55 protein-coding genes and 2 pseudogenes (1 of these 57 only partly in view) are annotated in these 55264 nt (G+C 73.1%); 33 read left to right on the top strand and 24 right to left on the bottom strand.

The window, feature by feature from the left end; genetic code table 11:
- On the bottom strand, positions 1 to 299 hold the beginning of the coding sequence (locus tag ACZ6R9_RS31665; protein WP_465542049.1) for a phytanoyl-CoA dioxygenase family protein. Its footprint begins 769 nt before the window's first position; the window shows 299 of its 1068 coding nt (coding positions 1–299); it begins with the start codon at positions 297 to 299; its stop codon lies beyond the left edge, outside the window.
- 468 nt (positions 300 to 767) lie between these two features.
- Between ACZ6R9_RS31665 and ACZ6R9_RS31660 the strand changes: the two genes are divergently transcribed.
- Entirely contained in the window at positions 768 to 1658 is an 891-nt protein-coding gene (locus tag ACZ6R9_RS31660; RefSeq protein WP_465542047.1) for a class-II aminoacyl-tRNA synthetase family protein, read from the top strand.
- A gap of 24 nt (positions 1659 to 1682) precedes the next feature.
- The gene (locus ACZ6R9_RS31655) at positions 1683 to 1913 is read left to right on the top strand and encodes an acyl carrier protein (protein ID WP_380487577.1); all 231 of its coding nucleotides are present in this window, start codon (positions 1683 to 1685) and stop codon (positions 1911 to 1913) included.
- Here the strand turns inward: ACZ6R9_RS31655 and ACZ6R9_RS31650 are convergent.
- Complete coding sequence (locus ACZ6R9_RS31650) at positions 1897 to 4200, bottom strand: ATP-binding protein (protein WP_465542045.1); 2304 nt, start codon at positions 4198 to 4200, stop codon at positions 1897 to 1899. The genes ACZ6R9_RS31655 and ACZ6R9_RS31650 overlap by 17 nt on opposite strands.
- Positions 4201 to 4617: 417 nt before the next feature.
- On the opposite strand from ACZ6R9_RS31650, the gene ACZ6R9_RS31645 reads away from it, so the two are divergent.
- Together ACZ6R9_RS31645 and ACZ6R9_RS31640 are read left to right on the top strand one after the other, a co-directional pair.
- A complete protein-coding gene (locus tag ACZ6R9_RS31645; protein WP_465542043.1) occupies positions 4618 to 5271 on the top strand; it encodes a GNAT family N-acetyltransferase in 654 nt (217 codons plus the stop codon).
- A gap of 63 nt (positions 5272 to 5334) precedes the next feature.
- A complete protein-coding gene (locus ACZ6R9_RS31640; protein ID WP_380487583.1) occupies positions 5335 to 5643 on the top strand; it encodes a hypothetical protein in 309 nt (102 codons plus the stop codon).
- Between the two features lie 83 nt (positions 5644 to 5726).
- Here the strand turns inward: ACZ6R9_RS31640 and ACZ6R9_RS31635 are convergent, their stop codons facing one another.
- Complete coding sequence (locus ACZ6R9_RS31635) at positions 5727 to 6161, bottom strand: hypothetical protein (RefSeq protein ID WP_465542041.1); 435 nt, start codon at positions 6159 to 6161, stop codon at positions 5727 to 5729.
- A 63-nt stretch (positions 6162 to 6224) separates the two neighbouring features.
- On the bottom strand, positions 6225 to 6635 hold the full coding sequence (locus tag ACZ6R9_RS31630; protein ID WP_465542039.1) for a hypothetical protein: 411 nt from the start codon (positions 6633 to 6635) through the stop codon (positions 6225 to 6227).
- 227 nt (positions 6636 to 6862) lie between these two features.
- Here ACZ6R9_RS31630 and ACZ6R9_RS31625 point away from each other — a divergent pair, with 227 nt between their 5' ends.
- Positions 6863 to 8296, top strand: a complete 1434-nt coding sequence (locus tag ACZ6R9_RS31625) for an FAD-binding oxidoreductase (RefSeq protein WP_465542037.1) — start codon at positions 6863 to 6865, stop codon at positions 8294 to 8296.
- Positions 8297 to 8408: 112 nt separating this feature from the next.
- Entirely contained in the window at positions 8409 to 9041 is a 633-nt protein-coding gene (locus ACZ6R9_RS31620; protein ID WP_465542035.1) for an AAA family ATPase, read from the top strand.
- 23 nt (positions 9042 to 9064) lie between these two features.
- Here ACZ6R9_RS31620 and ACZ6R9_RS31615 read toward each other — a convergent pair whose 3' ends face one another.
- Complete coding sequence (locus ACZ6R9_RS31615) at positions 9065 to 9589, bottom strand: CGNR zinc finger domain-containing protein (protein WP_465542033.1); 525 nt, start codon at positions 9587 to 9589, stop codon at positions 9065 to 9067.
- A gap of 26 nt (positions 9590 to 9615) precedes the next feature.
- On the opposite strand from ACZ6R9_RS31615, the gene ACZ6R9_RS31610 reads away from it, so the two are divergent.
- On the top strand, positions 9616 to 10881 hold the full coding sequence (locus ACZ6R9_RS31610; protein ID WP_465542031.1) for an MFS transporter: 1266 nt from the start codon (positions 9616 to 9618) through the stop codon (positions 10879 to 10881).
- Between the two features lie 149 nt (positions 10882 to 11030).
- Here ACZ6R9_RS31610 and ACZ6R9_RS31605 read toward each other — a convergent pair whose 3' ends face one another.
- The 6 genes from ACZ6R9_RS31605 to ACZ6R9_RS31580 all read right to left on the bottom strand — a co-directional run bounded on the left by ACZ6R9_RS31605 (position 11031) and on the right by ACZ6R9_RS31580 (position 16315).
- A complete protein-coding gene (locus ACZ6R9_RS31605; protein WP_380487598.1) occupies positions 11031 to 11264 on the bottom strand; it encodes a ferredoxin in 234 nt (77 codons plus the stop codon).
- Positions 11261 to 12472, bottom strand: a complete 1212-nt coding sequence (locus ACZ6R9_RS31600; RefSeq protein ID WP_465542029.1) for a cytochrome P450 — start codon at positions 12470 to 12472, stop codon at positions 11261 to 11263. The genes ACZ6R9_RS31605 and ACZ6R9_RS31600 overlap by 4 nt, the downstream gene beginning before the upstream one ends.
- Before the next feature lie 130 nt (positions 12473 to 12602).
- Positions 12603 to 13025: a RidA family protein gene (locus ACZ6R9_RS31595; RefSeq protein ID WP_465542027.1), complete on the bottom strand. Its 423-nt coding sequence runs from the start codon at positions 13023 to 13025 to the stop codon at positions 12603 to 12605.
- Between the two features lie 51 nt (positions 13026 to 13076).
- Positions 13077 to 13868: an ATP-grasp domain-containing protein gene (locus ACZ6R9_RS31590; protein WP_465542025.1), complete on the bottom strand. Its 792-nt coding sequence runs from the start codon at positions 13866 to 13868 to the stop codon at positions 13077 to 13079.
- A gap of 458 nt (positions 13869 to 14326) precedes the next feature.
- A complete protein-coding gene (locus tag ACZ6R9_RS31585; protein WP_380487607.1) occupies positions 14327 to 14833 on the bottom strand; it encodes a GNAT family N-acetyltransferase in 507 nt (168 codons plus the stop codon).
- Positions 14834 to 14881: 48 nt separating this feature from the next.
- Positions 14882 to 16315 (bottom strand): DUF2252 domain-containing protein, encoded by a 1434-nt coding sequence (locus tag ACZ6R9_RS31580; protein WP_465542022.1) that lies wholly within the window; start codon positions 16313 to 16315, stop codon positions 14882 to 14884.
- Positions 16316 to 16427: 112 nt separating this feature from the next.
- On the opposite strand from ACZ6R9_RS31580, the gene ACZ6R9_RS31575 reads away from it, so the two are divergent.
- Positions 16428 to 16829, top strand: a complete 402-nt coding sequence (locus tag ACZ6R9_RS31575) for a pyridoxamine 5'-phosphate oxidase family protein (RefSeq protein ID WP_380487612.1) — start codon at positions 16428 to 16430, stop codon at positions 16827 to 16829.
- 12 nt (positions 16830 to 16841) lie between these two features.
- Here the strand turns inward: ACZ6R9_RS31575 and ACZ6R9_RS31570 are convergent, their stop codons facing one another.
- Both ACZ6R9_RS31570 and ACZ6R9_RS31565 read right to left on the bottom strand, forming a co-directional pair.
- The gene (locus tag ACZ6R9_RS31570) at positions 16842 to 17618 is read right to left on the bottom strand and encodes a methyltransferase domain-containing protein (protein ID WP_380487615.1); all 777 of its coding nucleotides are present in this window, start codon (positions 17616 to 17618) and stop codon (positions 16842 to 16844) included.
- A 154-nt stretch (positions 17619 to 17772) separates the two neighbouring features.
- Positions 17773 to 18315: a 2'-5' RNA ligase family protein gene (locus ACZ6R9_RS31565; protein WP_380487618.1), complete on the bottom strand. Its 543-nt coding sequence runs from the start codon at positions 18313 to 18315 to the stop codon at positions 17773 to 17775.
- Positions 18316 to 18452: 137 nt separating this feature from the next.
- On the opposite strand from ACZ6R9_RS31565, the gene ACZ6R9_RS31560 reads away from it, so the two are divergent.
- Positions 18453 to 18878: a ribosomal maturation YjgA family protein gene (locus tag ACZ6R9_RS31560; protein WP_465542019.1), complete on the top strand. Its 426-nt coding sequence runs from the start codon at positions 18453 to 18455 to the stop codon at positions 18876 to 18878.
- 158 nt (positions 18879 to 19036) lie between these two features.
- Positions 19037 to 20134, top strand: coding sequence for a baeRF3 domain-containing protein (locus tag ACZ6R9_RS31555; protein WP_380487623.1), 1098 nt, complete (start codon positions 19037 to 19039; stop codon positions 20132 to 20134).
- A gap of 133 nt (positions 20135 to 20267) precedes the next feature.
- Here ACZ6R9_RS31555 and ACZ6R9_RS31550 read toward each other — a convergent pair whose 3' ends face one another.
- From ACZ6R9_RS31550 to ACZ6R9_RS31540, 3 genes are all read right to left on the bottom strand, one after another.
- Complete coding sequence (locus tag ACZ6R9_RS31550; RefSeq protein ID WP_465542017.1) at positions 20268 to 20996, bottom strand: VIT1/CCC1 transporter family protein; 729 nt, start codon at positions 20994 to 20996, stop codon at positions 20268 to 20270.
- A 106-nt stretch (positions 20997 to 21102) separates the two neighbouring features.
- Positions 21103 to 21750 (bottom strand): Clp protease N-terminal domain-containing protein, encoded by a 648-nt coding sequence (locus ACZ6R9_RS31545; RefSeq protein WP_465542016.1) that lies wholly within the window; start codon positions 21748 to 21750, stop codon positions 21103 to 21105.
- Positions 21751 to 21844: 94 nt separating this feature from the next.
- Positions 21845 to 22423, bottom strand: a complete 579-nt coding sequence (locus tag ACZ6R9_RS31540; RefSeq protein WP_380487631.1) for an EF-hand domain-containing protein — start codon at positions 22421 to 22423, stop codon at positions 21845 to 21847.
- Positions 22424 to 22561: 138 nt separating this feature from the next.
- On the opposite strand from ACZ6R9_RS31540, the gene ACZ6R9_RS31535 reads away from it, so the two are divergent.
- Together ACZ6R9_RS31535 and ACZ6R9_RS31530 are read left to right on the top strand one after the other, a co-directional pair.
- Complete coding sequence (locus ACZ6R9_RS31535) at positions 22562 to 23017, top strand: MarR family winged helix-turn-helix transcriptional regulator (protein ID WP_465542014.1); 456 nt, start codon at positions 22562 to 22564, stop codon at positions 23015 to 23017.
- Positions 23018 to 23096: 79 nt separating this feature from the next.
- The gene (locus ACZ6R9_RS31530) at positions 23097 to 24155 is read left to right on the top strand and encodes a protein kinase family protein (protein WP_465542012.1); all 1059 of its coding nucleotides are present in this window, start codon (positions 23097 to 23099) and stop codon (positions 24153 to 24155) included.
- Between the two features lie 7 nt (positions 24156 to 24162).
- Here ACZ6R9_RS31530 and ACZ6R9_RS31525 read toward each other — a convergent pair whose 3' ends face one another.
- Positions 24163 to 24840 carry a transglycosylase SLT domain-containing protein gene (locus ACZ6R9_RS31525; protein ID WP_380487636.1) on the bottom strand — a complete coding sequence of 226 codons (678 nt, stop codon included), beginning with the start codon at positions 24838 to 24840 and terminating at the stop codon, positions 24163 to 24165.
- An 822-nt stretch (positions 24841 to 25662) separates the two neighbouring features.
- On the opposite strand from ACZ6R9_RS31525, the gene ACZ6R9_RS31520 reads away from it, so the two are divergent.
- Together ACZ6R9_RS31520 and ACZ6R9_RS31515 are read left to right on the top strand one after the other, a co-directional pair.
- On the top strand, positions 25663 to 26025 hold the full coding sequence (locus tag ACZ6R9_RS31520) for a DUF6542 domain-containing protein (protein WP_465542010.1): 363 nt from the start codon (positions 25663 to 25665) through the stop codon (positions 26023 to 26025).
- On the top strand, positions 26018 to 27619 hold the full coding sequence (locus ACZ6R9_RS31515) for an LCP family protein (RefSeq protein WP_465542008.1): 1602 nt from the start codon (positions 26018 to 26020) through the stop codon (positions 27617 to 27619). Before ACZ6R9_RS31520 ends, ACZ6R9_RS31515 begins: the two co-directional genes overlap by 8 nt.
- A 78-nt stretch (positions 27620 to 27697) precedes the next feature.
- Here the strand turns inward: ACZ6R9_RS31515 and ACZ6R9_RS31510 are convergent, their stop codons facing one another.
- Positions 27698 to 28630 carry a M56 family metallopeptidase gene (locus tag ACZ6R9_RS31510; protein WP_380487641.1) on the bottom strand — a complete coding sequence of 311 codons (933 nt, stop codon included), beginning with the start codon at positions 28628 to 28630 and terminating at the stop codon, positions 27698 to 27700.
- Positions 28631 to 28633: 3 nt separating this feature from the next.
- Positions 28634 to 29083: a BlaI/MecI/CopY family transcriptional regulator gene (locus ACZ6R9_RS31505; RefSeq protein WP_465542006.1), complete on the bottom strand. Its 450-nt coding sequence runs from the start codon at positions 29081 to 29083 to the stop codon at positions 28634 to 28636.
- A gap of 416 nt (positions 29084 to 29499) precedes the next feature.
- On the opposite strand from ACZ6R9_RS31505, the gene ACZ6R9_RS31500 reads away from it, so the two are divergent.
- The 10 genes from ACZ6R9_RS31500 (at position 29500) to ACZ6R9_RS31455 (ending at position 35594) form a co-directional block, all read left to right on the top strand.
- Positions 29500 to 30270: a DUF1906 domain-containing protein gene (locus tag ACZ6R9_RS31500; protein WP_465542124.1), complete on the top strand. Its 771-nt coding sequence runs from the start codon at positions 29500 to 29502 to the stop codon at positions 30268 to 30270.
- Positions 30271 to 30351: 81 nt separating this feature from the next.
- Entirely contained in the window at positions 30352 to 30720 is a 369-nt protein-coding gene (locus tag ACZ6R9_RS31495) for a hypothetical protein (RefSeq protein ID WP_465542004.1), read from the top strand.
- Between the two features lie 20 nt (positions 30721 to 30740).
- On the top strand, positions 30741 to 31049 hold the full coding sequence (locus ACZ6R9_RS31490) for a hypothetical protein (protein WP_465542002.1): 309 nt from the start codon (positions 30741 to 30743) through the stop codon (positions 31047 to 31049).
- 101 nt (positions 31050 to 31150) lie between these two features.
- On the top strand, positions 31151 to 31438 hold the full coding sequence (locus ACZ6R9_RS31485; protein ID WP_465542000.1) for a hypothetical protein: 288 nt from the start codon (positions 31151 to 31153) through the stop codon (positions 31436 to 31438).
- A gap of 144 nt (positions 31439 to 31582) precedes the next feature.
- Positions 31583 to 33340, top strand: coding sequence for a hypothetical protein (locus ACZ6R9_RS31480; protein ID WP_465541998.1), 1758 nt, complete (start codon positions 31583 to 31585; stop codon positions 33338 to 33340).
- Positions 33341 to 33549: 209 nt separating this feature from the next.
- Complete coding sequence (locus tag ACZ6R9_RS31475; protein WP_380487653.1) at positions 33550 to 34116, top strand: dihydrofolate reductase family protein; 567 nt, start codon at positions 33550 to 33552, stop codon at positions 34114 to 34116.
- Between the two features lie 158 nt (positions 34117 to 34274).
- Positions 34275 to 34568, top strand: coding sequence for a hypothetical protein (locus tag ACZ6R9_RS31470; RefSeq protein WP_380487655.1), 294 nt, complete (start codon positions 34275 to 34277; stop codon positions 34566 to 34568).
- A gap of 194 nt (positions 34569 to 34762) precedes the next feature.
- Positions 34763 to 34924: a hypothetical protein gene (locus ACZ6R9_RS31465; protein ID WP_380487656.1), complete on the top strand. Its 162-nt coding sequence runs from the start codon at positions 34763 to 34765 to the stop codon at positions 34922 to 34924.
- Entirely contained in the window at positions 34921 to 35232 is a 312-nt protein-coding gene (locus ACZ6R9_RS31460; protein ID WP_380487658.1) for a hypothetical protein, read from the top strand. The genes ACZ6R9_RS31465 and ACZ6R9_RS31460 overlap by 4 nt, the downstream gene beginning before the upstream one ends.
- 152 nt (positions 35233 to 35384) lie before the next feature.
- On the top strand, positions 35385 to 35594 hold the full coding sequence (locus ACZ6R9_RS31455; RefSeq protein ID WP_465541995.1) for a hypothetical protein: 210 nt from the start codon (positions 35385 to 35387) through the stop codon (positions 35592 to 35594).
- A 42-nt stretch (positions 35595 to 35636) separates the two neighbouring features.
- Here ACZ6R9_RS31455 and ACZ6R9_RS31450 read toward each other — a convergent pair whose 3' ends face one another.
- A complete protein-coding gene (locus ACZ6R9_RS31450) occupies positions 35637 to 36050 on the bottom strand; it encodes an NTP pyrophosphohydrolase (RefSeq protein WP_465542122.1) in 414 nt (137 codons plus the stop codon).
- A 180-nt stretch (positions 36051 to 36230) separates the two neighbouring features.
- Here ACZ6R9_RS31450 and ACZ6R9_RS31445 point away from each other — a divergent pair, with 180 nt between their 5' ends.
- On the top strand, positions 36231 to 37028 hold the full coding sequence (locus tag ACZ6R9_RS31445; protein ID WP_465541993.1) for an MHYT domain-containing protein: 798 nt from the start codon (positions 36231 to 36233) through the stop codon (positions 37026 to 37028).
- Positions 37029 to 37499: 471 nt separating this feature from the next.
- On the opposite strand, the gene ACZ6R9_RS31440 is transcribed toward ACZ6R9_RS31445, so the two are convergent.
- Both ACZ6R9_RS31440 and ACZ6R9_RS31435 read right to left on the bottom strand, forming a co-directional pair.
- The gene (locus ACZ6R9_RS31440; RefSeq protein WP_465541991.1) at positions 37500 to 38831 is read right to left on the bottom strand and encodes an MFS transporter; all 1332 of its coding nucleotides are present in this window, start codon (positions 38829 to 38831) and stop codon (positions 37500 to 37502) included.
- 268 nt (positions 38832 to 39099) lie between these two features.
- Positions 39100 to 40866: an oleate hydratase gene (locus ACZ6R9_RS31435; RefSeq protein WP_380487665.1), complete on the bottom strand. Its 1767-nt coding sequence runs from the start codon at positions 40864 to 40866 to the stop codon at positions 39100 to 39102.
- Between the two features lie 220 nt (positions 40867 to 41086).
- On the opposite strand from ACZ6R9_RS31435, the gene ACZ6R9_RS31430 reads away from it, so the two are divergent.
- The 5 genes and pseudogenes from ACZ6R9_RS31430 to ACZ6R9_RS31410 form a co-directional block, all read left to right on the top strand.
- Positions 41087 to 41977, top strand: coding sequence for an NUDIX domain-containing protein (locus tag ACZ6R9_RS31430; RefSeq protein ID WP_380487667.1), 891 nt, complete (start codon positions 41087 to 41089; stop codon positions 41975 to 41977).
- Between the two features lie 245 nt (positions 41978 to 42222).
- Entirely contained in the window at positions 42223 to 42804 is a 582-nt protein-coding gene (locus ACZ6R9_RS31425) for a hypothetical protein (RefSeq protein WP_380487669.1), read from the top strand.
- 559 nt (positions 42805 to 43363) lie between these two features.
- The gene (locus ACZ6R9_RS31420; protein WP_380488764.1) at positions 43364 to 45319 is read left to right on the top strand and encodes a putative Ig domain-containing protein; all 1956 of its coding nucleotides are present in this window, start codon (positions 43364 to 43366) and stop codon (positions 45317 to 45319) included.
- A 158-nt stretch (positions 45320 to 45477) separates the two neighbouring features.
- Positions 45478 to 45912, top strand: a complete 435-nt coding sequence (locus ACZ6R9_RS31415; RefSeq protein WP_380488763.1) for a hypothetical protein — start codon at positions 45478 to 45480, stop codon at positions 45910 to 45912.
- Between the two features lie 9 nt (positions 45913 to 45921).
- A pseudogene (locus tag ACZ6R9_RS31410) lies at positions 45922 to 47174 on the top strand (MFS transporter); the annotation flags it as partial.
- 49 nt (positions 47175 to 47223) lie between these two features.
- On the opposite strand, the pseudogene ACZ6R9_RS31405 reads toward ACZ6R9_RS31410, so the two are convergent.
- Positions 47224 to 48625: pseudogene (locus ACZ6R9_RS31405) on the bottom strand (amidase).
- Between the two features lie 131 nt (positions 48626 to 48756).
- Between ACZ6R9_RS31405 and ACZ6R9_RS31400 the strand changes: the two are divergent.
- Both ACZ6R9_RS31400 and ACZ6R9_RS31395 read left to right on the top strand, forming a co-directional pair.
- The gene (locus ACZ6R9_RS31400; protein ID WP_465541988.1) at positions 48757 to 49335 is read left to right on the top strand and encodes a TetR/AcrR family transcriptional regulator; all 579 of its coding nucleotides are present in this window, start codon (positions 48757 to 48759) and stop codon (positions 49333 to 49335) included.
- A 112-nt stretch (positions 49336 to 49447) separates the two neighbouring features.
- Entirely contained in the window at positions 49448 to 49795 is a 348-nt protein-coding gene (locus ACZ6R9_RS31395) for a hypothetical protein (RefSeq protein ID WP_380488760.1), read from the top strand.
- 125 nt (positions 49796 to 49920) lie between these two features.
- On the opposite strand, the gene ACZ6R9_RS31390 is transcribed toward ACZ6R9_RS31395, so the two are convergent.
- Positions 49921 to 50199: a hypothetical protein gene (locus tag ACZ6R9_RS31390; protein ID WP_380488759.1), complete on the bottom strand. Its 279-nt coding sequence runs from the start codon at positions 50197 to 50199 to the stop codon at positions 49921 to 49923.
- 400 nt (positions 50200 to 50599) lie between these two features.
- Between ACZ6R9_RS31390 and ACZ6R9_RS31385 the strand changes: the two genes are divergently transcribed.
- Positions 50600 to 55264, top strand: a 4665-nt coding sequence (locus ACZ6R9_RS31385) for a DUF7507 domain-containing protein (protein WP_465541985.1), incomplete at its 3' end; no start/stop codon positions are given.

Below are 55264 nucleotides of genomic sequence, written 5' to 3'. Positions count from 1 at the left end.
GCCGAGCGGAACGGCCGGTCCGCGAACCAGCTGTCCGGGTCCTCGGGGTCCAAGCCCTGGAACTGCCAGGCGAATTCGAGCATCCGGCGGGCGTGCCCGGCCGGCACCGCCTCGCGGACGATCACGTAGCCGTAGGTCTGCCAGTGCGCGAAGTCCTCCTCGGAGAGCACGCGCAGCGGCCGGGACTTGGTCAGTTCGCGCAGGGTGTGCTGGGCGAGGTACGACTCGCCGTCGTTGCTGAAGTACGGGCGGTCGCTCGCGGCCCGGTACAGGTGGGCGCGGCGGGATGGCACGGACATGGAAGAGCCCCTCCAGGGAGCAGGCGTGAGGTGGTCGAACGAGAGGGCCCCGCACGGGGGACGGGGTGCGCCGGCGGCCCTCGCAGCGGGCCGGGCGGAGAGAGAGGACGCGGCCGGGAAGGGCGGCGCCGGGAAGGCGCCGCGGCCGCTTTCGATCGCCAGATTGGTCCAGACCACAAGTCTTGTCAAGTTCCGGTCCGGTAACCGGAGCCGGCCACGGGTCAAGCTCGGTGCGGTTGCGAGTTGGTCTGGACAATTGGCGCGGGACTGTCCTAATGTCCCCCTCGGCTCCGATCCCTGACGGAGCGTCGGCCCGCGCCGCGCCGGTTCCACCGCGCCGCCGCCGACGACGGCCCGCATCCGCGCCGTCCCGTTCGACCGGCCGCCCGCACGAGGAGACCACCGCGTCCACCCGCGCACCGCCGCCGTACCCCGACCGCCCGCTCCCGCCGAGAGGGAACCTCCGCCATGCGCACCACCGGCACCAGCACCGTGCCCGGCGTCCGACTCGCCAACCCCGGACCCGGACTGGTCACCCTCGACCCCGTCCACACCGCCCTGCTGCGCGGCCTCGACGAGCTGCTCACCGGCCTCGCCGCCCAGCTCGCCGCCCCCGAAGTCCTCGGACCGCCACTGCTCGCCGTCGACGGACTCGCCAAGCTCGACTACTTCCGCAACTTCCCGCACCTCGGCGTCAGCGCCGCCCGGTTCACCACCGACGCGCACGCCGGCCTCGCAGCGGGCGACACCCCCGGCGCGCAGGCCGTCGAGCCCACCGGCCACCTGCTGCCGTCCGCCACCTGCTACGGCCTGCTGCTCTCACTGGAGGGCCAGGACGTCGGCGAGGGCGTCCGGCTGTCCGCCGCCGGCCGCTGCTTCCGCAACGAGACCCACTACGACGGACTGCGCCGCCTGTGGGGCTTCCACATGCGCGAAGTGCTCTACCTGGGCACCCACCAGGGCGCCACCGCCCACCTCGAACATGGCGCCGCGTTCATCACCGCCACCGCCGAACACCTCGGCCTCGACCTCACCCGCGCCGCCGCCGACGACCCGTTCTACGACAAGGGCGGCTCCCGGGCGAAGCTGATGAGACTCGACCCCGTCAAGCACGAGTTCAGCGCCCCCGACGGCACCGCCATCGCCTCCGTCAACCGGCACCGCAACTTCTTCGGCGAACGCCTCGGCATCCGGGCCGGCCAGAACGGCGCCGCCCACAGCGCCTGCGTCGCCTTCGGCCTGGAGCGCTGGGTGCACGCCATGATCCTCGCCCACGGCAGCGCCGAAGCCGCACTCGGCCACCTCGACACCGTCCGCGCCGAAGCCGCACTCGGCCACCTCGACACCGTCCGCGCCTGAACCGCCCGCACCCGAAGGAGAACCATGGACCGCATCGCCACCTGGCTGCACGAGAAGAACCCCGACCTCGACGGCCCGATCGGCCCCGAGGAGGACCTGATCGAGGCCCGGCTGATCGACTCGATGGACTTCCTGGAGTTCATCGACCTCCTGGAGGACCTCACCGGCGACACCATCGACCTGCAGGAGGTCACCATCGACGACTTCCGCACCCTGGCCCGCGTCAACGAGCGCTTCCTCACCCCCGCCGGGTAGCCCCCCGGCCCGGCGCCCGGCCGACAGCGGCCGGGCGCAGCAGGGCGTCCAGACCCGTCCGGCGCGGATCGCCGGTCTCCGCCATCACCTCCCGCGCCTGCTGCCACAGCGCCGCCGCGTCCGCCCCGCGCTCCAGCGCCGCGAACGCGTGCCCCAACTGCTCCAGGGTGCGGCCCTGCGCCCAGCGGTTGCCCGCCGCCCGGTGCAGCTCCAGCGAACGCCGCAGACAGCCCACCGCCTGCGGCAGCCGGCCCAGCGCCCGGTGCACCGTCCCCAGGTGCAGCAGCGCCAGCCCCTCCGTCCGGCCGTCCGCACTGCCCGCCCGCAGCGACAGCGCCTCCAGCAGCAGCCGTTCCGCCTCCGCCAGCCGGCCCACCCGCAGCGAGGCCTCACCCAGATTGGTCAGCGTCACCCGCTCCACCCAGCGGTACCCGATCGCCCGGCCCAGCGCCAGCGCCGGATCCAGCAGCTCCAGCGCCTCCGCCGAACGCCCCTGGCGCAGCATCAGCTCCGCCAGGTTGTTGCGCGCCGCGCACTCGCTCTCCGGATCCGCCGCACCGCCCGCGCACCGCTCCAGCGCCCGCCGCAGGTGGATCTCCGCCTCCGTCTGCCGCCCCGCGTGCAACTGCGCCGTCCCCAGCAGCACCAGCGACACCGTCAGCGCCCGCGGATCCGCGCTGTCCGCCGCCGCCGCGACCGCGATCCGCGCCGCGTTCAGCCACTGCGCCCGGTAGTGCCGCAGATGGAAGAACGACCACAGTGCGAACGGCAGTTGCCAGGCCGCCGGGGGACGGCCCGCCAGTGCCGCGTACCGGATCACCGACAGCAGGTCCGCCAGATGCGCCTCGCACCACGCCACCGCCTCCTCGACCGAGGCGAACACCGGCGGCCGCACCCCCGGCAGGGACGCCCCCGCCGCCGGACGGCCGCCCGGCTCCAGCAGCCGGCCCGCCGCGTCCGCTCCCTGCCGGTACCAGTCGAACAGCCGGTCCAGTGCCGCCGCCCGGTCCCGCGGCGAATCCTGGGTCTCCGCCAGCTCCCGCGCGTACACCTGGAGCAACGAATGGAAGCGGAAACGTTCCGGCGCCTCGACCTCCAACAGGTGGACGTCCGCCAGCAGATCCAGCAGCTCCCGCGCGTTGCCCGCCGTGGTACCCAGCAGCGCCGCCGCCGTCGCACCCGTCAGCGCCGCCCCCGGATGCAGCGCCAGCAGCCGAAACGCCCGGGCCGGCTCCGGCGCCAACGCCCGGTACGACCAGGAGAACACCACCCGCAGCGCCGAATCGCCGTCGTCCGCCGCCGCCAGCACCCGCAGCCGGTTGCGGCCGGAGCGCAACTCCTCGTTCACCCGGGCCAGCGGCAGCCCCGGCCGCCCCGCCGCCCGCTCCGCCGCCACCAGCAGCGCCAACGGCAACCGCCCGCACAGGCGCACCAGTTCCTCCGCCGCGGCCGGCTCCGCGTCCACCCGCTCCGCACCCAGCGTGCGCCGCAGCAACTCCACCGCCCGGCCCTGCGGCAACGGAGCCAGCGTCACCCGGCGCGCCCCGTCCCGCACCACCAGCCCCGCCATCCTGGTCCGGCTGGTCACCAGCACCACACACCCCGGCGCACCCGGCAGCAGCGGACGCACCTGGGCCGGCGCCGCCGCGTTGTCCAGCACCAGCAGCACCCGGCGCTCCGCCAACAGCGTGCGCAGCAGCGCACTACGGTCCGCCACCTGCGGCGGGATCGCCCCCGCGTCCGCGCCCAGTGCCCGCAGAAAACTGTCCAGCACCTCGCCCGGCTCCCGGGGCGCCCCCGAACTGCCGTGCCCCGCAAGGTCGCTGAACAGCACCCCGTCCGGGAACCGGTCCCGCACCCGGTGCGCCCAGCGCACCGCCAGCGCCGTCTTGCCGACCCCGCCCATCCCGTCGATCACCCACACCCGCGGCCCGCCCTCGCCCCAACGGGCCCGGGCCGCGGACAGCGCCGAGTCCAGCTCGGCGACAGCGGCCCCGCGGCCCGCGAAGACGCCCGGCGCGGGCGGCAGTTGCACCGGCACGGGCGGCGGGGTTGCCACGGTGTTGCCGGCCGTGCTGTCCGGCGTGGGGCCGCCCACCGGCCCGAACAGCGCCACGTCCACCCCCAGCGCGCGGGCACAGGCCGCCGCCAGCGCCGGCGTGCCGTGCCGCCGACCGGTCTCCACCCGGCTCAGATAGCTCTTGCTGTAGTTGGTGGCGCGGGCGAGCCCGGCCAGCGAGACCCCGTGCTCCTCCCGCAACCGCCGCAGCCGCTCGCCGAACGTCACCGGCCCCGGCCCCCACTTCCTGATGTGCTGTCACTGCCCGGCGGCACGGCGGTTGCCCGAGTGTTGACACTTGGCCCTGTCAACAGGCAACACCTTGCCGGTGCCCCGCACGAACCCGAAGGATGGGGGCGGTGTCCGGCTCCGCAGCACGCCGTCGCGCCAGCCTATCCGCCGTCCGGGAAGCGGCGGACCGGCCGTCCACCGGAACCGACCAGGCCAGCGGAGTGCGATGCCCCCTGCGATGCCCCCTGCGATGCCCCCTGCGATGCCACTGTGGTGCGCCCGCGACGCTCATGCGGGCACCCCTGCGACGCCCGTGCGGGCACCCTTGCGACGCCCCTGTGGCGCTCCTGTGGCGCTCCTGTGGCGCCCGGAAAATGACCAACTGCCGCGCCCCGCACGGGGCACACTGATGCGATGCTGACCGACCACTGGCCGCTCGCCGCCCTGAGCGTGCGCACCCCGCGCCTGGAACTGCGGCTGCCCACCGAACCCGAACTCGCCGAACTCGCCGACGTCGCCGCCCGCGGCGTCGTCAAGCCCGGCACCCGCCCGTTCCGCTCCACCTGGTCCTACGGCACACCCGTCGAACGGGCCCGCTCCGTCCTCAAGGCCCACTGGCGGTCCCAGGCGGAGTGGACCCCCGAGGGCTGGGCGCTGCCGCTGGTGGTCTTCGACGAGGGCCGGCCCGTCGGCGTCCAGTCGCTGCGCGCCACCGAGTTCGCGATCCGCCGCGAGATCCTGTCCGGCTCCTGGCTGGGCATCGAGCACCACGGCCGGGGCCTGGGCAGCGAGGCCCGCGCCGCGATGCTGCACCTCGCCTTCGACGGCCTGGCCGCCGACTCGGCGATCTCCGCCTCGTTCACCGACAACGCCGCCTCCGCCGCGATCTCCCGCCGACTCGGCTACCGGCCCGACGGCCTCGAACGCGACAACCGCCTCGGCGAACTCGCCCTCACCCAGCGCTTCCGCCTGGACCGCGCCGACTGGCAGCCCACCCGCCGTCCGGACATCGCCCTCACCGGCCTCGCCCGCTGCGCCGAACTGTTCGGCCTCCCCGCGCGAGACTGAGGAACCACCCGGCCCGGTAAGGACGTTGGAGGGTGGAGTGCCGGAACGGACGACGGAGCGCCGATGCTGCCCTACCTGATCACGCTGGCGGTGCTGGCCGGCGTGCTGACCCTGCTCGGGCTGGCCGGACAGGCCCTGCGGCGACACCGCGGAGCCGCCGCCGCGGCGGGCGGCATGCTGGCCGCCTACGAGGAGGCGGTGCGCGGCACCTCGCACGCCGCGCACGCCGAACTGCTCGCCGAGGCCAACCGGACAATGCCGATCGAGGTGCCCGGCGGCCGCTTCGAGGGCCGCTCGCTGCTTGCGGACCGTGCGGCCCGCCCCGCGCGCGGGCGGTGGCGGACCGTCAGGGCCTGGTGGCGGCGGGGCTGATCACCACGTCGAGGTGCTTCGTGATCGGCTGATCGCTCCGGCTGCCGCAGTCGCCCGGTGCGCGCAGCACGCTCCTCGCCGACTCAGGCTGCGGCTTCGCCGGGGTCCGCGTCCTTGGGCGGGTCGCCCTGGTGGGACCACCCATCGACCCAGGTGCTGTCAGCAGGGAGATCATTTCCTGTCTCCTGCTTGTACTGGGCTTTCTTTTCCTCGCTGGCGTTCTGACCCTCGGGAAGCTTGCGCAGGTGGGGGTCAACGTCGTAGGCGCGGAGGGACCGTCGTTCGTCCGTGGGTTCGGGGCCGGAGAGCGGCTCCGGATCCTCGGCGTCCTCCGCTTCCCGCCCCTCGGCGAGAGGGGCGACCACGACGGCCAGGACCACGAGGCCCAAGGCACCACCGGCCACAAGCAGCTTCCGTTTGTGCTTCTTGGCCAGGTTTTTCGCCTTCGTGGCGAAGGAAATGGGTTCGCGGCCCTCGGGCGTGGGCTCGCGGCCCTCGGGCGTGGATTCGCTGGGCATGGAGTCATTCACGCGCACACATCTACCTGTCAGGCGGTTACCCGATCAAGTTCTGGCGGGAGGTCAGCGGACGACGGGTGAGAGGTCCAGTTGTTCCATTCGGGTCAGGCACCGCCCGATCTCGGTGGCCAGTTCCGCGGCGCTCGCGGGGAACTCCTCGGGCCCGGTGGACAGCAGCTCGGTGACGTTGCCCTCGTCGTCCTCGACGGTGACGGACGCCAGGACGTCCGCGCCGATCGTGCCGAAGCCGACGGTCAGTTGGGCGACCACCGTCAGGCCGCTCGCCAGCTCGATCACCCGGCCGTCGAGGTAGCAGGCCTCGTCCGGCCGGTCCGAGTACTGCCAGGCCGGGCCCAGCGGCTCGCGGCCGCACACCGTGCCGACGGGGGCGCCTTCCTCCCAGGCACGGACCAGTCGCTTCAGCCGGAAATGGGCATCGCGAAGCGCAACTGCCGTGTGTCTGCTGTCATTCATCACGTCTGCTCCTGTCGGTGGCCGGCGGCCGTGGGCACAGCGTAGACCGAGCCCCCGACTTCGACGATGCCGCAGGTCATCGTGCCGGTGCGGCCTGCCGGGGGGCGTCGCGGATGAGCAACTCGCGGCCGGTCAGGGCCTGTTGTCCCACGAGTGCGCACCCGTCACGGCAGGATGCACCTGGCCATCAGGGGCGGTGGGGCCTCACAATCGGCAGGATGAAGCCGATGCCGCGCACGACCTCGACCGACTGGGACGGACTGGCCCGCGATCTCGACGGCACTCTGGTGCGGCCCGGGGACGCGGAGTACGGGGTGGCCCGGCTGCCCTACAACTCGCGGTTCGACGTTCACCCGCAGGCCGTGGTGTTCGCGCAGGGGGTCGAGGATGTGCGGCACACACTCGCGTTCGCCCGCCGGTACGGGCTGCCGCTGGCGGCGCGCGGCGGGAGCCACTGCTACGGGGGGTGGTCCACCAGCCCGGGTGTCACGCTCGACCTGAGCCGGATGAACACGGTCGGCACCGAGGGGTCGGCCGCGACCGGGACCGCCACGGTCGGGGCCGGGGCGCTGCTCATCGACGTCTACGACGCGCTGCTCGCCGAGAACCGGAGCATTCCGGCGGGGAGTTGCCCGAGTGTCGGCATCGCGGGGCTGACACTCGGCGGCGGCATCGGGGCCGTCTGCCGGGCCTACGGGCTGACGTGCGACCGGCTGGTCTCCGCCGTGGTGGTGACCGCCGACGGCCGGGTCAGGGAGTGTTCGGCGGAGCGCGAGCCGGAGCTGTTCTGGGCGTTGCGCGGCGGGGGAGGCGGCAACTTCGGGGTGGTCACGGCGTTCACGTTCCGCACGCACCCCACGACCGAGGTGACCCGGGCCCACCTGCGCTGGAATTGGCGTGACGCGGCCCGGATCGTCGACGCCTGGCAGCGCTGGGCACCGGGACTGCCCGACGAGGCGTGGTCCAGCCTGCGGCTGACCGCCGAGGAGACGGGGCAGTGCACGGTGGAGTCGGCGCTGTACGTCCTCGGCGAAGGGCTCGGCCTCGCCGAGCAGTTGGTCGCCGCCGTCGGGATCCAGCCGGTCGAGCTGAGCAACGAGGTCATCCCCTACCGGGAAATGATCATGTCGATGACGGGGATCCCCGGCAGCGTGGCCCAACTCCGCCTGACCGGCGCGACGCCGCACGGCGTGATCGACCGGCCGCCGTTCGTCGCGACGTCCAACTTCTTCCCGGTCCGGCTGCCGCCCGCCGGCCTCCACGCGCTGGTCACCGCCGTCAACCGCCGCGCGACGGACGGCGGTCCGGGCTACGTCCTGCTGGACAGCCTGCGCGGGGCCGTCGGACGCGTGGCCCCCGCCGACACCGCGTTCGTCCACCGCGACGCCCTGTTCTCGGCCCAGTACCACAGCGTCTTCGACCCCGGCACCCCGCCCGCCGCCCTGGACGCGGCGGCCCGCTGGCAGCAGGGCCTGCGCCGCGCCATGCGCCCGTGGGCCGGGGACAGCGCGTACGTCAACTACGCCGACCCGTACCTCGACGACTTCGGCCACGCCTACTACGGCGCCAACCTCCCGCGCCTGCTCGCCGTCAAGGCCGCGTACGACCCGGACGGGTTCTTCGACTTCCCCCAGGCCATCGGGCGGGGGCGGCGGAGCTGATCAGGCGAGCCCGGCGCGCCAGAGCGATCGGCCCCACCGGGGCGGGCGACGCAAGTGCCGTGCGATGGTGGTGACATCGATGGGCGTCGAGTGACAAGTGGAGGCATCGGCCGTGCTGCTGTGGATCAACGGGCCGTTCGGGGGCGGAAAGACGCAGACTGCACACAACCTGGCCCGCCGCCTGCCGGGAGCCGTGGTCTGCGACCCCGAACACCTCGGATTCGGCCTTCACCGGATGCTGCCCCCGGCGCTGCGCGGCGACTTCCAGGACCTGACCGCGTGGCGCACCGGGACCGTCGAGATGCTCGACCTCGCCGTGCGCCGTCACCCCGGCCCGCTGATCGTGCCGATGACCGTCACCGAGCCGGCGTACTTCACTGAGACGGTCGGCCGCCTGCGCGAACTCGGCCACGACGTACGGCACTTCACGCTGCTCGCCGACCGCGCCACCGTGCTGCGCCGCCTCGCCGAACGCGAACCCGTGCACCACCTGCGACGCCTCGCCCACCTGCCCGCCCCGCCGAACGGCGAGACTTTCGCCGTCCGCCGCCTCGACGACTGCCTGCACCGGCTCGCCGGCCCCGCCTTCGCCACCCACCTGCGCACCGACCGGCTGACCGTCACCCAGGTCGCCGACCGCATCGCCCAACTCGCCGGGCTGCGCCCCGCCCCGGACACCGACACGGCGCTCCGCGCGACGCTGCGCCGGGCCGCCGTCAAAATCCGGCATCTGCGCTTCGACTGAGCAGGACCCAGGCGAACTCGCCGTCAGGTGGCCGCAGTTCGCGCCCGGTGCCGGCGGACGGCGTCGCGGTTGGCGCAGCGCTGGGAGCAGTAGCGCCGGCGTCCGGTGCGTGAGGTGTCGGCGAAGGCCGTCTCGCACTCGGTCACCTCGCAGCGCCCCAGCCGGTGCATGCCCCGGCCCGCCAGATGCAGGGCGGTGCCGACCGCGAACAGGGTGAACAGGAGGGCGCCGAGCGGCTGTTCCGCGTCCCGGTAGTGCAGATGCCAGCCGGTTCCGGCGTGGGAGGTCAGCCGGGGGTACGCGGCGGCCTCGGCCAGCATGCGGTTCAGCAGGTCGGCGCGCTCCTGCTCCCCGGGGGCGTCGACGACTTGTTCCCAGGCGTCGAGTGCGGCCAGGGCACGGTGCAGATCGTCCGCCGCCACCGGGCGTTCCACTGTCAGGCCGGCGGCGCGGCAGCGGTCCGCCAGTTCGTCCGCGCTTCTGGGGCGGCGGTTGGCCAGGTCTGCGGCCAGGTTCACGGCGTCCTCGCCGTAAGGGTTGAGTTGCACAAGGGCATGACAACAGAGTGGGCGGCATGACACAACAGGCCGCCGCCGTACATGCCGGATCCGCGCGCCGCGACCCGTGGCGCTACCGCTGGGTCGTGCTGGGCATCGCCACGTTCACCCAGGCCGCGTCCGGGTTCTTCGTGGGCGGCATCGGAGCGCTCGGCGTCCAGCTCGAGACAGCGTTGGGCCTGAGCGCGGCGCAGCTCGGCCTGCTGGTCTCGGCTGCCCAACTCGCGCCACTGGCCGGGCTGTTGGTGGCCGGTGAGCTGCTGGACCGGTACGGCGAACGGTGGGTGGTGGGGATCGGGGCCGGCGTGGTCGGGCTGGCCCTGGGCGCGGGGAGCCTGGCGCCCGGGTATCCGGCGCTGCTGGGCGCGCTGCTGGTGGTCGGCGCCGGCTACAGCACCGTCCAGCCGGGCGGGAGCAAGTCCGTGGCGTCCTGGTTCGACGCGTCCCGGCGGGGCTTCGCCATGGGCGTCAGGCAGGCCGGGCTGCCGCTCGGTGCGGCCCTCGCCTCGGCCGTACTCCCCGTGGTGGCCGAGGAGTTCGGCTGGCGGGCGACCCTGGTGACGGGCTGCCTCGTCGCGCTGCTCGGGGCCGGCCTCTTCCTGGGCTGCTACCGGCGGCCACCCGCGCCGCCCGTCCTGCCCGAGAAGGAGCCGTCGGTCCCGCTCTCGGCCCAGCTGCGCGCCCGGCTGCGGATGCTCCGTGAACCGTCCATGGTGAAGATCATGCTGGCGGGGACCAGCCTGGTCTCGGTCCAGTGCGGCGTCGGCATTCTGACGGTGCTGCACCTCCACCGGGAGGCATCGGTCGGCGCCGGGCAGGCGGCCCTGGTCCTGGTGGCCGCCCAGGGGGCGGGCGTCGCGGGCCGGATCTGCCTGGCCGCCTGGAGCGACCGCAGCAGGTTCGGTCGTCACGCCGTCGTCCTGGTCTGCATGGCCGCCGTGATCGCCGGCCTGGCCGTGCTGATGACACCGCTCGGCGGCGCCCCGGTCGTCGCCTCCGGTGTCTTCGTCTGGCTCGGCTTCTTCGGCTTCGGCTGGTACGGCCCATGGGTCGCCCACGTCACCGAAACAGCCCCGGCGGGCCGGACCGGATTCGCCCTGGGCCTGGCCATGTCCGTCAACCAGCTCGCCGTCATCACCGTGCCACCCGTCCTCGGCCTGCTGATCGACCTCACCGACAGCTTCACCCCGGCCTGGGCGCTGCTGGCACTGCCGACCGTCGCCGCTCTGGCAGGCGCGGTTGGCGCGGAACTCCGTACCCGGCGGCGCGAACCGCGCCGCTGAGGAGCGCTGCCGCCGGCACGCCGCACTCCCGCTCCGGCCGGGGGCGGCTGGCTGATCGGAGGGCCGGACCGTGCAGGGCCGACCGGGCCGGCCGCGCAACCCACCGGCCCCGGGAGGGGCGTGCTCCCGGGGCCGGTGCGGTCGGGTGACTACCAGACGGGGGCGAGGAGTTCGCCGGTGGTGGCGTGGTGGACGGCGATGGCCTCGACGGGGCACATCTCGGCGGCCTCGGTGAGGTCGGGGGAGGGCGTGGCGGTGGGGTGGACAGGGGTGGCGCGGCCGTTGGGGGCGAGGGTGAGGGCGTCGGGGGCGGTGCGGGCGCACAGGCCGCTGCCGATGCAGCGGTGCTGGTCGACCGTCACGACGACGGAGTCGGTGCTCACCAGGCCACCTCCAGGCGCAGCGGGCTGCGGGTGAGCAGGCCGGTGCGCCAGGCGATCTCCTCGACGGGGGTGGCGAGGCGCAGCCCGGGCAGGACGCGGGCCAGGTGGTGCAGGCCGAGTTCGAGTTCCATCCGGGCCAGCCAGGCGCCCAGGCAGTGGTGCGGGCCGGCGCCGAAGGTCAGCGACGGGGTGCCGAGCGGCGCGAAGAGATCGGTCGGGCCCTGCGGGTAGACGTCCGGGTCGAGGTTGGCGGAGCTCGCGTCGCAGGCGATGATCGCGCCCTCGGGGATGGTCACCCCGCCGATCTCCACGTCGGTGACGGCGCGGCGCAGCAGTCCGGGGGCGGAGGTGCGGTCGCCGAGCGGGACGGTGCGCAGGATCTGCTCGGTGGCCGCGGTCGCCGCCGGCAGGTCCTCGCCGATCCGCCGCCAGGCGTCGGCGTGCTGGGGGTCGAGCAGGTACACCAGGGCGTTGCCGAAGCTGGTCATGGTGGTCTCGTGCCCGGCGACCACCAGGCCGATGGTGAGCGAGGTCAGCTGTTCCTCGGTGACCCCGCCGGTCTGGTCGGCGGCCTGCACCAGCGAACTCACCAGGTCCTCGCCGGGGTTCTTGCGGCGGGCCACCACCAGCTGGTACCCGAACTCGCCGAACTCCCGGATGGCGGTGCGGATCTCGTCCGCGGTGTACGCCGTGGTGGACAGCGCGTGGTCGCTCCAGTGGCCGAGCCGGTCGATGTCCAGGCCCTCGAGTTCCATCAGCCGGCTGATCACCCGCACCGGCAGCGGCTTGGTGAGCGCCGCGACCACGTCCGCGGGCGAGCCCGAGGCGACCAGGTCGTCCACCAACTCCCGTACCACGCCGTCCACCCAGGGCCGCCAGCGTTCGATCGCCCGTGGCGTGAAAGCGCGCTGCACGGTGCGGCGGATCAGCTGGTGGTCGGGGCCGTCGCTGTTCAGCATCGACGCCGGGTCGTCCAGGATGTTCGGGGTCAGGGTCAGCGGCGGGGCGTCCGGCGCGTACAGCGTGGCCCGGCCGAAGCCGGGGTTGGCCAGCGCCTGCCGGACGTCCGCGTGCCGGGTCAGCACCCACACCGGGGTGCCTGTCGGCAGCGCCGCCGGCCTCGGGGGGCCGGGCTCGGCGCGCAGCAGGCAGTGCAGGGGCACCAGCGGCTGCGCGCCGGGGGCGTCGGGGTGCGCGGCGGTGGTCATCCGTCCTCCTGGCGAGAGACTGCGAGCTGCCGACCGGCAGCCATCTCCGACCGTATGCGGCGCACCGGCCCCGCAGCAGCACGGAATCCAGCCAGCCGTGGAATCCCAACCGGCGGACCGGAGACGGGGATTACGACTGGACGGGCGTCCGATCGGCGACGAGGGCCAGCGCCTCGATCTCGATCAGGATCTCCGGCCGGAACAGCGCCACCACCTGCATCGCCGAGCTCGCCGGGAGCCGCGCCGGGTCGAGGTGGGCCTCCCGGGCCTCGCGGATCGCCGGGAGGTACGCGATGTCGGTGACGAAGACGGTCAGCTTCACCACGTCGGCGAAGCTCGCGCCGGCCGCCGCAAGGCAGCGGTCCAGGTTCGCGAACACCTGCCGGGCCTGCGCCCCGGGGTCGCCTTCGCCGACGACCCGGCCCTGCTCGTCGAGGGCGACCTGCCCGGAGACCTGGACCAGCCGGCCGGTGCCGGTGACCACGTGGGTGTAGTTCGCGGCCGGGGCGACGCCGGGCGGCTCGGCGATGTGAGTGAGGTGCGAGGAGTTCATGGCGATCATCCTCGCCCAGCCGGGCCGCCCGGCGCACCCCGTAGGTCCTCCTCAGTCCTCGATCTGCGGCAGCTCGCGCAGGAACGGCTGGTCGCCGTCCGGGAGTTGGTGGAGCGGCCCGGCCGCCCGCAGCACCACGTCCAGCACCGCGTCCGGGTCGCACGCGTAACCGCCGCTCGCCCAGGCCGCGTTGGCCTCCACCACCGCCCAACCGCCGGGCGTGCGGCCGACGTCCACCACCGCCGCGCTCGGCAGCGGCGCGCACTCGGCGGAGGCCGCGAGCACCTCGGCGGCGAACGCCTGCAAGCCGTCCGACTCCGGTGCGCCGATGGACAGTTCGCCGTCCCGTGCGTACCGGGACGCCGCCCGCACCGCGCCGTCCAGCACGAACAGCCGGTACTCGACGGCGAATTGGACCACCTCGCTGACCAGCACCGGCACGTCCCCGTCCAGCAGCTCCGAGCCCGGCAGGTCGCCGCCGTCGCGGTACACCCGCGCCGCGAAGTGCTTGTCCGCCGGGGCCTTCACGAACACCGGCCCGGCCAGCCGCCGCGCCGCCCCGAGTGTGGTCAACTCGACGGTGCGGCCCGTCAGTTCACGGGGCAGCGCGGCCAGCCAGTCGGCGGAGGGCTCCAACAGGCCGAGCCCCAGCGCCCGGCCGACCGCGTCGCCGAACAACGGGCCGCCGTAGAGGTGGACCCGCTGCCCCAACAGCTCCTGCGGGGCCCGCCAGGAGGATGCCGTGAACGCCCGCAGCCCGCGCCGGCCGGCGGCCGTGCGCAGCTGAAGGCCGGTCTCGTTGATCCGGGGCGCGAGCAGCAGGGTGGGGGAGAGCACGTTCATGCTGACGATCATGACAAGCCGACAGCCCGTCCGGCCAGGGGATTTCGCGCAACCCGGGCCATGCTCGGCAGGCCGGCGGACGCTCCGGGCAGTCCCAGTCGGCGCCATCGATCGGTGCGCCCGCCGCGTCGGTCAGGTGGTAACAACTGCCGTACGGCCACACCGTGACCGAATCCGGCCGACAGTCGATCCCGAACGGCTGGTGCGGGCTGTTCGTGCCCGGCCACCGCCCGTCCTCGTCCGGCGCGTGGGTGATCACCGCGAACGTCCGGCCCGGTGGGATCCAGCAGGTCTCGGCCCACGGCTCCACCGTCAACTCCAGGGGCCCCTCACCGCTGTTGCCCACCAGCAGCCGTGCCGTTCCGCGCGTGACCAGGCCCAGTCCCTCCCATGTCCGGCCGCCCCGGGCGCCGGGGCGGGTGGCAGCCACCGGCGGCCGGGCAGGGCCACCGGGTGGCTCAGAGAGTACGGCGCATCGCCAGCCGCGGCCAGCGGTCCAACCCGTGCTCCGCCTCCCGCGCCCGCACCTCGCGCAGCTGCGGACCGAGCAACTCCTCCGGCACCGGCCGGAACCCGCAACGGGCATAGTACGGCGCGTTCCACGGCACCTCGGCGAAGGTCGTCAGCGTCACCGCCGGCAGTCCCTCGGCCCGCGCCACCTGCGCCGCATGCTCCAGCAACGCCCGCCCGACACCCCGACGCGCCGCATCCGGATGCACCGACACCTGCTCCACATGCAGCGCATCGTCCACCCGCTCGGCGATCAGATACGCCACCGGCCGGTCCTCGCCGTCCACCGCCACCCAGGCCAGCCCCGCCTCGACGAACCGCCCCAACTCCCCGACCGACAGCGGCTCGTCCTCCGCGATCTCCGCCATCCCGACCTCATGGAACCACCTGCCGGCGGCCCGCTCGATCTCCTGAAGCGCCGACAGTTCCGCTACCCGCACCGTTCGTACCCGCATGCGCCCATTGTGCATGGTGCAGGGCCCCGCGGAGTCCCCACCCCGGTGTCAGCTCTCGGCGGGGAGGCGACCGGAGCGGATGGCCGTGAGGAGGGCGGCGTGGTCGGATTCGGACTGGTCGGCGTAGGTGACGGCAAAGGCGGCCAGGGCCTCGTCGAGGCCGTCGTCCTTGCCGCAGTAGCCGGCGATGAGGGCGGCGTCGGCGGTGTGGGCGTGGGCGCGGGCGAGGAGCGCGGCGGTGAGGCGGGCGTAGTCGTCGAGTTGGGCGGGGGTCAGGGCGGCCGGATCGACGCTGCCCTTGCGGTTGCGGAACTGGCGTACCTGGTACGGGAGTCCGGCGACGGTGGTCCAGCCCATCAGCGGGTCCGACACCACCTGCATGCGCTTCTGGCCGAGCACCACCCGGCGGCCCTCGTGGCCGCCCTCCGCCGGGACGGGGAAACCGGCCCGCACCAGGTGCGGCAGCAGCACCGACGGGCGGGCCTCCTTCACCTGGAGCACCAGCGGCCCGCCCCTGCGGTCGGTCAGCAGCACCACGTAGGAGCGGGTGCCGACACTGCCCGTGCCCACCACCCGGAACGCCACGTCCTGCACCTGGAAACGGTCCAGCAGCGGGTGCAGCTCCGCCGGCACCGTGTCGCGGTACGAGGACAACGCGCCCGCTGTCAAAGAAGCCTGACGGTCCGTCACCTCGGACAGGATCGGCGGCGCCGCAACGAACCGCCAACCCCCGTCCTCCGTGCGGACGGTGGAGCGGGCCGCGAACTTCGCGCCGGTGTTGCGCAACGCCTTCGCCGACACCGCCGCCAGCACCTCGCTCAGCTCGTGCGCCTCCGCGAACTCCACCAACTGGTGCTCCGCGATGGCATCCCAGGCGTTCCACGCGTCCAGCGCCGGGAACTTCGCCAGCCGCCGCACCGTCCGCCGGTACGTCGCCGCCGCGTCGAACGCCGCCTGCCGGCAGGCGGTTTCGTCCGCGCCCAGCTGGCGGCCCGCCAGGACCAGGCTCGCCACCAGGCGCTTCAGGTCCCACTCCCACGGGCCGACGACCGTCTCGTCGAAGTCGTTCAGGTCCAGCGCCAGCTGGCCCCGGGCGTCCCCGTACAGGCCGAAGTTCGCCGCGTGCGCGTCCCCGCACAGCTGCGCGGTGACCCCGCTCACCGGTGTGGTCGCCAGGTCGTGCGCCATCAGGCCGGCCGAACCGCGCAGGAACGCGAACGGTGACGCCGCCATCCGCCCGATCCGCAGCGGCACCAGGTGCGGCAGCCGGCCCGCGTTCGCCGACTCCACCGCCGCCACCACCTCCGGCCGCGCCGCCGACAGCACCAGCCCGGCATGCGACGGCAGCGGCACCCGCTCCCGCAGCAGCTTCCCGCGCCGCTTCGGACCCTCCGCGTCCGGCCGCGAGGCGAAACCACTCACCGCGAACTGCCGTGCGGAAAAGGACAGTTGACCGCTCTCCCGAACCTCCGCCGTCGCCACCCCGGACTCCCTCCGCCACCGCGCCACACCCGACAGGGACCGCCCCCACCAGCGACGACGCTACCGGGCCCGGCCCGCACCCCACCCAGTGGGTCCGCCGTACCATGCCGACATGGCACACGACATCCACAACCTCGACCCCGCCTACCTCGCCTTCTGGCGCGAGTACCAGCTGTGCACCCTCACCACGCTGCGCCCCGACGGCACCCCGCACGTGGTGCCCGTCGGCGCGACCTTCGACCCCGAAACCGGGATCGCCCGGGTGATCAGCAGCCGGGAAAGCCGAAAGGTCCGCAACGTGCTGGCCGCCGGCGAGGCCGGCCAGCGGGTCGCCATCTGCCAGGTGGACCGGGCACGTTGGGCCACCCTGGAAGGCCGCGCCGTGATCCGCCAGGACGCCGCCTCCGTCGCCGACGCCGAACGCCGCTACGCCGAGCGCTACCGCCCGCCCCGGGAGAACCCGGAGCGGGTGGTCATCGAGATCACCGTGGACCGGGCCCTCGGCCGCGCCTGAAAGCCGGCCCCGTCAGGCCCGGGCGGTGACGACGTGGAACGTGACGGTGGCCAGGAACGGGCCGGTGGCCAGGTGGTCGAGCCAGCGGTCGGCGTCGGCGGGGGAGAGGTAGCCCGCGGCGACGGCGCGGTGGGTGACCCGCTGCAGCCCGAGGACCCGGTCGGCGGCGGCCACCTCGCGGAAGACCGGCGTGAGCGGGTGGACGTCGACCACCTCCAGGCCGGCCTCCGCGGCCAGCCGCGGCAGCTGGCTGCCGATCCGGGCGTTGCGCACCGCGTGGTCGGTGACGTACCGGGTGTACGCGGCGGTCAGCGACGGCTCCGGGTGGTCGATGGTCAGGGTGCCCCAGTCCGGCTCGCCCAGCACCAGCAGACCGCCGGGACGCAGCACCCGGTGGGCCTCGCGCAGGGCGAGCGCCGGATCCGCGACGTGCTGGAGCACCCGGTCGGCGCGCGCCCGGTCGCAACTGGCGTCCGCCAGCGGCAGGTCGTGCACATCGGCGAGCCGCACCGCGACCTGGAACAGGTGCGCCGTCCGGTCGGTGGCCGCGTCGGCCGCCTCCCGGTCGTGATCCACCCCGTACACGGTGCCCTCGGCGCCGACCACCTCGGCCAGCGCCGCCAGATCGGTGCCCGGGCCGCACCCCAGGTCCACCACGGTGTGACCGCACTCGGCGGCCAGCGCCGTGAGCATCGTCGCCTTGTAGTCGAGACCGGGATCCGAGACGGCCAGTCGATCCAGGTAGGCGATCGGGTCGGGCGGCACGGTCTCGAACACACGGGAGGTCATGACCGGAAGTCAACCAAACCCGGCCCCGCCAGGGAAGCGTCTTTCACCAGGGCAAGGGGCGTACGCCGGGGAGGTCAGGGCGTTCGGCGGGGGAGCGGCGGCGCGTTCGACGCGGAAGCCGCAGCGCGTTCCGGAGCCCGTGGCAGGCCGGTCGTCAGGCGCCCGGCGCAGCCACCGTCGGCAACGGGACGGTGAGTTGGGTCTCGGAGTCGAACGTCCTCGCCGCGTCGAAGGTTCCGGTCACGTCCGGGTGGCGGCCCAGCAGTTCGTGCGCCAGCGCGAGAGCGTCCGGCTCCAGGCGACGGGTCAGGCCCAGGTGCGGCATCCAACGGCCCGGCAGATACCGCGGATCGGGATCCGGGACGTCGGCCAGCAGTCGCCACACCTCGCGGTGCAGCTCCACCAGCGCCGGGCCGGGCACCACGCCCCAGGTCAGCACCCGCCGCCGGCTGCGCGCGCCGAAGGACAGCAGGCCGGTGAACCGCACCTCCAACGGCAGTGCGCCGGCCAGGAGTTCACCCAGCCCGGCGAGCCGCTCCGGTTCGATCGCCCCGCACGCCGCCAGCGTCAGGTGCGGCCGGTGCGCCGGATGCGGGTTGTCCGCCAGCGAGTCCACCCCGCCGTCGGCCAACTGCCGCCACACCGTCCGCACCGCCCGGTCCAGCGCCGGGGCGCAGGTCAACTCGATGGTCCGCATGCCCCCACCGTAGGGCCGGGCCCGGCCGCACCCGCGACCGACCCGTGTGATGGGCTGTGCGGATGCGCACCAGCGACCCGCACCCGCCCCGGCCTCCGTTCCCTCCCGAGCGCCAAAATTCTTTGCATGTTAGTAAGTTGACGGGACATCAGCTTTGGCACCGGGTCGGCTGGTCGCTGGCCGCCGTGGCCGTCGTCGCACTCGGTCTGCTCGCCCCCGGACTGCTGCCGTCCGCCGCCGGGGCGCTGCTCGGCGGGGCGCTCTACACCGCGCTGCTGCACACACTGCTGATGGCCGCCGCACCCCGCCTGCGGCCATGGACCGCCGGCGCCGTCGCGCTCGCCGCCAGCTGGGCCGTCGAACTGTTCCAGCTCACCGGCGTCCCCGAAACGCTCGGCTCGCACAGCCGCCTGGCCCGGCTCGTCCTCGGCACCACCTTCGACCCCTCCGACCTGCTCGGCTACACCCTCGGCGCACTCGGCGCCGTCGCCGCCCACCTCGCCGCCCGTCGCCTCGCCGCCCGTCGCCTCGCCGCCGGTCGCCTCGCCGAGGGACGCGGCTGAGCGGCGGGCGCCGGGAACGGCCGAACACGGCGTGTCGGGCGGGCCATCGGGGGGACGTGCCGAAGGGCAGATGGGTACATTTGGGACATTCGGGAGCAGAAACACAGGCTTCGCGCGTCCACGCACAGAAGGCCGAACCGCCTTCGGAAAGGGTCTCCATGCACCCCGCCCTCAGCCCCGCCGTCCTCGCCGAGCTGCGCCGGCCGCGCCCGTACCCGGCGGTGTCGATCCTGATGCCCACGCACCGGCGGGAGCCGGACAACGCACAGGACCCGGTCCGGCTGCGCAATTTGGTGGCCGAGGCGAAGGAGAGGGTCCAGGCCGACCCCAAGGTCGACCGCGCCGTCCGGATCGACGTGCTGGGGCAGCTCGACCAGGCCGTCACCGAGGTCGACCTGGTGCACGCCGAGGACGGACTGGCGATCCTCGTCGCGCCCGGCGAGCACCAGGTGTGGTCACTCGGCCGTACCGCCGCCGCCCGGGTGGTCCTGTCCGACACCTTCCTGACCCGCAACCTGGTCGCCGCGCAGATCGCCGAACGCCCGCACTGGGTGCTCGCCGTCGCCGCCGACCGGGTGGTGCTGTGGGGCGGCACCGAGGAACGGGTGACCGAGGAGACCGGCTACGGCTTCCCGCTGATCCGGGAGTACGACAACCCCGACCCGGAGCGCCAGGAGCAGATCGGCGACACCCCCAGCACCTTCCGCGACGAGGAGACCAAGACCTTCCTGCGGCAGGCCGACATCGAGATCGGCAAGGTGCTCGCCGCCGACCCCCGCCCGCTGTTCGTGGTCGGCGACGCCCCCGCGCTCGCCCTGCTGGACGCCGTCGGCCCGATCACCAAGGAATCCACCGCCCAGCTCCCGCACGGCGGCCTCGCCCAGGCCGGCGCCGAGAAGGTCCGCCAGGTGATCGAGTCCGCCGTCCGCGCCCACGCCGACCAGGAGATCTCCACCGCGCTCGCCCAGCTCGACAAGGCCCGCGGCCGCAAGGCCTTCGCGGCCGGCCTGGACGAGGTCTGGCAGACCGTCAACGAGGGCCGGATCGCCCTGCTGGTGGTCGAGGAGAACCTCCGCACCACCGTCCGCGACGACGGCGACCACTTGGTCCCGGCCGAGGCGGACGAGCCCGGCGCCCGCGAGGACATCGTCGACGAGGTCATCGAACGTGCCCTGGACGCGGGCGCCGACGTCTGCTTCGTCCCCGACGGCACCCTCTCCGACGCCGGCCGGATCGCCGCCGACCTGCGCTACTGACCGCTCACCGAGGGGCCCGCGCCGCGAACACCGCGGCACGGGCCCCTCGGGCCTGTCCGCACCGAGAGCACGCGCCGGACGCCGCAGGGCCGCGGCGCGGGTTCGAGGACAGGCCTCCGGCGTGCGCTGCGGCTCAGCCCGTGGACGCGCCCAGGATCGCACCGACCGCGTACGTCACGCCCATCGCGATGCCACCGCCCACCACGTTGCGCACCACCGCCCGGCGCGGGTCCGCGCCGCCGAGGCGGGCGCTCGCCCAGCCCGTCACCACCAGGGCCGCCAGCACCGCCACCACCGTGATCCACACCCGGTGCGTGGGCGGCGGCAGCACGATCGCCAGCAGCGGCAACAGCGCACCCACCGTGAACGCCGCGAAGGACGCCCACGCGGCATGCCAGGGATTGGTCAACTCGTTCGGATCGATGCCGAGTTCGGCCTCCGCGTGGGCCGCGAGCGCATCGTGCGCGGTCAGCTGCACGGCCACCTGGTGCGCCAGCTCCGGGTCCAGGCCCTTCGCCTCGTACAGGCCCGTCAGCTCCACCAGCTCCGCCTCCGGCGTGTGGTGCAGCTCCCTCCGCTCCAGCGCCAGCGCCGCCTGCTCGGCATCCCGCTGGGTGCTCACCGACACGTACTCGCCCGCCGCCATCGACAGCGAACCCGCCAGCAGGCCCGCCAGGCCCGCCGTCAGCAACTCGCTGGAGCTGGCGTTCGCGCCCGCCACGCCCACCACCAGGCCCGCCGTCGACACCACGCCGTCGTTCGCGCCCAGCACCGCCGCCCGCAGCCAGTTCAATCGGCCGCCCAGGGCGGCATCGTGCGCCTCGTTGTGATCCACCGGGCCCTGCCCGTGAGAAGCCATCATGCTCCCCAGTCTGCCCGTTCACCGCCACGGCGTCCCGCAGCTACAACGCCGTGCGGGAGGACGCGTCGCCGCTGCCACGGGGGCGCCGCTGCCACGGGGCGCCGGGTCAGGCGGCGGCCAGGCGGCGGGTCAGCTCGCGGTACACCTGCCGGATGGTCAGGCCCAGCGTGTGCAGGGCGGGCCGGCCGGGGCCCCGGGTGTCGTTCTGCAGGACGCTCAGCAGCAGCCGCTCCGTCAGCAGACCCGCCCCGGCCGACGGCTCGGTGATCCGCTCGTACACCTCCGCCGCGCTCCGGGCGAGCGGCGGGAAGTCGCCGGGCGGCACCGGGAACCGCCACCACGCGTGGCCCTCCCAGGCCTGCGCGATCGCCGACTCCAGCGCCTCCGGCGAGACCCCCAGCCCCGCGAGCACCGTCGGCGCCGCGTCGTCCACCGCCGTCAGCGCCAGCAGCAGGTGGCCGCTGTTGGTCTCGCGGTGGCCCAGCCGTTGGGCCCGCTGCCGCGCCTCGTCCAGCAGCGCGTCCGCCTGGTCCTCCGCCGCCCGCACCTCCTCGGAGTGGGCCTCGGCCGCCTCGGTCGCCTCAGCCGCCCCGGTCGGGTCCGCCGCCGCGAGGTAGTGCTCCACCAGACGGTGACCCAGCTCGGTCAACTCCCGTGCCAGGCGCTGCGCGTGCGCGATCCGATGCAGGTCCCCGGCGCCGGCCGTCTCGGCGTCGATCCGGGCCACCCACCCCGCGAGATCCAGATCTGTCATGACCGCCAGGCTGCCCGGAGCCCGCCGCCCGGTCAAATCGTCCGAAGGGTGGTCAACAGCGGTCCACCGCAGTGCCGTTGGGCCGCGCGTCGGATCAGAGCGTGGTCGGGTCGGGATTGCCCTGCGGACTGCCGGTCCACCAGTTCCCCGGCGCCTGCGGGTCGCGGCTGCTCCAGTACTCGACGATCGCGGTGACGAACTCCTCGGCCGACAGCGCGCCGTCACCGTCCCGGTCCAGGTGGGCGAACGCGGCGTCCGCGTCGATGCGCCGCAACTGCGGGAAGTGGCCGTGCTGGAAGGCGAAGAACTCGTCGGCGTCCAACTGCCCGTCGCCGTCCGCATCCGCGATCGCCAGGAACGCCCGGGCCAGCCCGCCGAGCACCGCCTCGGCCGCCGCCGGATCGTCCGCCAGCGCCAGCGTGGACTCCAGGAACTGCGCCCGCCCGATCGCGCCTGCCCCGGCGGGCAGCTGGGGCAGATGCACCTCGCGCCAGATCGCCAGGTACGCGTCCACGATCCGCTCCTCCTGGGGCGATCCGGCCGGGTGCCCGAGCGAACGTGCCACCGACCGGCCCATCAGGACGTGGTCCTGCCCGGTCAGCAGACCGTCGCCGTCCGCGTCGAGGTGGTCGAAACCGTGGCTGATCTTGGCGATGAGCAGGTCTTCGGACACTGATGACCCTCCGCTGGCAGGGAGTTGACGGTGAGTCAGTTTAGGGGAAGAGGCCAGCGCCGGGCTTGACCTCAAGCGCGCTTGAACTTCTAGGCTCGGGTGCACCGCAGTGATCGACGAGACCGGGAGGGTCCGGCCATGGAGTACACCCACAGCGACGCCGAACTGATCAAGCAGCCCATCGGCTACTGGAGTTGGGCGGCCTACAAGGCCGTCGTCACCCGCACCCGCGGCGCGCTGGCCGAACTCGGCCTCACCCAGCCGCAGTGGTGGGTGCTCGCCCAGCTGGCCAACCCCGACGGGCCGCGCCTCCGCACCGAGGTGACCGACCTGCTGCACGGCTACCTCGACGCCGGACGGGACGCCATGGAGGCCGAGATCGAGGTGACCGTCGAGCGCGGCTGGACCACCGAGTCCGACGGCCGGCTCGCCCTGACCCCCGAGGGCCGGGCGCAGTTCAGCAAAGCCGCCGCCCTCCAGGACGAACTGTGGGCGGAGCGCCACGCGGGCATCTCCGACGAGGAGTACCTGACCACGATCAAGGCCCTGCAGCGGTTCATCCACAACACCGGCGGCCAGGCCTGGCACCACTGACCGGCCGCCCTCCGCTGAAGTGGTGCACCCTCCGGCGGTAGGCTCGGGCGGACGGGGGTGCCGGACGAGGGAGTTGTCGATGCGTCACGCCGAGGAGCCGACGACCGACGCGCGGATCAGGACGTACGGGACGGCCGCCACCGCGCTCGCCCTGCTCGGCGACCGGCAGCTGGGCCACCTGCTCGCCGCCGCAGGCGCGTGGGCGCCCAGCGGTTCCGGGATCGGCGGGCGGGCCGGCACGCTGGAGATCGACGGGGTCCGGGTGTTCGTCAAACGGGTGCCGCTCACCGACCTGGAACTGGAGGCCCGCAACGTCCGCAGCACCGCCAATCTCTTCGAGCTGCCCGGGTTCTACCAGTACGGGATCGGCTCCGCCGGCTTCGGCACCTGGCGCGAACTCGCCGCGCACACCCTCACCACCCACTGGGTGCTCGACCGCGCCCAGGAGAGCTTCCCGCTGATGTACCACTGGCGGGTTCTGCCCGACACCCCGCCCGCCGGTTTCATGGACGAGTTCGGCGGACTCGACGGGGCCGTCACCCACTGGGACGGGCACCCGGCCGTGCGCAGGCGGCTGGAGGCCCTCGCCGGCGCCACCCACAGCCTGGTGCTGTTCCTCGAACACTTCCCGCACACCCTCGCCGACTGGCTGCACCACCACCCCGACCACACCGGCACCCCGCACCACTGGGCAGCCGGTGAACTCGCCCGCGGCACGCGGTTCATGAACGAACGCGGCTTCCTGCACTTCGACGCGCACTTCAAGAACGTGCTCACCGACGGCCACCAGATCGCCTTCGCCGACTTCGGCCTCGCCCTCAGCACCCGCTTCGACCTCACCCCCGCCGAGCGCCGCTTCCTCGCCGACCACCGCGGCTACGACCGCCACTACACCGCCGGCCACCTGCTCCAGTACCACCTGGTGGACCGCTACCGCGGCGACACCGACCGCACCGAATTCCTGCGCGACTGGCTCGCCGGACACCGCCCCACCACCGTGCCCCAACCCGCCGCCGCCCTGCTCGACCGGCACGCCCCGACCGCCGTGGTGCTGGACGACTTCCACCGCCGCGTGCTGAGGGAGAGCAAACTGACGCCCTACCCGCTCGCCGAACTGGAACAGGCGGCCCGTATCTGAGGCAGCCTCAAGAAGCAATCGCCGCAGCCGACTTGTCCCAGTTGTCGTGCAGCCGGTCCAGGTACGAGCGGGCCTCCGGGCCCGGGTGCGCGCCGCGCGCGAACGCCAGCATGTTGCCCGCACCCGTGTTGTAGCCGAGCGCCATCAACTCGTTGCGGTTGTACGACGCCGACCACTTCGCGGGCAGCTGCGCCCCCAGGTCGTGCAGGTGCCAGGCGGCCGCCCGCACCGCCAGCGCCGGGTCGTCCGGCAGGTCCTCCCACGGCCGGTCGGCGAACGGGCGGCCCTTGCTGCACTCTTCATACGCGGCGCGGTGCATGTTGGCGACGCCGAACGAGGCCTCCGGCTTCATCTTCTGCCAGGCCCGCTCGACGTCCGGCCCGTGCGGCTTGTACGACTCGTTGAACAGGATCGCCATCAGCAGCTGCGGATCCACCCCTGCCTCGTCGGCGTACTTGCGCACCTCCGGGGCGAACCGCGGCGGCGCGTAGTCGGCCGAACTGCGCGGCGTGGAGGAAGGACTGGGCGCCCCCGGGGCCGAGGCGCCGGTCGAGCCGCTCGCCGAGGCCGCGGGCGGGGTGGCGGCGGATGTGGACGCGGAGTCGTCGCCGCGCTCGTACAGCCAGATGGCGAGGACCGCCAGGGCCAGTACCGCCCACGGCCATTTCGCGCCGCGCTCCGCCACCGCCGGGCCTCCTTCTGTTCGGATCCGCGGCCCGGCCGGCGGTCCGTCGCCGGCCGGCGGCCGTGTCCTGCCGACGGCCTGCCGCGTTCTGCCAGGTGTCGCCCGCGACGGGCGGCCCGCCGCGACGACCTGTGGGTGAGCTTACGTACCCGGAACGGATTTGTATGCTTCGCTCCAACCTCTACATGCGTGTAGAGGAACCGGGCGGCGTCCGGTGCGCGTCTGTCAGACCGGACCGGTAGAACGTCGCGCCGACGACGTGGCAGTGGACAAGGGGTGACGATGACGGGGCGAAGGCCAGCGGGCTCGCGCAGCGGAACGCCGCTGCGGCGGGACGAGTACGGGCAGCAGGCGGCCGCGCCGACCCCCGAACCGAACGAGCGCCCCGTGCCGGGTCAGCGCGCCGGAAGGCAGCGGGAAAGCGCTTACCGTCCGCCCCGGCGGGAACGGGAAAGCGCTTACCGCGCACCCCGGGGGGAATCGGAAAACGCTTACCGTTCGCCGCGGCGGGAATCGGAAAGCGCTTACCGCGCGCCCCGGGGGGAATCGGAAAACGCTTACCGTTCGCCGAGACGGGAACGGGAAAGCGCTTACCGCGCACCTCGGCGGGAATCGGAAAGCGCTTACCGCGCGCCTCGGCAGGAACCGGAAAGCGCTTACCGCCCGCCCCGGCAGGACCCGGAAAACGCTTACCGCCCGGACGGCGGGCAGCGGGCCCCGGAACAGCGACGGCGAGCGGAGCAGCAGCGCCCGGCCGCCGGGCGGGTGCTGGCCGCGCGGCGGTCCGACCGTCGCCGGCCGACGGCCGCGGCGTCGAACCGGATGCCCGCGGTGCTGCCGGCGCTCGGCCTGCCCGTGCTCGGGGCGCTGGCCGACGAACTGTTCGGCGCCGGACTCGGCTGGCTGTACGCGACGTGCGCGGTGCTGGGCGCGGCGATGGCCGCACTGGTCGCGACCCGGCGCGGCTGGTGGTGGATCGTCAGCGGCGCGCCGGTCGTCACGCTGACGGTGGCCTGCGCCGTCGACTACCTGGCGCGCGGCGACCAGTACCGGGGCGCCGGGCTCGCCACCCAGGGCCTGAAGCTGGTCAGCGGCCAGTTCTGGCCGATGACCGCCGCCCTGGCCGCGGCGCTGCTGGCCGCCGCCGTCCGCACCCGCCGCACCCGGAAGGCCCACCATGGCTGAGCAGCGTAGTACCCGGCGGACCGGCATCCGCGCGTCCCGCACCGCCCCGCTGGTGATCGCCGGCCGCACCGTCGCCTGCGGCGTCTCGCTGGCCGTGCTGTCCGTCAGCGGCTTCGCCTGGTACACCGTCAACAACCTGAACGCCGTCACGCGTTCGCACGCACTCGACGAGGCGAAGAAGAACGCCCCCAAGCACCTCGACAAGTCCATCAACCTCCTGCTGATCGGCCTGGACAGCCGAAAGGACATGGACGGCAACGACCTGCCCAAGGAGTTCGTCCAGGACGAACTGCACGCCGGATCCAGCGAGATCGGCGGCTACAACACCAACTCGCTGATCGTGCTGCACATCCCGCCCAGCGGAAAGGTGCAGGCGGTGTCCATCCCACGCGACGACTGGGTGCAGACGTACGGCGCGGACGGCAAGATGCACAAGGTCAAGGAGGCGTACGGGTACGCCAAGGAGGCCGCCGAGCAGAAGCTGCGCGCCAAGGGCGTCAAGGGCGCGGACCTGGAGCACCAGAGCCGGGAAGCCGGGCGTTCGGCCACCATCCAGACCGTGCAGAAGCTGCTCGACATCCCGATCGACCACTTCGCCGAGGTCAACCTGCTCGGCTTCTACGACATCGCCAAGGCGCTCCAGCCGATCACCGTCTGCCTGAACAAGCCCGTCAACGACCCGATCGTTTCCCGGGTCACCGACAGCAAGGGCAACGTGGTCCGGCCCGGCGGCGGCACCGGCCTGCAACTGCCCGCCGGAGAGAGCCAGTTGGACGCCGCCCAGGCGCTGTCCTTCGTCCGCCAGCGGCACAACCTCACCAACGGCGACCTCGACCGCACCCATCGCCAGCAGGCCTTCATCGCCTCCGTCGAGTACAAGCTCAAGCAGCAGGGCGTGATGGACGACCTGGGCAAGATGCAGGCGCTGCTCGACGTGGTCAAGAAGGACGTGGTGATAGACGACGACTGGCAGATCCTCGACTTCGCCCAGCAGGCGCCCAACCTCACCGGCGGAAACGTCGAGTTCAACACCCTGCCGATCGACAAGTTCGCCAACATCGGCGGCCAGGAGGTCAACCAGGTCGACCCGGCCAAGCTGCGGCGCATCGTCAAGCAGCTGTTCGGCCAGGCCACCGACCCCGCGCCCGCCGCCGGCAGCGGCGCACCCCCCGCCGGCAGCGGCGCACCCCCCGCCGGCAGCGGCGCGCCCAGCGCCGCGCCGCCCGCCGACGCCGCCAACACCACCGTGGACGTCGTCAACGGCTCGCCGGTCGGCGGCGCGGCGGGGGACGAGTCCAAGGCGCTGGTCGCGCTCGGCTACCGGGCCGGGAAGGTCACCACCGCCGACACCAAACCCAAGACCACCACCGTCAAGTACGGCGCCGGGGCCAAGGACGCCGCCGAACAGATCGCCGCCCGCTACGGCGCCACCGCCACCGCCGGGACGGGCATCGCCGCCGGCCACGTCCAACTCACCCTCGGCACCGACTACACCGCCCCCGGCACAAGCGGAGCACCCGCCGCCGACCCCGGCGCGACGCTCCAGATGCAGGGCCCGCCGGTCAAGGCCGGGGGAGTGCCCTGCGTGGACTGACAGCCCCGGCAACCCGACCGGAACGAGGAACGGCCCCCGCCAAGCGGCGGGGGCCGTCGCGTCGGTCAACGACAGGTGCTACCAGGGAGTGGCGGCCTTCACCAACAGGAGCAGGGCCACCGCCGCGTTCAGCGCGAAGACCGCCGAGGCGGCCGTTCCCGCCGCCGCGACCATCGCCGCCAGACCGGCCGGACTGGCCGGCGGCGGCCAGGACAGGCCGAGCGCCGGGCTGAGCAGCGCCGTCACCCGGCGGGGAACCGGACCCGGGGCAGCAAAGGCCGCGAACGACGGGGACGGCCCGGCGGAACGGGTGACCAGCGCCGCCCGGGCCACCGCGCGGGCGGTCAGCCGCCGGTCACCCACCGAACCCGCGGCCTCCTCGTCCGCCCACCGCTCCGTCGCATAGCTGATCGCCTTCTGCAACGGCCGCAGGAACGGATTCACACAACTCGCCAACTGCGCCGCCAACAGGAAACGGTGGTGACGGTTCGCCAGATGCGAGCGCTCGTGCGCCAACAGCGCCCGCTGCTCGTCCGCGTCCAGCGAATCCATCATCGCCGTCGAGACCACCACCCGGCCCGGCACCCCCGGCACCGCGTAGGCGTACGGCTCCGCGTCCGGCAGCACCACCAGATCCGAATCCAGCGGCATCGGCGCCAGCGCCCGCTGGGCACGCGCCCGGATCCGCAGATGGCGGCGCAGCGAACGCGAGCACGCCGTCAACACCGTCACCAGACCGATCACCGCGGCCGTACCCACCTCCTCGTGGAACGGCACCGCCGTACGGATCTCCGGGTCCGACCAGCTGTCGGGCAGTGGGTTGCCCGGAATCTGCGCGGTGCCCACCACGAACAACAGCCCCAGCGCCAGCGTGCTGCACACCGCCATCGACACGCCGATCCAGCTCAGCAGCCGCACCGCGTTGCGCGGGTGCAGATGGTGCTCGGCCAGCCGCGCGATCGGCCACGACGTCAACGGCAGCACCAGCGGAAGGAAGACGAAGAAGCCCATCGATCACCGCCCGCTGCCCGGGCCCGCGCCGTCCTGCGGCGGGTCCGTCACGTTCAGCAGCGAGCGCAGCAACTGCTCGTCCTGCGGCGTCAACGCCGTCACGAAACTCGCCAGCACCGCGTCCCGGTCCGGCTCGGTGTCCAGCAGCCGGCGCATCCGCCGGGCCGTCAGCCCCGCCGCGTCCGCCGCCGCCGACCACACGTACGCCCGACCCGCCCGGCTGCGCACCACCGCCTGCTTCGCCAGCAGCCGCGACAGGATCGTCATCACCGTGGTGTACGCCAACTCGCCGCCCAGCTGCTCCTGCACCCAGGACGCCGTCACCGGCCCCGGCGCGCCGTGCAGCACCGTCAGCACCTCGGTCGCCAGCTCGCCCTGCCCGCGACGCCGACGGCCGCCCTCCTCGCCGTCACCGGACTCGCCGCTCTCCGGATCGAGGCCCGCCAACTCCATCGGAGCTCCCTCCGCCGCGGCCGCCCCGCGCTCGACTAGGACTGTTCACCCCACATCCTAGGCGCCGCCCGGTTCCGCCCGGGGTTGGGAAAGGATTGGGAAAGCGTTTACCGGCCACCGGTTAGGGTGTGCGCCACCCGCGGTGATCGTTTCCCGCCGCGCCCCCACCCTCCACCCCGTTCCACCTGGAGAGATCCCGTGTCGCACCGCCGCGCCCGCACCACACCCCGCCGCCCCCGGGGCCGCCGCGCCGTCCTGCTCTCCGCCGCCACCGTGCTGGTGATCGGCAGCGGGGTCGCCGCCCTCGCCGCCACCACCAAGGACCACCCCGCCCCGCACGCCGCCGAACCCGCCGCGAGCGCCCCCACCGGCACCGACGCCACGCCCGCGCCCGGTGACAGCGCCTCCGCCTCCCCATCGGCATCCGCGTCCGGACCGGCGTCCCCCTCGGCCTCCGCCTCCGCGGCGCCCTCCGGATCCGCCCCGGCCTCCGCTTCCGCGAGCACCCCCGCGCCCGCCGGCAACGCCGCACCCGCCGCCAAGCCCGGCACCACACCCTCGACCTTCACCGGCCTCGCCTTCGACACCTGCACCGCACCCCCACTCGCCACCAGCTCACCGCCGGCTGGGTCAGCTCCGTCAGCGCCACCGGCTGGAAACTCGTTCCGCTGTACGTCGGCGCGCAGCCCCCGTGCCAGACCGGCAGCAGCCCCGAGAAGATCACCGCCGACACCGCCACCACGCTCGGCACCAGCGACGGCAACGACGCCGTCGCCAAGGCCGCGGCCCTCGGCATGCGCGTCGGCAGCACCCTCTACCTCGACGTCGAGGCCTACAACACCGCCGACACCGGCTGCGCCGACGCCGTCCTCGCCTACACCCGGTCCTGGAACCGCGCCGTGCACAACTCCGGCTACTGGGCCGGGTTCTACGGCTTCGCCTCGTCCAGCGCCGCCGGCATCGCGCAGGCCGCCGGCACGAACGCCCCCGACCTGCCGGACGCCCTCTGGTACGCCCGCTACGACGGCGCCGCCGACACCACCGGCAGCTTCCCGTTCGCCGCCGGCCTCTACGCCGGCCACCGCCGCGCCCACCAGTACCAGGTCAACCAGAAGGAGAGCTACGGCGGCGCCGCCCTCACCGTGGACCGCAACGCCTGGGACGCCCCCGTCGCCGTCGTCGGCTGAACCCTGAGAAGCCCACGGGGAAGGCGAGTTGACGGTGCGTCGGGCCCCGTGGACCACCGTCCCCGTATGCACAGTGACCCCATGGACCCCCGCCTGCCCGCGATGGACAGCACCGCCGACGACGCCGCCGAAGCCCTGGTCGAGCAGTACGAGAGCGTGAGCTTCGCGGAGGTCCACCGCGAGGTGCTCCATCCGTTCCCGGCCGGGCCCGACACCGTGCTCGACGGGAGCCGGCAGCGGACGGGACGCCGCCGCCCTCGCCGCCGCCGGCCACCGCGTCACCGCGTCACCGCCGCCGGCCACCGCGTCACCGCGTCACCGCCGTCGAACCCACCGCCCCGATCCGCGCACTCGGGCGGGCCCGGCACGTCCAGCACCCCATCGACCGGCTCGACGACGCCCTCCCGCACCTGCCCCGCCGCACCGCCCGCGCCGACCGCTACGACCTGATCCTGCTCACCGCCGTTCGGATGCACCTGGACGCGGAGCAGCGCGCCACCGCCATGGCCACCCTGGCCCGCCTGCTCGCCGGCGACGGCCGGATGGTCCCCTCGCTGCGCCACGGCCCCGCCCCGCCCGGCCGCCGGATGTTCCCGCTCGACGCGCCCGAGACCCTCGCCCGCGCCAACAAGCCGGTGCCGCTGCACCTCGCCCACCGCGAGGACCCGCACGCCAGGGCGGGCGTCAGCCGGACGTACCTCGCGCTGCACGCCGACAGGTCGTCAAGTCCGCACGCCGGGGCGCGGGGCCTGGACGGAGACGAGGTGAGCAGGTCGTAAGGTGGAGACGCCCGGCGCCCGGCGGGTCGGCCGCGCGGCGTCGGCACCCATCAACGGCACGGCCCCGACGGCCGAGCACCGAGGGAAGGACGACCTGCGCCATGGCAGCTGACATCCGGGTGGAGCCCCTGGGGGACCGCGAGTACCTGGTCCGGGTCGAGGAGGGGGCGGCCGAGGCCGCCACCCGGATCCGGGTCACCGACACCGTGCTCGACCGGACCGGACTCCCCGAGGCCGACGAGGGCCAGGTGGTGCACGAGACCGTGGCGTTCCTGATCGAGCGCCAGCCCGTCATCGACATTCCCCCGATGATCGACCTGGACGACCTCGCCGACGCCTACGGCGACAGCTACCTGAAGGAGCTGGAGCGCCGCCTCGGCGGCCGCTGACCAGCGACAGGACGGTCGGCGGCCGTTAGCGGAGGCCCGTTTTCGACGGATATCCGACGAAGCGTCGGAAAATGGTTCGACAGGGGGCGGCCGGGCTGGCAGGCTGCGGGCCATGAGCCACCGAATCGAGTCCCACGTCACCTGGTGAGCGCCCCCGGCCGCCGCCCGCCGACCGCCCTGTACGACCACGCCCGCCTGACACTCAGCGCCGCCGCCCCACCCCGGGGCGGCCACGCCCCGCCCGGCCCCGTGGCCGACCACGACCGGTCGCGGCTCGCCATGGACGAGGTCGTCCTTGCCGTCCGCACCGCCCTCACCCCGTTGCCGGACGACGCCACCACCGTTCACCACCGCCTCGCCGGGCTCCGGCCGGCGACTCGTCACCTGCGCGCCATCGTGACGGCCGTCGACCAGCTGGCTCTCGACGACGCGATGGCCGCCCGCGAGCTGGGGCGGCAACTTGTGCGCACCGCCACCAGCGTGCCCGCCGCCGCCGTCGGCATCGCCCTGCTCGGCCGCCTCGGCGAGCCGGCGGACGTGCCGGACGTGCTCGCGCTCGGCACTCTCCGCCCGCTCGCAGCCCCGGCCGTCCACGCCCTCGACCGGCTCGACCGCCCCACCGCCGCAGTCCTCTCGCTCGCCCTCCGCGCCCACCCGGAAGACCTCCGGCCCCTGGTCGACGCCCTCTGGACGGGCGACCGCGGCGCCGTCCGCCCCGCCCTCTGCGCCCTGCCCACCACCCTCCCGCTCTCCGCGAGCACCGCCCGCGAGATCACCGAGGCCTCCCGCCTGCCCGAACTGCTCGACCGCCACCCCGCCGACACCGAACTGCTCGCCGTCGCCGCGCACCTGCTGGTCCGCCTCGCCCACTCGCACGACGACCCCACCGAACTGCTCACTCACCCCGACGCACGGCGGCTCTACGAAACCGTCATCGCCCGCGCCGCCCAACTGCCGCCCACCCTCGACACCGCCGCCACCCTGCTCTCGCTCGCCCTCGACCTGTCCAGCGGCACCGCCGTCCTGCTCGACTGGCCACCCGGCCGACGCGGCGAACTGCTCGCCGCCCTCGACGCGTTGACCGCCGCGACCCGTCACGTCGCCTACCGCCGCGAGCGCGAGCGGCTACGGCGGCGGCGCGCCGGGTGGATCCGCCGTACCGGCCGCGGCCCGTTCGAGCACCCCGCCACCCCCGAGCCGATCCGGATCGAGGTGGTGGCCACCGACCCGGTCGAACGGCTCCGCCTGGAGACCCGGGTGCTCATCGACGGCCGCCCGATCGTCCCCACCCTGTTCCGCGACGGCCCCGCGCTCACCCCGGAACTGCTGCTCGACGAGGGCCGGCTGCACGCCCGGGCGGAGCCGCACGAGGTCCAACTCGCCGAAGCCACCTGCGCCGGAGGCTGCTGCGGCGAGCTCTTCGTCACCGTGCGACGGGACGGCGAGCACGTGGTCTGGGAGAACTGGCGCCGCACCCTGAACGGCCGCGCGCCCTTCGACCCGCCGGCCCGCCGCTTCGACGCCGCGGCCTACGACGCCGCGATCGCCCGGGCGGAGGCCGACCCGCGCTGGAGGTGGCACGCCCGCGAGCTGGCCCGGCTGATCAAGGCCGCCCTGATCGAACAACCCGACCTGCTGCGCCGCTGGGGCGCCGAACGCGGCTGGATCGGCACCAGCCCCGACGCGCCCGACACCGTCGAGCTCACCTTCTGGTCCCTCCCCGGCCAGGGCACCGGAAACCCCGGTCCGCCCGACCACCCCCGCCAGTTCTGCTGGACCCTCCAGGACGACGGCACCCCGCCCGAGTCCCAGGCCGCCACCGCCCTGCGGCGGCTGGCCGCGCAGGACCCGAAGCGCTACGCCAGGGTGATTGCCGGGAGCACAGAATCTCGCCGCTCGTGACCTGTCGATCCCGCGTGACCTGGGCGTTTCTTGGCCGCATTTCCTCGCCAGGACGAGTCCGGGCTCGGACGGCTTGCCCGTGCCGGCCGCGTACTCCACGCTGAGCCCGAGCACGAGGACCACCGGCGAGCCCGGAAAAGCGCACCGACGAATTTCCGCGCCGCGCCGGTGCAGGCGCCGGGTGACGCCCACGGACGGAAGGCTGGGCCATGCGGAAACTGATCTACGGCATGAACCTGACGCTGGACGGCTACATCGCCGCCGCCGGCGACGACATCGGCTGGAGCGGACCGCCGAGCCCCGAGCTGTTCCAGTGGTGGCTCGACCACGAGCGGGCCAGTGGCCTGTCGCTGTACGGGCGCAAGCTGTGGCAGACGATGAGCTCCTACTGGCCGACCGGCGATCAGCAGCCGGACGCCACCCCGGCGGAGATCGAGTTCGCGCGGAACTGGCGGGACACGCCGAAGGTGGTGTTCTCCTCGACGATCGACCAGGTCGACTGGAACACCCGCCTGGTCACCGGCGACGCGATCGCCGAGATCACCCGGCTCAAGGCCGAGGACGGCGACCCGATGAACATCGGCGGCGCGACGCTGGCCGGGGCGGCCATGCGGGCCGGACTGATCGACGAGTACGTGATCGCCGCCCACCCGGTCCTGGTGGGCGGCGGCACGCCGTTCTTCACCGCGCTGGACAGCTGGGTGAACCTGAACCTGCTGGAGACCCGGACGTTTCCCGGCGGCGTGGTCCTGACCAGGTACCAGACGAGGCGCTGAGCGGCTTCGCGCTGCCCCGGATCCGTGCTGGACGCGCCTGCCGCAACCGAGCTGACTGTCCGTCAAGCAGTCGGCCGACCGTTGTCGCGCCGGGGTGTCCGGCTCCGCCGGGATTGCGGGATTTGCGCAGGTAAGGGCAGGTCCCGCAGGCTCTACACATGAGCACACCCGTGTACCGGGGCCCCGCCCTGCTGCTGGCCGACGGACTGGAGATTCCGGTCCAGGCCGACCTGACCGGAAACGTCCCCGAACTCGGCCTGCCCGGCTGGACCGGCATGCTGGAGAGTGCGGACACCCGGTTCAGCGCGGGCAGCGTCCGGTCCGGGCGGCTGCGACTGCCCGGCGGGTGGGAAGGCGGCTTCGCGGTGATGCGCCGGCTGCTCGGCGTCTCCACGGTGTGGGTCCGCGGCAACGACGTCGAGGCGTCCCCGGCGGACTGGCCGACTTCCTGACAGCGCGTCGGCGGTCGGCGGTCGGAGGGCGGTCGGGGCGCGCGGGGCGGTCGGGGGCGCGCAGCCGATGCGGCCCGCGCGCGGCGTGCGCGGTGGGTGCGCGGCCGGTGAACCGCAATTCCGAGTGGTCCGGCGGCGAATCGCTGTCGCTCACCGGGGTCGGCACGCTACGGTCTGTGCCCTGGAGGTGGCCGATGACTGAGCAGCAGACCTGCCCGGGCTGCGCCGGGGCTCGCGGCACGGAGAAGACCGAACACACCGTGGAGACCGACGGACAGGGATGGCAGCAGCCCGTACGGCGCACCTTCTGGTCGCCGTGCACCGTGTGCGCGGGCTCGGGGGTGGTGCACCAATGACGCTGGTCTTCGTCTGCCAGAGCTGCGGCTGCCACTACCTGGTGCCACCCGCCCTGCACTACCCGGACGGCGGCCGGGCCAGCGCGGTCTGGTGCTCGGTCTGCCAGCTCGCCGCGGCCCGCCGCGGCGCCACCGAACCCACCGAACTCGCCGCCGTCGCCGTCCTGCTGGCCGTCCGCGCCCTCAAAGCCGCCCTCGCCGCCCGCCCCACCCGCGACCAGCCCCGCCCCGACCGCCGCCCCACCCGCCCCACCCCCACCTCCCGGGGCCGCACCCGCCCCACCACCACCCGCACCCGCCTGGCCTGAGCCCCGCCCCGCAGCCGATCCTGCGCCAGCGCCGGACCAGGAAAGCCAAGGGGGCCCAGCCGGCGGCAGTGCGGGACGGCGGGAGGCCGAACTCGCCGCAAAGGTCGGCCAGTCTCGGGCCGCGTTCGCCGCGCACTTCACCGCCGCCGTCGGTGAACCCCCGCTCGGCTGCCTCACCGGCCGGCGGACGACCCTCGCCGCCGACCAGCTGCGCGACACCGGCCGCACCAGTCGCCGCCGTCGCCCGCACCGGCGTCGCCCGCGAGGTCGGCTACGAGGACGCGTTCGCCGTCAGCACCGCCGTCAAACGCGCCCGCGGCGCGAGCCTCGCGCACCGGCGCCCCGCCCGGCGCACCGCCTGACAGCCGGTCACGCACCCGCCCGGCGCACCGCCTGACAGCCGGTCACGCACCCGGCCGGCGCACGGTGCGCGGGCCCAGGGGAGTGGCGCCGAGGACGGTGACGCGCTCGCGCAGACCCCGGTCGGCGGTGACCACCAGGCAGCGGCGGGACGACTCCTCGGCGACCAGCTCGACGATCCGGTCGTCACCGCTGCCGGGAGCGGACTCCACCCGGACGCCGGGCACCGACTCCACCCCGCGGGCGGCACCCTCCACCACCAGGACGACCGTCAACGGGCCCGGCAGCTCCGGGAGTCCGGCATCGGCCACCGCCACCAGCGCGTCACGCAGCCGCTGCGCCGCGCCGCGCCGATCGCGCCACCATCCGTCCGGGACCGAGCCGACCACGTTCGCGCCGTCCACGATCAGCAGGGGCGGCAGCGGCGGCGGCCCGGCCGGGTTCTCGAGGTCGTCGATGTCGTTCTTCACGAGCGTCAAGACTGCCACGCCGAGAGCTGATGGAGGAGTGGTAGGGCACCCGAAAAGGCCGGGTGAACAGGTTGTTGACAGTTGGTGCGGACCAGTAGCTACCAGGCGGTATTGTCTGTGCGGCAATCCCGCACGAGCATTTCGTTTTTCGATCGGACCCCCCCTCACATGAATCACGGCACCATGGCCCACCTCGACGGTTTCCAGTACGGGTGGGTGAACCCGGTCGTCGCGTATGCCATCGCATGCGTGGGCGCGGCCATCGGACTGCGGTGCACGGCCCGGGCCATGACGCTGCCGCCGAAGAAGCGGGCCGGCTGGCTGGCGCTGGCAGCCGGCGCGTTCGGGTGCGGAATCTGGTCGATGCACTTCATCGCGATGCTCGGATTCATGGTGGACGCCTCCACCCTGGTGTACGACATTCCGCTGACGCTGCTGAGCCTGCTGGTCGCGGTGGTGGTGGTCGGCCTCGGCATCGGCTACGTCGGCTACCGGGGCAGCGGTACCGGCACCCTGCTGGTCAGCGGCGTACTGACGGGTTGTGGCGTCGCGGTGATGCACTACCTCGGCATGGCCGCCATGCAGGTCGAGGGCGAGGTCTCCTACGACACCCTGCTGGTCGTCGCCTCGGTCGCGATCGCGATCGCCGCCGCCACCGCCGCATTGTGGATGGCACTGCACATCAAGGGCCTGACGGCGGCGCTCGGCGCGGCCCTGATCGCCGGCATCGCCGTGGTCGCGATGCACTACACCGCGATGGCCGCCGTCACCGTCACCCTGGACGGCCGCGCCGGCGGCACCGGCGTCCCGGCCTCGCAGTTCGCCCTGCCGGTGGCCGTCGGCATCGTGGTGGTCCTCGCCGTGGCCGGCCTGGCAATCGCCTTCTCCCCGCAGGACCCCGCCCCCGGCACCGGCCCGGCCGCCGAACCGATCCGCGTAGACCTCTTCGGCCGCGAGCGCCCCTGAGACGCGTTCCCACAGACGGGGTTGGCCTGCTCACCGACCTGACGGGGGCGGTGGTGGAACTCAGTCCGAAGTCGTCGACGGCGCGGGCGACTTGGCGCTGCCGGATGCGGCGGCGACGGCGGTCGGGCGGCCTGCGCCGAAGCGGCGCCGCGACGGCGGCGGTCACGCCCAGGGGCCGCCCTGCCTGTGCGAGTCCAGCGGAGGGGTGCGGCAGCCGGGCCGTTCGGAGGCGGAACAGGTGCGGGCCGCGAGTGGTTTTGCCGAGGATCCGCAGGGGATCCGGCGTGGCGGGTCAGGGCCTTCCAGCCCGCCCCCGCCGCCGGCCGGGGCTCGATCAGCCCCTCGGCCGCCAATGCGTGCAGAGCGGCCGCGACCGTGGCCCGGGCAAGTCCGTACGTCCCCGCGATGTCACTGTGTCCAAGTGGCGACAGGGCCCGGTGGTGGGCCGCTGGCTCGGGGCGGTGGTGGAACTCAGCCCGAAGTCGTCGACGGCGCGGGCGACTTGGCGCTGCCGGACGCGGTGGCGCCGGTGGCGTCGGCGGCGTGCAGGCGGGCCGTGGTGAAGTGGCGTTGGGCGTAGGCCGCGACGGTGGTGGCCGTGCCCAGGGCCAGCCAGCCGAGGGGGCCGGTGGAGAGGACGGCGCCGGTCAGGAGCAGGGGGCCGGCCGCCTTCTCGGTGGACTGGGCCATTCCGGCCACGCCGAGGTATTCGGGGCGGGCACGTTCCGGGGCCAGGGCCACCGAGAGCTCCCAGGACACCACCGAGCGGAGCAGTTCGGCGAAGGTCACCAGTACCGCCGCGGCCAGTAGCAGCGCCGAGGCGAGGACCGGACCGGTCCCGTGCGCCGCGGCCGCCGCCGCGCAGCAGCCGAGCACCGTGAATCCGTACATCGGCACCGCGCGCACCGCCTGGCGGGGTGTCCGGACGGCGGCCGAGACGCGGAGTTGGGCGGCCACGACCAGGACGGTGTTGATCGCCAGGAAGGCCGGGACGAGTGCGTGCGGGGCGTGGGTGGCGTGGATCAGCCACAGTGGCAGGCCGACGTTCAGGATCGCGTCGTCGATGGTCAGCGCGCAGTCCAGCGCGACGAACCGCAGGTAGCCGCCGTCCCGCCACGGGCTCGGCCGGGGCGTGCTGTCGGCGTCCGGCGCGGGTCGGGCGGACCCGGCGACCACCCGGCCCTCGTGCCGGGGCTCACGGATGCTCGCGACCAGGACGGCCGACAGCAGGAAGGAGAGGACGTCCGCGAGCAGCAGCGCCCGGTACGCGGCCGGGGTGCCGACCGCGAGGCCGATCGCGGCCAGGCCCGCGCCCGCCGCGTAGCCGGCGTTCATCGCCGTCCGGGACAGCGCCCGGTACACCGAACGCCGCTCGCCCGCCGCGTCGGTGGCGAACAGCATCTCCATCGCGCGCGCGGCCCGGTCACCCAGGGCGGTCAACGCCACCAGGCCCAGCAGCGCGCCGAACGACGAGCAGAGCAGCACCGCCGTGAGCGCCACCGCCCGCAGCAGGTGGCACCCGATCAGCACCGGCCGGCTCCCGAGGTTCGCGGCCAGCCGCCCGGCGAGCGGTGAGCCGGCGATCCCGGCCACCGCGGCGACGCCGAGCAGCAGCCCGACCTGTCCGGCCGTCAGCCGCTCCACCTCGGTGAAGTACAGCACGCAGGCTGCCGCCCACACCCCCGAGCCGGTCCGGTCGGTGAACACCGTCAGCAGCATGGTCCGCCCCGCCGCGCCCCCGGGCGGGTTGCGCAACTGGGCCAGCAACCCCGTCCCGCTGCCGCCCCCGCGTCCCGTACCCATCGCCGCCACCCCGTTCGCGCTGTCGTTCGTCCGTGCCGGGAGCACTCTGCCCCAAAAGTCTCTCGATATCAAGATGCTTGATATCGAGATGGTGGGGCGCGGGGCTTGCCGTGCCCGGGCTCGGCCAGGTGGAGATCCGGCGGTGCGGCACCGACTTCCACCACCCCGGAGGACGAGGACATGGCGATGACGGCCGAGTTCACCACCGAGCAGACGCACGGGTGCCCCGGGCCGCCAGGGCCCGGGGCACCGCACGCGGGGGGAGTCCCTACTCGGGCAGCAGGTTGTACTCGCTGAGCAGCTCGCCGATCTCCGAGGTCTCCAGCCGCTTGTTCAGCCGCTTGCGCAGCACCTGCGGGCCGGGCAGCGCCACCGGCTTGCCGTCGCGCAGGCGGCTCGCCGCGTTCAGCAGCGACCGCACGTCGTACGTCGAGTTGAACACCTCGGGGATGCCGCGCTCCACGCCGAGCAGGCGGTACGCGGCCTCCATGCCGGTGCGCACCGAGTACTCGGTGGTGAAGATGCAGTCCCGGTCGCCGGCCTCCGCGAACTGGCCGATGAAGGCGAAGTTCACCGCGCCCGGGGGCACCACGTCCGGCCGGTCACCGGCGTGACGGGGCATGAAGAACGAGGTCACGTACGGCATCATCACCGGCACGCACTTGGCCGCCTCCGCCGCCAGCTTGTCGATCTGCTCCACCGGCACACCCAGGTGGTACAGCCATTCGCGGGTGATCTCCTCGCCCGTGCACTCCTGCATCGGCTTCTTCACGTAGTCGCCGGGCACGTCCACGAACAGCGAGTACAGCCACACCACGATCTGGTCCTTCGGCTGCTGCTTGAAGTGCGGCTGCCGGTTCACCGTCCAGCTCAGCAGCCAGGACGAGTCGCGGGCGGTGACGATGCCGCCCGTCACCACCCGGCCCGAGAACGGGTCGCGCTTGCAGACCTTCTGGATGTACTCGGGGATCCGGTGGTCCAGCGTGGTCACCGTCGCCGACTCCCACTTGGTCTGCGCGACGTGCGCGCCGAACACGTCCGGACGGCCGAAGTCCTCGTGCTTGGCCGCGATCCGCCGCCACAGGTCCCAGGCCGGCGCCGGGCCCTCGTTGAGCTTCGCCGGGGTGTGCTGGTCGCCGTTGTCGGAGTTCTCGGTCAGCGAGCCGATGGTGGTGAACAGCAGGTCGTCTGCGGTCAGTTCGATCCCGCCCGGCTCACCGCCGGAGATCCAGTGCAGCGCCGTCGCCTGCTTCCGGCCGTCCGCGAAGGCGAAGTCGACGTCGGTGACCTCGGTGTCGTACTGGAACACCACGCCCTGGTCCGTCAGCCACTTCACCAGCGGCAGCACCAGCGACTCGTACTGGTTGTACTTGGTGAACTTCAGCGCCGAGAAGTCCGGCAGCCCGCCGATGTGGTGGACGAAACGGTGCAGGTAGAGCTTCATCTCCAGGGCCGAGTGCCACTGCTCGAAGGCGAACATGGTCCGCCAGTACAGCCAGAAGTTCGACGCCAGGAACTCCTCGCCGAACACCTCGTCGATCCGCTTGCCCTCCATCTCCTGACGCGTGGCCAGGAACACCTTCAGCAGGTCCCGCTGTGCCCGGTCGCCCAGCGCGAACAGGCCGTTGGTGCCGGCGTCACGGCCCTGCTGGTGGGTGACGCGCTGGAGGGAGAAGTTCGGGTCGTCCTTGTTCAGCCAGTAGAACTCGTCGAGGACGCTGGCCCCCTCGATCTCGATCGAGGGGACGGAGCGGAACAGGTCCCACAGGCACTCGAAGTGGTTCTCCATCTCACGGCCGCCGCGGACCACGAACCCGCGCTCCGGCTCCTTGATGCCGTCCAGTGCGCCGCCCGGAATCCTCTGCTGCTCCAGGATGGTGATCCGCTCGCCCGCCATCTGCCCGTCCCGGACCAGGAACGCCGCGCCCGCCAACGACGCCAGCCCCGAGCCCACGAACCACGCCCGCTTGCTGTCCACTCCCGCCGGCTTGCGGGGCCGGGCGAACGCCTCGTAGTTGCCGCTGCTGTAGTACATCGACGCAGTCCCTCCATCCGTTCCACGGACCGACCAAGATCGCCGGCCCCGGGTTCCACCCAACCCGTCCTTACATCCGTGCGCACGGCGGGTTGCGCTCATTGCGCCGGACGGGTGAATTTGGAGGCACCGAGGTTCCGGCGGACCTCGCACCGGGCACTGGCAGCCGCCGCAGCGCCGCCCAGGGCCGGAAACAGGCACACGTGGACAGGGGGACACCGTGACCGGACACCACGACCTCACCGAACCCATCGGCCAGTACCTGCGCCGGACCGCCCTCACCAGCAGCTACGGCGCCCTCTACTTCACCGACCGCAACGGCCACCCGTTCCACCTGCGCTCCGCCCAGCACCCCGACCGCTGGCAGCTGCCCGGCGGCGACACCCGACCCGGCGAAAGCCCTTGGCAGACCGCCCTGTTGAGAGCCCGTGAGCAGCTCGGACTCGACCCGGCCGGCGGGCGCCGACTGCTCGCCGTCCTGCACCACACCCCCACCACCGACCGGCCACTCGCCCGGACCGGCCACATCTTCGACGGCGGCACCCTCGACGACGACCAACTGCACCGCATCCGCCTCACCGCCGCACACACCGACTGGGCCGTTGACACCCTGTGGCGCTGGCGCAGCCGGATGCGACCCCAGGACCACCGCCGACTGATGCTCGTCGACCGCGCCCGCCGCGCCCGCACCACCCTGTACGCCGAAGACACCGACCCCGCCGCCGAAGCCTTCGAAGGCGTCCTCGTCCTGGTCACCACCCCCGGACGCGAGCGCGTGCTGCTCAACCTGCGCGACGACCACCCCGGCATCGCCTGGCCCGGCCACTGGGCCCCGATCGGCGGCTGGCGCGAAGGCCACGAGAGCGCCCACGACTGCGCCACCCGCGAGATCCGCGAAGAAGCCGGCATCACCGTCACCGCGCTGCGCCCGCTCGACGTGCCGCGCCACCCGCTGATCGCCGACACCACCGTCGTGCTGCACGCCGTCTACGACGGACCCGAAGGCGCCCTCGTCCTCGGCGAGGGCCAGGCCGTCCGGCTGGTGCCCCGGGAGGAGACACCCGCCCTGCGCACCCCGCCGTACCTGGCGCACTACCTGGCCCACCTCTGACGCTCCTGCACCTCCTCGACGACCGGGCGCTGAGAGGTGTTCATCCCCGTGGTGTTCTCCATGCCCCGGACTCCTGGCACACCGTCACGGACCGCTCGGTCGCGGTCTCCTTGGCAGATCAGGGAGTTGACGGCATGCCAATGGTAAGTATCCGGACGTTTGGTGTGATTGGTGTGGCCGAGTGGATAGGCTTGCCGGCAGCACGGCCGGAGCGGCCGATTCACCGAGGGGGAATCCACACCGAAATGTCGTACCTGCGCACCTTCCTGCCCTGGATCGTCTTCGCGGTGATCCCGTCCGCCCAGTGGCAGTGGGCCGCCCTGGCCGGCCTGGTCGTCGCCGCGGCCGTCATCCTTCAGCAGCGCAGGGCCGGCGCCGCCTACGACGCGCTGATCATCGAGCTCGGCTCCGCGCTGTTCTTCGCGGTGCTCGCCGCGATCGCCTTCGCCGACCCGCACTCCGGCGTCCGCGCCTACTCGGCGACGCTCTCCTCCGCGTGCCTCGCCGTCATCGCCGGCACCTCGCTGCTGATCGGCAAGCCGTTCACGCTCGGCATCGCCAAGCGCAGCACCCCGCCCGAGATCTGGCCGCTCAAGCCGTTCATCCGGGTCAACGTGGTGATCACCTCGGTGTGGACCGCCGCGTTCGCGGTCACCGCCGTCGTCCTGGGCCTGCTCGCCCACGCGGGCCACGGCCACTCGCTCGCCTCCCTGCTGGTCCAGATCGCCGGCTTCGTCGTGCCGATGGTGTTCACCGTCCGCTATGTGGCCCTGGTGCAGTCCCGCCGGCCCGACGCCCCGTCGGGTCAGCCGCAGTCCGGCCGGTAGCCGAGGGCAGGCAGCAGCCGCGACCACCCGTCACGGGGGCGCGGGGCGCGCGACACCGCGCGCCCCGCGCCCCCGCGGCATTCGGCGCCGGGTCTGGCCGACCCCGACCACGGCAAACCCGTTCGCGGCCGGGCATTGTCCTGCGCCCGGAATTCAAAAACCTCGCAAAGGGGCGGTACTGCAATCCACCTGAACAGCCAAGAACAGGGATGCCAACTTGAAAACTGTTGACACCGACGGAAGTTGAACCACTGCGCCGACAGGCGCCCCCACCTGCGCAGATCCGGTTCCTGATTTTTCCCTGAACCAGCTCCATTGACTGTTCATCAGCAGCTCTGCTTTGCTTCAGGCCGCAGACGGGCGACCGGCCCCGACGAAGCCCCGTCAATTCGACTGCTCGTCAATTCGATTGCTGCCACCCGGAAATGCGAATACCGCGTATTTCCGTGCGACGGCACTCGTTCCCGGTCGTGCCCCACCGTCCGCTCCGCCCCAGGTATATCGGCCGCACTGCGCCCCACCGAGGTCCGGGCGGCCGGAGCAGAGAGGCTCCCCACCCATGGGTATGACCCCCACCGCCCTGCGTTCGAGGATGGCGGCGCTGACCGCAGCCGCCTCGCTCGCGCTCGCCGCCGCCGGGCTCGCTGCCACCGCGGCCCCGGCGAACGCCGCCACCCCCCGGCCGGCCGCCGCGTCGGTCTCCGGCCAGGCGCACCACGGATCCGCCGGAACCGGCGGCATCTCCAACGAGTTCAACCCGTTCAGCCCGGCGCTCACCAACAGCACCATCCCGGGCATGAAGCAGTACGCCAAGCAGAAGCAGGAACGCATCGCGAACCAGCCGCAGGCCGCCGCCACCGGCCAGCAGACCCTCTCGTACGGCGGCGGCGTCGACGGCATCGGCGTGCAGAGCGGCCACTCCAAGGTCTACCTGGTGTTCTACGGCACCCAGTGGGGCAGCCAGGGCACCGACGCCAACGGCAACCTGACGTTCTCCAACGACACGGCGGGCGCCGCGCAGGCCGCGCAGAACATGTTCAAGGGCATCGGCACCAACGGCGAGACCTGGTCCGCCGACCTCACCCAGTGGTGCGACGGCCCGAACGTCGCCTCCGGGGCCGTCAGTTGCCCGGCGAACGCCGCGTTCATCCCCTACCAGAGCGGCGGCGTGCTCTCCGGCGTCTGGTACGACAACGCCGCGGCCTCCCCGGCCTCCGCCACCGGCCACCAGCTCGGCGTGGAGGCCGTCAACGCGGCCGCCCACTTCGGCAACACCACCGCCGCGGCCAACCGCGACGCCTACTACGTGGTCCTGTCGCCGAAGGGCACCAACCCGGACAACTACCAGAGCCCGACCCAGGGTTACTGCGCCTGGCACGACTGGAACGGCGACACCACCCTCACCGGCGGCGCGGTCAACTCCTCGTACGGCGACATCGCGTTCTCCAACCAGCCCTACAACATCGACATGGGCTCCTCCTGCGGCGTCGGCTTCGTCAACTCGCCCGGAACACTGGACGGCTGGACGATGACCCTCGGCCACGAGTGGCACGAGATGATGTCCGACCAGAACCCGGCCGGCGGCTGGACCAACCACGTCTCCGGCTCCTCGTACAACGGCCAGGAGAACTCCGACGAGTGCGCCTGGCTCCGGCCCGGCACCGCCGGCGGCGCCGCCAACGTCAGCTTCGGCTCCTACGGCACCTTCGCCGAGCAGGCCAGCTGGTCCAACGACACCAACTCCTGCGCCATCACGCACGCCATCCTCACCCACGGCGGCGCCAACACCGTCACCGTGACCAACCCCGGCAGCCAGAGCGGCACCGTCGGCACCGCCGCCAGCCTGCAGATCCACGCCACCGACTCGGCGTCCGGCCAGAGCCTGACCTACGCGGCCACCGGCCTGCCGGCCGGCCTGTCGATCAACTCCTCGACCGGCCTGATCTCCGGCACCCCGACCGCCGCGGGCACCTCCTCCGTCACGGTCACCGCCACCGACACGACCGGCTCGGCCGGCTCCGCCTCCTTCAGCTGGACCGAGGCCGGCACCGGCGGAGGCACCTGCACCGCCGCGCAGCTGCTCGGCAACCCCGGCTTCGAGACCGGCACCGCCGCCCCGTGGACCACCACCACCGGCGTGCTCGACAACTCCACCTCGCAGGCCGCGCACAGCGGTTCCTGGAAGGCCTGGATGAACGGCTACGGCTCCGCCCACACCGACACCGTCTCCCAGACGGTGACCATCCCGGCCGGCTGCAAGGCCACCTTCAGCTTCTGGCTGCACATCGACACCGCCGAGACCGGCACCACCGCCTACGACAAGCTGACCGTCCAGGCCAACTCCACCACCCTGGCGACCTACTCCAACGTGAACGCCGCCACCGGCTACGTGCAGAAGTCCTTCGACCTGTCGGCCTACGCGGGCCAGAGCGTCACCCTGAAGTTCACCGGCACCGAGGACTCCTCCCTGCAGACCAGCTTCGTGATCGACGACACCGCGCTCAACGTCTCCTGACGCGGCACCAGCCTCCCCCAGGGGGCGCCGGGGCGGACCCACCACGGGCCCGCCCCGGCGCCGTCGCACCAGGGCCCGCCCCAAGGGATCCGACCGGACCCCCGCCGCGTCCCATCCCCGTACACCCGCCGGCCCGACCCGTTCCGAGAGACGGAGCCATGACACCGAATCCGTTCAAGACCGCCGCCGCCGCCCTGCTCGCCCTCGCCGCACTGAGCGGCTGCGGATCGACGACGACCACCGCAAGCCCCGCCGCGCACCCCGCGCCCGGCCCCGTCGTACTGGACGAATCCGCCGACCGCACCCACATCACCGTCGCGCCCGGCACCACCATCCGCACCGAACTCCACAGCACCTACTGGTCGCCCGCCACCAGCACCGACCCCGGCCTGCTCGCCCCCACCGGGCAGCCCGCCACCACCGCCGCGCCCTCCTGCCGCCCCGGCAGCGGCTGCGGCACCGTCACCACCGCCTTCACCGCCCGCACCGCCGGCACCGTCCGCCTGACCGCCCACCGCAGCAGCTGCGGCGAGGCCAAGCCCTGCCCGCCCGGCCAGCAGGACTTCACCGTCGACGTGGACATCACCCGCTGACGGACTCGCATGTCCACCGGCGCACTGTCCTGGGTACTCAGCGCCTACGTGCTCGGCTACGGCGGCTTCATGCTGCTCGGCGGCCGAGCGGCCGACCTGCTGGGCCGGCGCCGGATGTTCCTGCTCTGGCTCGGCGTCTTCGTGCTCTTCTCCGGCCTCGGCGGCCTGGCCACCGAAGGCTGGATGCTGATCCTGGCCCGCTTCGTCACCGGCCTGTCCGCGGCCTTATGACCCCCGCCGGACTGTCCGTCATCACCACCGCCTTCACCGAAGGCCCACGCCGCAACCGGGCCCTGCTGATCTACGCCGGCACCGCCGCCGCCGGATTCTCGCTCGGCCTGGTGGCCGGCGGCCTGCTGACGGCGATCGGCCGGCGCTGGGTGTTCTTCGCCCCGTCCTGCCGGCCGCCGTCCTGCTCGCCGCCGCCACCGTGCTGATCCCGCGTCAGACCGCGCCACAGCGCACCCCAGACGGCCGGTTCGACCTCGCCGGGGCGATCACCGCGACCGCGGCGATGCTGCTGCTGGTCTACGGCGTGGTCCGGCTCGGCGAGACGGGCACCCGCCCCGCCACCACGGCCGCCGTCCTGGCCGGCGGCCTCGCGCTGCTCACCGCCTTCGTCCGGATCGAACGCCGCTCACCCGCACCACTGGTCCGGCCGGGCCTGCTGCGCACCGGCACCCTCCTGCGGGCCAACCTCGGCGCCCTGCTGTTCGCCGGATCGTTCTTCGGCGTCCAGTTCGTCGTCACCCTCTACCTCCAGGACCTGCGCGGCTGGTCCCCGCCGCAGACCGGCCTCGCCCTGCTGGCCGTCGGCGTGGACTCGGTGCTGGCACCGACCCTCACCCCCAAACTGGTCGACCGCTTCGGCCACCCCCGGGTGATCCTCGGCGGCTTCCTGCCGGCCGCGCTCTCCTACGGCCTGTTCCTCCCGGTCGGCGCCGACTGGACGTACCCGATGATGTTCCCGACCATGCTGCTCACCGGCCTCGCCTTCGCCCTCGCGTACGGGCCGCTGACCATCGCCGCCACCGACGGTGTCGCCGAGGACGAACAGGGCCTGGCCGGCGGGCTGCTCAACACCGCCTTCCAGTTCGGCGCGGCGCTCGGCCTCTCGGCGGTCACCACCGTGAACCTGGCGGCGCTCGGCTCCCGGCGCGACCCCGTTGGAGGTGTTCCGCACGGCGCTGCTGGTGCCGGTCGCGGCGACGGTGCTCGGCGCCCTGGTCGCCGCCACCGGCGCGGTGCGCGGGCGGGCCTGAGATCCCCGGGGCCCCGGCGGGTTGCGGCCCGCCGGGGCCCGACGGCCTCTCAGAAGACCGGATCGACGGGGGCGAGGGTGCCGAGCCGGTCCTCGATGTGCTGGGCGGCCGCGAGGCAGAGGTCCTCACGGAACGGCCGGCCGATGAGCTGGACGCCCGTCGGCAGACCCTCGCCCACACCGGTGGGCATCGCCACCGCCGGGACGCCGACGAAACTGGTCACCGAGCTCAGCGCCATCGCGGCCGCGACCCGGTCCCGCCCCGCCTGGTCGCGCGACTCCAGGCCGGGCTCGACCGGTGGCTCGGTGAAGACCGGGCCGAGCAGCAGCGGGTACTGCTCCATGAACTCCGCCCAGGAACGGCGGATGTTCGTCCAGGTGCCCAGCAGGGCGATCAGCCCGGCGGCATCGACCGGCGGCACCTTGTTCATGGCGAAACCGATGTAGCGGTCGCCGCCCTCACCGAGCACCTGCCGGACGGCCGGCCAGGCGGGCGCGAACTCGGTGTTGGTGAGCTGCTGGTAGGCCTCGAACGCCTCGACCGTCCGGGGCGCGTCCGGCACCTCACGCACGTCGTACCCCGCCTCCGCCAGCGCCCCGGCGGCCCGCTCGATCGCGCGGCGGACGGTCGGGTGGACGCCGAGCCCGCCGGGATCGGTGACCACGGCGACCTTCGGCGGCCCGTCGAGCGGACGGCCGTACAGCGGCGCGGGAACGGTGCGCGGATCGCGCGGGTCGGGCCCGGCCAGCGCCTCGAAGGCGACCCGCAGGTCGGCCACCGTCCGGGCCAACGGGCCGTCGTGGACCAGCAGTTGGGAGGCCGGCCCGGGATCGTCCGGGCCCAGCATGCGCTGGTCGGCGGCGAACCGCCCCGCGCTCGGCTTGAGCGCCGCGACGCCGCAGAACACGGCCGGGATGCGGACCGAGCCGCCGGAGTCGTTGCCGAGCCCGAGCGCGGCCATCCCGGTGGCCACCGCCACCCCGTCCCCGCCGCTGGTGCCGCCGGGCGTGCGCCCCGGGTCCCACGGGTTGAGGGTCTCGCCGTACAGCTCACTGCGGGGATGCATGCCGGACAGGATCAGCGTCGGCATGTTGCTGTGGCCGAGCGGGATGGCCCCGGCCGCGCGCAGCCGAGCCACCGAGATCGCGTCCTCGGGGGCGACCAGGTGGGCGAAGCGCGGAGTGCCGAAGGTGGTCGCGACCCCCTCGATCCGGATGCACTCCTTGACCGTGAACGGCACCCCGGCCAGCGGGCCGAGCTCCTCCCCGGCGGCGCGGCGCCGGTCGAGCAGGCGGGCCCCGGCACGGGCCCGGTCGGCGAGCAGCTGGGTGACGGCGTTGACCCGCGGATTCACCTCGGATCCGGTCGAGATGGGCATCCATCACATCGAGCGCGGACGCCTCGCCGCTGCGGACGGCAGTGGCGAGAGCGGTGGCGGAAAGCTTCCACATGGATCCGGTCCTCCTGGGCCTTCGAGATGCTCCAAGGGTTTTTCCGATGCGGTTGCATCGGAACCGAGCCGCACTCTAGCCCGTGAACCGATACACTCGCATCGAATAAAATCGACGGGAGGCCGCAGCCGATGCCCAAACAGGTGGACCACGAGGAACGCCGCCGTCAGATCGCCGACGCCGTCTGCGCCCTGATCGACGAACAGGGCCTCGAAGCCGTCACCCTCCGCGATGTCGCCGCCCGCGCCCAGGTCTCCATGGGCGCCGTCCAGCGCTGCTTCCGCACCAAGGACGAGATGCTGCACTTCGCCCTCGCCCACATCGGCCACCAGGTCACCGCACGGGCCCACGCCCGCCTGCGCGCCGCCCCCGCCCAGTCCCCGGCCAGCACCGTCGGCCACCTCGCCCGCGAACTCGCCCTGCTCCAGACCCAGCACCGCGCCCAGGCCCGCACCTGGATCGCCTTCCTCGCCGCCGCCGCCGTCAACCCCGCCCTCGCCGCCGGCCTGCGCACCAGCTACACCGACCTGGAAACCCTGCTCACCGGGCTCATCGCCGCCGCCGGCGACCTCCCCGACCCCACCCACGAGGCCCGCACCCTCCTCGCCCTCACCGACGGCCTCACCGCGCACGTCCTGATCGGCCACCGCACCCCCGAAGAAGCCGAACACCTGCTGCACACCCAGCTGTCCCGCCTCTGGGGTGAGTGACACCAAATCCCCGCCACCGCACCGCCGTTGCGGAAAACCCGGTGACACCGGCGCGCCCGCCCCGGACACTGTCCGGGGACCCGAGACCCCTCCTCCGTCGAAAGGCGCCACCATGGCACTCGCCAGGAAAGGCACCCGCCGCATCGTCGTCGACGGCACCGCATACCGCTGGCACGCCAGTCGGCGACACCTGTGCTGCGACTACGAAGGCGGCACCCTCGGCTACGTCGCCGAGGACGCGGCCCACCCCGGAACCACCCTCGTCGTCGAAACCGGCCGCCGGGCCCGCCTCCACCCCGACCTCACCCCCGCCGACCTGATCCTGCCGCGCGAAGTCGCCCACGGCATCCGCACCGCCCGCGCCCAGGGCTGGAACCCCACGGCGAACGGCTCGCCGTTCACGCTGCACCTCTCCGGCGCCGGGGCCGCCGAGACCACCGAGGCGGACCAGGGTTCCTGAATCACCGTCGGAGCCGGCCCGGCTCCCGCCCCGGAACGCGCATCGACCCGCGGTCGCCCGGCCGAGGCCGTGACACGCGGGTCGATGTGTGTGTGATGCCGGGCCACCTGGCCCGAGGCCAGCCTTTAGAAGTGGGCGCCGGCCTCGGTGAAGGAGCCGAAGACGCCGTCGTCGCCCGCCCAGATCCAGCGGGTGCCGTGCTCGACCCCGTCCGGGCCGACGACGGAGAAGCTCTCCGCGAGGCCGGCACCCTCCTCGTTGGCGACGAACTGGGACTGCCCCCAGTGGGCGGACGGGCCTTCGTGCTCTTCGTGGCCTTCGTGGGCGGAGGCGAGCCCGGCGCAGCCGATCACGAGGGGGACGGCGATGGCACCGGCGGCCAGGACACGCTTGAGAGAACGCATGAAGATCTCCTCCGAGAACTTGGGTCGGTGGCGGGGCACGCTGGTGGCCCTGCCGATTCCAGAACGACATGGGGCGCAGGGGGCCGCAAGGCGACGGTGCGCCCATGTGGTCGCCACGGAGAGTCACTGGGCCCGGTGCTCGCAAGGGGAGTGGCGGATCGAAGGTTCACCCCTGGGTGCTCGCCCGGGTGGCGCAGAGTCCCGCTCCTCCGGGGCACCGTCAGGGGCGCTCTCCAGTAGATGTTCTGACGCCGGGACAGACTTCGTTCCGGACGAGCTGACACCAGGTCAGGGTGTCGGCGGACCCCGCGCCCCCCGGTTCGCGCATCTGAGCGATTCGACAGGTCCACTGATAGTACAAACTGATAACTGCTGGTAGTGGCTGCACATAGTCAAGGGCATGACGAGACTTTTCCGCGGACCGGGGCGGCTCAGATCCCGAACGGCCCGCTTCATCAGCGCCGCAGCCACTCTCGGCCTGGTCGGCGCGGGCCTGAGCGCCTCCTGGGGTGCCGAGGCCGCAGCACCGGCCCACCACCGGGCCGCGGCGCCGGAGCGTGTCCGAGCCATCGGTTCTCCCCTGTTGCAGGAGGACTTCACCGGCGCGACCGCGGACCCGAGATTCGTCGCCGTCGGCGCGGCGTGCCTGACGGGCGCGCCGGTCTCGGCCCTCGGGCCGGACGGCCGCCCGCTGGGCGGCTGCCCGATCCCGCAGACGGGCCCGGTCCCGCCGCTGGACAGCTCGCCGTTCGGCTACCTGCGGATCACCGACGCCAGCAACGACCAGAACGGCGCGGTGCTCTTCGACCAGGCGCTCCCGGCCAGCGCCGGTCTGGAGGTGACCTTCGACCAGTGGCAGTACGGCAGCACCACGCCCGCCACCCCGGCCGACGGCATCGCGTTCTTCCTGGTCAACGGTGACGTCACGCTCACCCACCCCGGCGCGTTCGGCGGCAGCCTCGGCTACGCGCAGAAGCTGCCCGACGACAACCCGAACCTGACCTTCCTGCCCGGCGTCGACAGCGGCTACCTCGGCGTCGGGCTCGACGTGCTCGGCAATTACTTCGGCGACTGGGAGCACCGGGGCAACGGTTGCCCGCCCGGCCAGCGTTCCCCGGCCGGCACCGCCTTCCGCATCCCCGCGCCGGGACCCAACATGGTCACCGTCCGAGGCCCCGGCGACGGCCTGGAAGGCTACTGCTTCCTGACCGCGACGACGAGCAACTTCTCGACCAGCGGCCCGTGGCCGTCCACCCTGCCCGGCCAGTTGCAGGGCCCGCTGACGTCCCTGCCGCCGGATGTGACACCGTCTCAGGCCCAGACGCTGCTGGAGCCGTCCCGCCGCCGGGTGCACGTCCAGCTGACCCCGGCGCCGTCCCCGGTCCTCAGCATCGGCGTCGACTTCAACGACGGCACGGGCGAGCACCAGGTGCTGAGCACCCCCGCGCCGCAACCCGTCCCCTCGACCTACAAGTTCGGCTTCGCCGGCTCCACGGGCCTGTTCACCGACGTGCACCTGATCCGCAACGTGGTGATCAACACCTCCGTGGCGCTGCCCGAACTCAACCTGGTCAAGCAGGCCCACCGGCCGCTGCCCGCCGATCTGACGGTCGGCACCCCGGTCCAGTACGACTTCGTCGTCACCAACTCCGGCAACGTCCCGGTCGCCAACCTGGCGGTCGACGACCCGAAGGTGGGCCCGATCACCTGCCCGGTCAGCACGCTGCAGGTGGGCGAGACAGTCACCTGCACCGCCACCTACCTGGTCACGGCCGCCGACGCGGCCGCCGGCCACGTCGCCAACACCGCGCAGGCCCACGGAACCACCCCCGGCGGCCCGGTGACATCGCCACCGGCCTCCGAGGACATCCCGGTGGTGGCGCCGCCGGGCATCGACATCACCAAGCAGGTGGACCTCCCCGGCCCGTTCCACGTCGGTGACACCGTCCCCTACACGTACGTCGTCAGCAACACAGGCGGTACCGAGATCACGGACGTCCACGTGCAGGACGACCGGATCACCAACATCACCTGCGACGCCACCACCCTCGCCCCCCGCGGCAGCCCCGGCGACACCACCAAGTGCCACGGCACCTACGTGGTCACCCCGGAAGACGCGGACCTGGGAGAAGCGACCAACCACGCGACCGCGTCCGGCACAGCCAACGGCCAGCCGGTCAACTCCCCGGAGACACAGGCGACAATCACCGTCATCGGCCCCTCCTCGATCTCCCTGGCGAAGGAAGCGGACACCGCGGGCCCCGTCCACGTCGGCGACACCGTGCACTACACGTACACCGTGACGAACACCGGCCAGACCGTCCTCGACAAGGTCTTCGTCACCGACGACCACTCGACGAACGTCTTCTGCGACACCACCGTCCTCAACCCCGGCCGGAGCACCCTCTGCCACGGCACCTACCTCGTCACCGACGCCGACCTGGCACTCGGCCACCTCACCAACAGAGCCCAGGCCGTAGGCACCGACCCGCTGGGCGACGAGGTCGTCAGCCCCCCGGCTGAAGTGACCCTGCCCGTCGTGGGCATCGCCGAGCTCGGCATCGAGAAAATCGCCGACAGCCCCGGCCCGTTCCACCTGGGCGACACCATCAACTACACGTACACGGTGACCAACACGGGCACCGCAATTGTGCACAACCTCAAGGTCGTTGACGACCACGTCCCGTTCGTGACCTGCGACGCGACGACGTTGAACCCGGGCGAGAGCACGCTCTGCCACGGTAGTTACGTCGTGACGGCGGCGGATGTGCAGGCCGGTCACGTGACCAACACGGCCCACGCGAACGGCACCGACCCCGAGGGCCAGGAAGTGCAGAGCCCGCCGATCGACGCGACCGTCCCCGTGGTGGGTGAGGCGCTGCTGATCATCCAGAAGACGGCTGACAGCGCCGGCCCGTTCCACCTGGGTGACACGGTTTCGTACACCTACACGGTGACCAACACCGGTACGGCGGCGGTGCACAACCTCACGGTCGCGGACGACCATGTCGCCCCGGTGACGTGCGACGCGACGACGCTGAACCCCGGTCAGAGCACGCTCTGCCACGGCACCTACGTCATCACCGCAGCCGACGTTCAGACCGGTCACGTCACCAACACGGCCCACGCGAACGGCACCGACCCCGAGGGGCAGCCGGTGCAGAGTCCGCCCGGTCAGGCGACCGTCCCGGTGGTCGGCGTCGCGGGGCTGGCCATTGAGAAGACGGCGGCCAGCGCCGGCCCGTTCCACCTGGGCGACACGGTTTCGTACACGTACACGGTGACCAACACCGGTACCGCCGCGGTGAACAACCTGTCTGTCGCGGACGATCACGTTGCTGTGGTGACGTGTGGCGTGACGACGCTGAACCCCGGTCAGAGCACGCTCTGCCACGGCACCTACATCGTGACGGCGGCGGATGTACGGGCCGGTCACGTGACCAACAGGGCTCATGCGGAGGGTACGGATCCCGAAGGCCAGACGGTGCAGAGCCCGCCCGGTGAGGCGACCGTTCCGGTCCTGGGCAAGGCGCTGCTGGTCATCGAGAAGGCGGCGGACTCCGCAGGTCCGTTCCATGCGGGTGACACGGTCTCCTACACGTACACGGTGACCAACACGGGCACGGCGGCGGTGCACAACCTGGCCGTGACGGACGATCACATCGCCTCGGTGACGTGCGATTCCACGACCTTGAACCCCGGTGCGAGCACGCTCTGCCACGGCAGCTACATCATCACCGCCGCCGATGTTCTGGCCGGTCACGTGACCAACACGGCTCACGCTCACGGCACCGACCCCGAGGGCCAGGACGTCCAGAGTCCGCCCGGTGAGGCCACGATCAACATCGCGGGTGACGCCGTGCTGACCCTTCAGAAGGTGGCCGATTCCGCGGGCCCGTTCCGTGTCGGTGACACGGTGGCGTACACGTACACCGTGACCAACGCGGGTACCGCTCCCTTGCACGACCTGGACGTGAGTGACGACCTCATCGGGTCGGTGACGTGCGACAGGACGACGCTGCCCGCCGGGGAAAGCACCCTCTGCCACGGCAGCTACGTCATCACGGCGGCGGATGTGCAAGCCGGCCACGTGACCAACACCGCTGTCGCGAGCGGCCTCGACCCCGAGGACCGGCCGGTGGTGAGTCCTCCCGGTGAGGCCACTGTCCCGGTGGTGGGAGAGGCACTGCTGTCGATCGAGAAGACGGCGGATTCCGCCGGCCCGTTCCATGCCGGTGACACCGTTGCTTACACGTACACCGTGACCAACACCGGTACGGCGACTGTGAACAACCTGACCGTCGCGGACGATCACGTTGCTGTGGTGAAGTGCGACGCGACGACGCTGAACCCGGGCCAGAGCACGCTCTGCCACGGTACGTACCTCGTCACGGCGGCGGATGCGCAGGCCGGTCACGTGACGAACACGGCTCACGCGGAGGGTACGGACCCGCAGGGTCAGACGGTGGTGAGTCCGCCGGCCGAGGCGACCGTCCCCGCTCTGGGGGAGGGGCAGCTGACTATTGAGAAGGTGGCGGATTCTGCTGGTCCGTTCCGTGTGGGTGACACGGTGGCGTACACGTACACGGTGACCAATACGGGGACGGCTGTTGTTCACAACGTGACGGTCGCGGACGACCATGTGGCGTCGGTGACGTGTGACGCGACGACGTTGAACCCGGGTGTGAGCACGCTGTGCCACGGCAGTTATGTGATCACTGCCGCGGATGTGCAGGCCGGTCACGTGACGAACACGGCTCACGCGCGTGGCGCCGACCCGGAGGGTCAGCCGGTGCAGAGCCCGCCGGCCGAGGCGACGGTTCCGGTGGTGGGTGAGGCCCGGTTGTCGATCGAGAAGGTGGCGGATTCTGCTGGTCCGTTCCGTGTGGGTGACACGGTGGCGTACACGTACACCGTCACCAACACGGGGACGGCCGTTGTTCACAACGTGACGGTCGCGGACGACCACGTGGCGTCGGTGACGTGTGACGCGACGACGTTGAACCCGGGTGTGAGCACGCTGTGCCACGGCAGTTATGTGATCACTGCCGCGGATGTGCAGGCC

It is taken from the genome of Kitasatospora sp. NPDC048662 (genome assembly GCF_055587065.1).
This window is presented reverse-complemented; position numbering and strand designations above follow the sequence as displayed.

Bases quoted from the DNA above. Each gene is read 5' to 3' on its own strand.
- ACZ6R9_RS31660 (WP_465542047.1), top strand. From the start codon at position 768: ATGCGCACCACCGGCACCAGCACCGTGCCCGGCGTCCGACTCGCCAAC.
- ACZ6R9_RS31655 (WP_380487577.1), top strand. From the start codon at position 1,683: ATGGACCGCATCGCCACCTGGCTGCACGAGAAGAACCCCGACCTCGAC.
- ACZ6R9_RS31645 (WP_465542043.1), top strand. From the start codon at position 4,618: ATGCTGACCGACCACTGGCCGCTCGCCGCCCTGAGCGTGCGCACCCCG.
- ACZ6R9_RS31640 (WP_380487583.1), top strand. From the start codon at position 5,335: ATGCTGCCCTACCTGATCACGCTGGCGGTGCTGGCCGGCGTGCTGACC.
- ACZ6R9_RS31635 (WP_465542041.1), bottom strand. From the start codon at position 6,161: ATGCCCAGCGAATCCACGCCCGAGGGCCGCGAGCCCACGCCCGAGGGC.
- ACZ6R9_RS31630 (WP_465542039.1), bottom strand. From the start codon at position 6,635: ATGAATGACAGCAGACACACGGCAGTTGCGCTTCGCGATGCCCATTTC.
- ACZ6R9_RS31625 (WP_465542037.1), top strand. From the start codon at position 6,863: ATGCCGCGCACGACCTCGACCGACTGGGACGGACTGGCCCGCGATCTC.
- ACZ6R9_RS31610 (WP_465542031.1), top strand. From the start codon at position 9,616: ATGACACAACAGGCCGCCGCCGTACATGCCGGATCCGCGCGCCGCGAC.
- ACZ6R9_RS31600 (WP_465542029.1), bottom strand. From the start codon at position 12,472: ATGACCACCGCCGCGCACCCCGACGCCCCCGGCGCGCAGCCGCTGGTG.
- ACZ6R9_RS31595 (WP_465542027.1), bottom strand. From the start codon at position 13,025: ATGAACTCCTCGCACCTCACTCACATCGCCGAGCCGCCCGGCGTCGCC.
- ACZ6R9_RS31590 (WP_465542025.1), bottom strand. From the start codon at position 13,868: ATGAACGTGCTCTCCCCCACCCTGCTGCTCGCGCCCCGGATCAACGAG.
- ACZ6R9_RS31585 (WP_380487607.1), bottom strand. From the start codon at position 14,833: ATGCGGGTACGAACGGTGCGGGTAGCGGAACTGTCGGCGCTTCAGGAG.
- ACZ6R9_RS31575 (WP_380487612.1), top strand. From the start codon at position 16,428: ATGGCACACGACATCCACAACCTCGACCCCGCCTACCTCGCCTTCTGG.
- ACZ6R9_RS31570 (WP_380487615.1), bottom strand. From the start codon at position 17,618: ATGACCTCCCGTGTGTTCGAGACCGTGCCGCCCGACCCGATCGCCTAC.
- ACZ6R9_RS31565 (WP_380487618.1), bottom strand. From the start codon at position 18,315: ATGCGGACCATCGAGTTGACCTGCGCCCCGGCGCTGGACCGGGCGGTG.
- ACZ6R9_RS31555 (WP_380487623.1), top strand. From the start codon at position 19,037: ATGCACCCCGCCCTCAGCCCCGCCGTCCTCGCCGAGCTGCGCCGGCCG.
- ACZ6R9_RS31550 (WP_465542017.1), bottom strand. From the start codon at position 20,996: ATGATGGCTTCTCACGGGCAGGGCCCGGTGGATCACAACGAGGCGCAC.
- ACZ6R9_RS31545 (WP_465542016.1), bottom strand. From the start codon at position 21,750: ATGACAGATCTGGATCTCGCGGGGTGGGTGGCCCGGATCGACGCCGAG.
- ACZ6R9_RS31535 (WP_465542014.1), top strand. From the start codon at position 22,562: ATGGAGTACACCCACAGCGACGCCGAACTGATCAAGCAGCCCATCGGC.
- ACZ6R9_RS31530 (WP_465542012.1), top strand. From the start codon at position 23,097: ATGCGTCACGCCGAGGAGCCGACGACCGACGCGCGGATCAGGACGTAC.
- ACZ6R9_RS31520 (WP_465542010.1), top strand. From the start codon at position 25,663: ATGCCCGCGGTGCTGCCGGCGCTCGGCCTGCCCGTGCTCGGGGCGCTG.
- ACZ6R9_RS31515 (WP_465542008.1), top strand. From the start codon at position 26,018: ATGGCTGAGCAGCGTAGTACCCGGCGGACCGGCATCCGCGCGTCCCGC.
- ACZ6R9_RS31510 (WP_380487641.1), bottom strand. From the start codon at position 28,630: ATGGGCTTCTTCGTCTTCCTTCCGCTGGTGCTGCCGTTGACGTCGTGG.
- ACZ6R9_RS31505 (WP_465542006.1), bottom strand. From the start codon at position 29,083: ATGGAGTTGGCGGGCCTCGATCCGGAGAGCGGCGAGTCCGGTGACGGC.
- ACZ6R9_RS31495 (WP_465542004.1), top strand. From the start codon at position 30,352: ATGGACCCCCGCCTGCCCGCGATGGACAGCACCGCCGACGACGCCGCC.
- ACZ6R9_RS31490 (WP_465542002.1), top strand. From the start codon at position 30,741: ATGCACCTGGACGCGGAGCAGCGCGCCACCGCCATGGCCACCCTGGCC.
- ACZ6R9_RS31485 (WP_465542000.1), top strand. From the start codon at position 31,151: ATGGCAGCTGACATCCGGGTGGAGCCCCTGGGGGACCGCGAGTACCTG.
- ACZ6R9_RS31475 (WP_380487653.1), top strand. From the start codon at position 33,550: ATGCGGAAACTGATCTACGGCATGAACCTGACGCTGGACGGCTACATC.
- ACZ6R9_RS31470 (WP_380487655.1), top strand. From the start codon at position 34,275: ATGAGCACACCCGTGTACCGGGGCCCCGCCCTGCTGCTGGCCGACGGA.
- ACZ6R9_RS31465 (WP_380487656.1), top strand. From the start codon at position 34,763: ATGACTGAGCAGCAGACCTGCCCGGGCTGCGCCGGGGCTCGCGGCACG.
- ACZ6R9_RS31460 (WP_380487658.1), top strand. From the start codon at position 34,921: ATGACGCTGGTCTTCGTCTGCCAGAGCTGCGGCTGCCACTACCTGGTG.
- ACZ6R9_RS31445 (WP_465541993.1), top strand. From the start codon at position 36,231: ATGAATCACGGCACCATGGCCCACCTCGACGGTTTCCAGTACGGGTGG.
- ACZ6R9_RS31440 (WP_465541991.1), bottom strand. From the start codon at position 38,831: ATGGGTACGGGACGCGGGGGCGGCAGCGGGACGGGGTTGCTGGCCCAG.
- ACZ6R9_RS31435 (WP_380487665.1), bottom strand. From the start codon at position 40,866: ATGTACTACAGCAGCGGCAACTACGAGGCGTTCGCCCGGCCCCGCAAG.
- ACZ6R9_RS31425 (WP_380487669.1), top strand. From the start codon at position 42,223: ATGTCGTACCTGCGCACCTTCCTGCCCTGGATCGTCTTCGCGGTGATC.
- ACZ6R9_RS31420 (WP_380488764.1), top strand. From the start codon at position 43,364: ATGGGTATGACCCCCACCGCCCTGCGTTCGAGGATGGCGGCGCTGACC.
- ACZ6R9_RS31415 (WP_380488763.1), top strand. From the start codon at position 45,478: ATGACACCGAATCCGTTCAAGACCGCCGCCGCCGCCCTGCTCGCCCTC.
- ACZ6R9_RS31400 (WP_465541988.1), top strand. From the start codon at position 48,757: ATGCCCAAACAGGTGGACCACGAGGAACGCCGCCGTCAGATCGCCGAC.
- ACZ6R9_RS31395 (WP_380488760.1), top strand. From the start codon at position 49,448: ATGGCACTCGCCAGGAAAGGCACCCGCCGCATCGTCGTCGACGGCACC.
- ACZ6R9_RS31390 (WP_380488759.1), bottom strand. From the start codon at position 50,199: ATGCGTTCTCTCAAGCGTGTCCTGGCCGCCGGTGCCATCGCCGTCCCC.